The 55,404-nt window shown below is 69.2% G+C and carries 52 protein-coding genes (2 of these 52 only partly in view); 17 read left to right on the forward strand and 35 right to left on the reverse strand.

The window, feature by feature from the left end:
* On the forward strand, positions 1–1,551 hold the 3' portion of the coding sequence (locus ACYVKR_RS01675) for an acyl-CoA synthetase family protein (RefSeq protein ID WP_460478976.1). Its footprint begins 81 nt before the window's first position; 1,551 of the gene's 1,632 nt are visible here — the last part of the coding sequence; the start codon falls outside the window, past its left edge; it ends in the stop codon at positions 1,549–1,551.
* 90 nt (positions 1,552–1,641) lie between these two features.
* Here ACYVKR_RS01675 and ACYVKR_RS01680 read toward each other — a convergent pair whose 3' ends face one another.
* The 5 genes from ACYVKR_RS01680 to ACYVKR_RS01700 are packed head-to-tail and all read right to left on the reverse strand — an operon-like array spanning position 1,642 to position 6,263.
* On the reverse strand, positions 1,642–2,643 hold the full coding sequence (locus ACYVKR_RS01680; protein WP_460478977.1) for a Bug family tripartite tricarboxylate transporter substrate binding protein: 1,002 nt from the start codon (positions 2,641–2,643) through the stop codon (positions 1,642–1,644).
* A 23-nt stretch (positions 2,644–2,666) separates the two neighbouring features.
* A complete protein-coding gene (locus ACYVKR_RS01685; protein WP_460479120.1) occupies positions 2,667–3,446 on the reverse strand; it encodes an SDR family NAD(P)-dependent oxidoreductase in 780 nt (259 codons plus the stop codon).
* 33 nt (positions 3,447–3,479) lie between these two features.
* Positions 3,480–3,941, reverse strand: coding sequence for a MaoC family dehydratase (locus ACYVKR_RS01690; protein WP_460478978.1), 462 nt, complete (start codon positions 3,939–3,941; stop codon positions 3,480–3,482).
* Positions 3,942–3,950: 9 nt separating this feature from the next.
* Entirely contained in the window at positions 3,951–5,051 is a 1,101-nt protein-coding gene (locus ACYVKR_RS01695) for an acyl-CoA dehydrogenase family protein (RefSeq protein ID WP_460478979.1), read from the reverse strand.
* A gap of 12 nt (positions 5,052–5,063) precedes the next feature.
* Positions 5,064–6,263: an acyl-CoA dehydrogenase family protein gene (locus ACYVKR_RS01700; protein ID WP_460478980.1), complete on the reverse strand. Its 1,200-nt coding sequence runs from the start codon at positions 6,261–6,263 to the stop codon at positions 5,064–5,066.
* A gap of 90 nt (positions 6,264–6,353) precedes the next feature.
* On the opposite strand from ACYVKR_RS01700, the gene ACYVKR_RS01705 reads away from it, so the two are divergent.
* On the forward strand, positions 6,354–7,295 hold the full coding sequence (locus tag ACYVKR_RS01705; protein WP_460478981.1) for a LysR substrate-binding domain-containing protein: 942 nt from the start codon (positions 6,354–6,356) through the stop codon (positions 7,293–7,295).
* Here ACYVKR_RS01705 and ACYVKR_RS01710 read toward each other — a convergent pair.
* From ACYVKR_RS01710 to ACYVKR_RS01730, 5 genes are all read right to left on the reverse strand, one after another.
* Entirely contained in the window at positions 7,292–8,521 is a 1,230-nt protein-coding gene (locus ACYVKR_RS01710) for an MFS transporter (RefSeq protein WP_460478982.1), read from the reverse strand. The two genes, ACYVKR_RS01705 and ACYVKR_RS01710, sit on opposite strands and share 4 nt — an antisense overlap.
* On the reverse strand, positions 8,518–9,675 hold the full coding sequence (locus tag ACYVKR_RS01715) for a thiolase (protein ID WP_460478983.1): 1,158 nt from the start codon (positions 9,673–9,675) through the stop codon (positions 8,518–8,520). Before ACYVKR_RS01715 ends, ACYVKR_RS01710 begins: the two co-directional genes overlap by 4 nt.
* A gap of 15 nt (positions 9,676–9,690) precedes the next feature.
* A complete protein-coding gene (locus ACYVKR_RS01720; RefSeq protein ID WP_460478984.1) occupies positions 9,691–10,089 on the reverse strand; it encodes a Zn-ribbon domain-containing OB-fold protein in 399 nt (132 codons plus the stop codon).
* Between the two features lie 178 nt (positions 10,090–10,267).
* Complete coding sequence (locus tag ACYVKR_RS01725) at positions 10,268–10,933, reverse strand: HAD family hydrolase (protein ID WP_460478985.1); 666 nt, start codon at positions 10,931–10,933, stop codon at positions 10,268–10,270.
* Positions 10,934–10,937: 4 nt separating this feature from the next.
* Positions 10,938–11,330: a YchJ family protein gene (locus ACYVKR_RS01730; RefSeq protein WP_460478986.1), complete on the reverse strand. Its 393-nt coding sequence runs from the start codon at positions 11,328–11,330 to the stop codon at positions 10,938–10,940.
* 73 nt (positions 11,331–11,403) lie between these two features.
* Between ACYVKR_RS01730 and ACYVKR_RS01735 the strand changes: the two genes are divergently transcribed.
* Positions 11,404–11,904, forward strand: coding sequence for a DUF421 domain-containing protein (locus ACYVKR_RS01735; protein ID WP_460478987.1), 501 nt, complete (start codon positions 11,404–11,406; stop codon positions 11,902–11,904).
* A 10-nt stretch (positions 11,905–11,914) separates the two neighbouring features.
* Here ACYVKR_RS01735 and ACYVKR_RS01740 read toward each other — a convergent pair whose 3' ends face one another.
* Positions 11,915–12,994 carry an ABC transporter substrate-binding protein gene (locus ACYVKR_RS01740; RefSeq protein ID WP_460478988.1) on the reverse strand — a complete coding sequence of 360 codons (1,080 nt, stop codon included), beginning with the start codon at positions 12,992–12,994 and terminating at the stop codon, positions 11,915–11,917.
* A gap of 81 nt (positions 12,995–13,075) precedes the next feature.
* On the opposite strand from ACYVKR_RS01740, the gene ACYVKR_RS01745 reads away from it, so the two are divergent.
* The 6 genes from ACYVKR_RS01745 (at position 13,076) to ACYVKR_RS01770 (ending at position 21,741) form a co-directional block, all read left to right on the forward strand.
* Positions 13,076–13,756, forward strand: coding sequence for a response regulator (locus ACYVKR_RS01745; RefSeq protein WP_460478989.1), 681 nt, complete (start codon positions 13,076–13,078; stop codon positions 13,754–13,756).
* Positions 13,743–15,116, forward strand: coding sequence for a sensor histidine kinase (locus tag ACYVKR_RS01750; RefSeq protein WP_460478990.1), 1,374 nt, complete (start codon positions 13,743–13,745; stop codon positions 15,114–15,116). Before ACYVKR_RS01745 ends, ACYVKR_RS01750 begins: the two co-directional genes overlap by 14 nt.
* Before the next feature lie 120 nt (positions 15,117–15,236).
* The gene (locus ACYVKR_RS01755) at positions 15,237–16,523 is read left to right on the forward strand and encodes an ATP citrate lyase citrate-binding domain-containing protein (RefSeq protein WP_460478991.1); all 1,287 of its coding nucleotides are present in this window, start codon (positions 15,237–15,239) and stop codon (positions 16,521–16,523) included.
* A gap of 13 nt (positions 16,524–16,536) precedes the next feature.
* Positions 16,537–19,260, forward strand: coding sequence for a CoA-binding protein (locus ACYVKR_RS01760; RefSeq protein WP_460478992.1), 2,724 nt, complete (start codon positions 16,537–16,539; stop codon positions 19,258–19,260).
* Positions 19,261–19,291: 31 nt separating this feature from the next.
* Complete coding sequence (locus ACYVKR_RS01765; protein ID WP_460478993.1) at positions 19,292–20,608, forward strand: CitMHS family transporter; 1,317 nt, start codon at positions 19,292–19,294, stop codon at positions 20,606–20,608.
* Complete coding sequence (locus tag ACYVKR_RS01770) at positions 20,605–21,741, forward strand: ABC transporter substrate-binding protein (RefSeq protein WP_460478994.1); 1,137 nt, start codon at positions 20,605–20,607, stop codon at positions 21,739–21,741. The genes ACYVKR_RS01765 and ACYVKR_RS01770 overlap by 4 nt, the downstream gene beginning before the upstream one ends.
* 119 nt (positions 21,742–21,860) lie before the next feature.
* On the opposite strand, the gene ACYVKR_RS01775 is transcribed toward ACYVKR_RS01770, so the two are convergent.
* From ACYVKR_RS01775 to ACYVKR_RS01850, 16 genes are all read right to left on the reverse strand, one after another.
* On the reverse strand, positions 21,861–23,492 hold the full coding sequence (locus ACYVKR_RS01775; protein WP_460478995.1) for a SpoVR family protein: 1,632 nt from the start codon (positions 23,490–23,492) through the stop codon (positions 21,861–21,863).
* Positions 23,489–24,760: a YeaH/YhbH family protein gene (locus ACYVKR_RS01780; protein WP_460478996.1), complete on the reverse strand. Its 1,272-nt coding sequence runs from the start codon at positions 24,758–24,760 to the stop codon at positions 23,489–23,491. Before ACYVKR_RS01780 ends, ACYVKR_RS01775 begins: the two co-directional genes overlap by 4 nt.
* Positions 24,761–24,795: 35 nt before the next feature.
* On the reverse strand, positions 24,796–26,718 hold the full coding sequence (locus tag ACYVKR_RS01785) for a PrkA family serine protein kinase (protein ID WP_460478997.1): 1,923 nt from the start codon (positions 26,716–26,718) through the stop codon (positions 24,796–24,798).
* Positions 26,719–27,041: 323 nt separating this feature from the next.
* Positions 27,042–28,169, reverse strand: coding sequence for an acyl-CoA dehydrogenase family protein (locus ACYVKR_RS01790; protein ID WP_460478998.1), 1,128 nt, complete (start codon positions 28,167–28,169; stop codon positions 27,042–27,044).
* Between the two features lie 76 nt (positions 28,170–28,245).
* The gene (locus ACYVKR_RS01795) at positions 28,246–28,914 is read right to left on the reverse strand and encodes a Rossmann-fold NAD(P)-binding domain-containing protein (RefSeq protein WP_460478999.1); all 669 of its coding nucleotides are present in this window, start codon (positions 28,912–28,914) and stop codon (positions 28,246–28,248) included.
* Positions 28,915–28,916: 2 nt separating this feature from the next.
* Positions 28,917–29,540, reverse strand: a complete 624-nt coding sequence (locus ACYVKR_RS01800) for a pyridoxamine 5'-phosphate oxidase family protein (protein ID WP_460479000.1) — start codon at positions 29,538–29,540, stop codon at positions 28,917–28,919.
* A complete protein-coding gene (locus ACYVKR_RS01805) occupies positions 29,537–30,643 on the reverse strand; it encodes a hypothetical protein (RefSeq protein ID WP_460479001.1) in 1,107 nt (368 codons plus the stop codon). The genes ACYVKR_RS01800 and ACYVKR_RS01805 overlap by 4 nt, the downstream gene beginning before the upstream one ends.
* Before the next feature lie 22 nt (positions 30,644–30,665).
* Positions 30,666–31,913 (reverse strand): glutamate carboxypeptidase, encoded by a 1,248-nt coding sequence (locus ACYVKR_RS01810; protein WP_460479002.1) that lies wholly within the window; start codon positions 31,911–31,913, stop codon positions 30,666–30,668.
* A gap of 35 nt (positions 31,914–31,948) precedes the next feature.
* On the reverse strand, positions 31,949–33,130 hold the full coding sequence (locus ACYVKR_RS01815; protein ID WP_460479003.1) for a thiolase family protein: 1,182 nt from the start codon (positions 33,128–33,130) through the stop codon (positions 31,949–31,951).
* A 124-nt stretch (positions 33,131–33,254) separates the two neighbouring features.
* The gene (can, locus tag ACYVKR_RS01820; RefSeq protein WP_460479004.1) at positions 33,255–33,917 is read right to left on the reverse strand and encodes a carbonic anhydrase; all 663 of its coding nucleotides are present in this window, start codon (positions 33,915–33,917) and stop codon (positions 33,255–33,257) included.
* A 44-nt stretch (positions 33,918–33,961) separates the two neighbouring features.
* Entirely contained in the window at positions 33,962–35,146 is a 1,185-nt protein-coding gene (locus ACYVKR_RS01825; protein ID WP_460479005.1) for an isovaleryl-CoA dehydrogenase, read from the reverse strand.
* A 28-nt stretch (positions 35,147–35,174) separates the two neighbouring features.
* Positions 35,175–35,633: a PaaI family thioesterase gene (locus ACYVKR_RS01830; protein WP_460479006.1), complete on the reverse strand. Its 459-nt coding sequence runs from the start codon at positions 35,631–35,633 to the stop codon at positions 35,175–35,177.
* Between the two features lie 38 nt (positions 35,634–35,671).
* A complete protein-coding gene (locus tag ACYVKR_RS01835; RefSeq protein WP_460479007.1) occupies positions 35,672–36,106 on the reverse strand; it encodes a MerR family transcriptional regulator in 435 nt (144 codons plus the stop codon).
* A gap of 34 nt (positions 36,107–36,140) precedes the next feature.
* Complete coding sequence (locus tag ACYVKR_RS01840; protein ID WP_460479008.1) at positions 36,141–36,686, reverse strand: DUF3617 domain-containing protein; 546 nt, start codon at positions 36,684–36,686, stop codon at positions 36,141–36,143.
* Complete coding sequence (locus tag ACYVKR_RS01845; RefSeq protein ID WP_460479009.1) at positions 36,683–39,376, reverse strand: AAA family ATPase; 2,694 nt, start codon at positions 39,374–39,376, stop codon at positions 36,683–36,685. Before ACYVKR_RS01845 ends, ACYVKR_RS01840 begins: the two co-directional genes overlap by 4 nt.
* A complete protein-coding gene (locus ACYVKR_RS01850) occupies positions 39,373–40,485 on the reverse strand; it encodes a metallophosphoesterase family protein (RefSeq protein WP_460479010.1) in 1,113 nt (370 codons plus the stop codon). The genes ACYVKR_RS01845 and ACYVKR_RS01850 overlap by 4 nt, the downstream gene beginning before the upstream one ends.
* Before the next feature lie 190 nt (positions 40,486–40,675).
* On the opposite strand from ACYVKR_RS01850, the gene ACYVKR_RS01855 reads away from it, so the two are divergent.
* Together ACYVKR_RS01855 and ACYVKR_RS01860 are read left to right on the forward strand one after the other, a co-directional pair.
* Positions 40,676–41,533, forward strand: a complete 858-nt coding sequence (locus ACYVKR_RS01855; RefSeq protein WP_460479011.1) for a TauD/TfdA dioxygenase family protein — start codon at positions 40,676–40,678, stop codon at positions 41,531–41,533.
* A gap of 42 nt (positions 41,534–41,575) precedes the next feature.
* The gene (locus ACYVKR_RS01860; protein ID WP_460479012.1) at positions 41,576–42,565 is read left to right on the forward strand and encodes a tripartite tricarboxylate transporter substrate binding protein; all 990 of its coding nucleotides are present in this window, start codon (positions 41,576–41,578) and stop codon (positions 42,563–42,565) included.
* On the opposite strand, the gene ACYVKR_RS01865 is transcribed toward ACYVKR_RS01860, so the two are convergent.
* Positions 42,552–43,577, reverse strand: coding sequence for a LacI family DNA-binding transcriptional regulator (locus ACYVKR_RS01865; protein WP_460479013.1), 1,026 nt, complete (start codon positions 43,575–43,577; stop codon positions 42,552–42,554). The genes ACYVKR_RS01860 and ACYVKR_RS01865 overlap by 14 nt on opposite strands.
* A 50-nt stretch (positions 43,578–43,627) precedes the next feature.
* Positions 43,628–44,722, reverse strand: coding sequence for a coiled-coil domain-containing protein (locus tag ACYVKR_RS01870; RefSeq protein WP_460479014.1), 1,095 nt, complete (start codon positions 44,720–44,722; stop codon positions 43,628–43,630).
* Between the two features lie 209 nt (positions 44,723–44,931).
* Here ACYVKR_RS01870 and ACYVKR_RS01875 point away from each other — a divergent pair, with 209 nt between their 5' ends.
* From ACYVKR_RS01875 to ACYVKR_RS01890, 4 genes are all read left to right on the forward strand, one after another.
* Positions 44,932–46,704: an NAD(P)/FAD-dependent oxidoreductase gene (locus tag ACYVKR_RS01875; RefSeq protein WP_460479015.1), complete on the forward strand. Its 1,773-nt coding sequence runs from the start codon at positions 44,932–44,934 to the stop codon at positions 46,702–46,704.
* 131 nt (positions 46,705–46,835) lie between these two features.
* Positions 46,836–47,372, forward strand: coding sequence for a hypothetical protein (locus tag ACYVKR_RS01880; protein ID WP_460479016.1), 537 nt, complete (start codon positions 46,836–46,838; stop codon positions 47,370–47,372).
* 78 nt (positions 47,373–47,450) lie between these two features.
* Positions 47,451–47,921, forward strand: coding sequence for a nucleoside deaminase (locus ACYVKR_RS01885; protein WP_460479017.1), 471 nt, complete (start codon positions 47,451–47,453; stop codon positions 47,919–47,921).
* Positions 47,918–49,144 (forward strand): MFS transporter, encoded by a 1,227-nt coding sequence (locus tag ACYVKR_RS01890; protein WP_460479018.1) that lies wholly within the window; start codon positions 47,918–47,920, stop codon positions 49,142–49,144. Before ACYVKR_RS01885 ends, ACYVKR_RS01890 begins: the two co-directional genes overlap by 4 nt.
* 3 nt (positions 49,145–49,147) lie before the next feature.
* Here the strand turns inward: ACYVKR_RS01890 and ACYVKR_RS01895 are convergent, their stop codons facing one another.
* The 4 genes from ACYVKR_RS01895 to pyrC all read right to left on the reverse strand — a co-directional run bounded on the left by ACYVKR_RS01895 (position 49,148) and on the right by pyrC (position 52,498).
* Entirely contained in the window at positions 49,148–49,504 is a 357-nt protein-coding gene (locus ACYVKR_RS01895; RefSeq protein ID WP_460479019.1) for a hypothetical protein, read from the reverse strand.
* Positions 49,505–49,667: 163 nt separating this feature from the next.
* A complete protein-coding gene (gene htpX / locus ACYVKR_RS01900) occupies positions 49,668–50,534 on the reverse strand; it encodes a heat shock protein HtpX (protein WP_460479020.1) in 867 nt (288 codons plus the stop codon).
* Between the two features lie 90 nt (positions 50,535–50,624).
* On the reverse strand, positions 50,625–51,374 hold the full coding sequence (locus ACYVKR_RS01905) for a DUF3025 domain-containing protein (RefSeq protein WP_460479021.1): 750 nt from the start codon (positions 51,372–51,374) through the stop codon (positions 50,625–50,627).
* A gap of 86 nt (positions 51,375–51,460) precedes the next feature.
* Entirely contained in the window at positions 51,461–52,498 is a 1,038-nt protein-coding gene (gene pyrC / locus ACYVKR_RS01910) for a dihydroorotase (RefSeq protein ID WP_460479022.1), read from the reverse strand.
* Between the two features lie 63 nt (positions 52,499–52,561).
* On the opposite strand from pyrC, the gene ACYVKR_RS01915 reads away from it, so the two are divergent.
* Both ACYVKR_RS01915 and ACYVKR_RS01920 read left to right on the forward strand, forming a co-directional pair.
* The gene (locus ACYVKR_RS01915; RefSeq protein ID WP_460479023.1) at positions 52,562–53,239 is read left to right on the forward strand and encodes a YceH family protein; all 678 of its coding nucleotides are present in this window, start codon (positions 52,562–52,564) and stop codon (positions 53,237–53,239) included.
* Between the two features lie 102 nt (positions 53,240–53,341).
* Positions 53,342–54,241, forward strand: a complete 900-nt coding sequence (locus tag ACYVKR_RS01920; protein WP_460479024.1) for an amino acid ABC transporter substrate-binding protein — start codon at positions 53,342–53,344, stop codon at positions 54,239–54,241.
* 57 nt (positions 54,242–54,298) lie between these two features.
* Here the strand turns inward: ACYVKR_RS01920 and ACYVKR_RS01925 are convergent, their stop codons facing one another.
* A complete protein-coding gene (locus ACYVKR_RS01925; RefSeq protein WP_460479025.1) occupies positions 54,299–55,036 on the reverse strand; it encodes an amino acid ABC transporter ATP-binding protein in 738 nt (245 codons plus the stop codon).
* Positions 55,037–55,055: 19 nt separating this feature from the next.
* Positions 55,056–55,404, reverse strand: partial view of an amino acid ABC transporter permease gene (locus ACYVKR_RS01930; RefSeq protein WP_460479026.1) — the 3' portion only. The gene runs 323 nt beyond the window's last position; only the last 349 of its 672 coding nucleotides appear in the window; the start codon falls outside the window, past its right edge; the stop codon is at positions 55,056–55,058.

The raw sequence follows: 55,404 nt of genomic DNA on the forward strand, positions 1-55,404 counted from the left end.
GCCGTGCCGGCCAATCCGCAACGCGACTACCTGCCGCAGGGCGCCGAGTTCAGCTACCGCGAGGTGGGTGCGCTGGTCGCTGCGCTGGCGCAGCGCTACCGCGAGGCCGGCTACGGCCTGGGCCACCGCGTGGGCCTGTTCCTCGAGAGCCGGCCCGAGCATCTGCTGCACAAGCTGGCGATGAACAGCCTGGGTATCTGCTGCGTGCCCATCAACCCCGACTACCGCCGCCGCGAGCTGAACTACCTGATCGACCACGCGCAGCTCGACCTGATCGTCTGCCTGCCGGCGCGCGAGGCCGCTGTGCGCGAGTCGCTGCAGGACACGCGCGTGCAGCCGGCCGTGGCCACGACCGATGCGCAGGACTACACCCGCATCAAGCTGCCGACCGCCGCACGCGCCGCAGACAGTGGCGCGCCCCACGCCGACACGCCCGCGAGCATCCTCTACACCTCGGGCACCACCGGCCAGCCCAAGGGCTGCGTGCTGTCGCATGCCTACGAGATCGCGGCCGGGCGCTGGTATGCGTCGCAGCCGGGCTTCGTCTCCATCCGCGAGGGGCAGGAGCGCTTGTTCAACCCGCTGCCGCTGTTCCACGTCAACGCGTCCATCCTGTCGTTCTACTGCATGCTGCTGACGGGCGGCTGCCAGGTGCAGACCGACCGCTTTGCGCCCGGCCGCTGGTGGCAGGAGGTGAGCGAGAGCCGCGCCACCATCGTGCACTACCTGGGCGTCATCATCCCGCTGCTGCTCAAGCAACCGGCGGGCGACTGGGAGAAGCGCCACCAGGTGCGCTTTGGCTACGGCGCGGGCGTGGAGCCGCAGTTGCATGCGGCCTTCGAAGAGCGCTTCGGCTTTCCGCTGATCGAGCTGTGGGGCATGACCGAGATCGTGCGCACCATCGCCGACTACAGCGAGCGCCGCCAGGTCGGCACGCGCTCGTTCGGGCGCGGCGGCCCGGGGCTGGAGGTGCTGGTGGCAGGCGAAGACGGCCAGCCCGTGCCGCACGGCACGCCGGGCGAGATGCTGGTGCGCCACAGCGCCGAGACGCCGCGCAGGCACTTCTTCAGCGAGTACCTCGACAACCCCGCGGCCACCGAGCAGGCCTGGGCCGGCGGGTGGTTCCACACCGGCGACGTGGTGGTGCAGGACGCCGACGGGCTGCTGCACTTCATGGACCGGCGCAAGAACATCATCCGCCGCTCGGGCGAGAACATCGCCGCCGCCGAGGTCGAGGCCGTGCTGCTGTCGCACCCGAAGGTGAAGCAGGTGGCCGTGCTGGCCGCGCCCGACGAGATCCGCGAGGAAGAGGTGCTGGCCGCCATCGTGCTGAGCGACGGCGTGGCGGCGGGCGACGCCACCTGCCGCGAGCTGTTCGAGTTCTGCCGCCGCGAGATGGCCTACTACAAGGTGCCGGGCTGGTGGTGGTTCACCGGCGAGATCCCGACCACCGGCACGCAGAAGATCCAGAAGCACCGCATCCTCGCCGCGGGCCAGGATGCGTGCGCGCTGCCGGATGTCGTCGATATGCGGGGATTGAAAAAACGATAGCTGCTCGCGCTTGATACATGTATATTTCAAATATAAAACACTTTGAAATCGTTTCAGAACAAGCGCCAGCAGCTCTCTTTTTTGAAGCACCTATTCGTTCAGCGTCACGCCCGTCTGCCGGATCACCTGCTGCCACTTGGTCACCTCGCTGCCCACAAAGGCGCGGAAGCCGTCGGCATCCATATGGGCCGGCACGTCGGCGCCCAGGCCTTCCAGGCGCTCGCGGGTCTTCGGCGCGTTGAGGATCTCCATCACCTGCTGGTTCAAGAGCCGCACCACCGGCTTGGGCGTGCCCGCCGGCGCGTACAGGCCGACCCAGTTGTTCAGATCCATGCCGGCGTAGCCCAGCTCCTCGAAGGTCGGCACCTGGCCGTAGAGCTTGCTGCGCTGCTTGCTGGTGACGGCAATCGCGTTGAGCTTGCCCGACCTGACCATATCGCCCAGGCTCACCGTGTCGACGAAGGCCGACGGGATGTGGCCGGCCATCACATCGGTCATCGACGGCCCGTTGCCCTTGTAGGCCACGTGCGCGAACGGAATGCCGGTGAGCCGCCTGGCCACCTCGCCCGAGATGTGGGTGGCCCCGCCCGCGCCAGCCGAGCCATAGGGCACCGAGGCCTGGGCCTTGGCCCAGGGCAAAAAGTCCTGGAAGCGCTTGTACGGGCCGCTGCCCTGCGTGACCAGCACATTCGGCATGGTCATCAAGAGCGCGATCGGCTCGAAGCTCTTGACCGGGTCGTAGCGCAGGTTGGCCGCCTGCAGCGAAGGCGCCATCACATGACCGGTGGCGCTAATGAGCAGCGTGTAGCCGTCACCCTTCTGTGCGGCCACGTACTCGGTGCCCAGCTGCCCGGCCGCGCCCGGCTTGTTGGTGACGACAAAGCTCTGCCCCAGGCGCTGCGACAGCTCGGTGGCGATGATGCGGCCGATCAGGTCGGTGGCGCCGCCGGGCGCGAACGACACGACCAGGTTCACCGGCTTGTCGGGGTATTTGGCCTCGTCGGCCCGCGCGGGGCCACAGCCCCAGGCCAGCAGCGCGCCGGCGGCCAGCACCGCGGCGCGGCGCCGGGTGGTCTTGGCATTCGATGGCATTTTTGTCTCCGGGAATTCTTGTCTTACATACCTATGGTGTAGCCGCCGTTGACCGAGATGTGCTGGCCGTTGACGTACGAGGCCGCGTCCGACAGCAGAAAGCACACCGGCCGCGCCACCTCGTCGGCCTGGGCCCAGCGGCCCAGCGGGATCTGGGCCTTGTAGGTGTCGGCGAACTTCTCGCCGCGGATGGTCTCGGTCATCGGCGTCTCGACCACGCCGAAGCCCACGGTGTTCACGCGGATGCGAAAGCGCCCCCACTCGCGCGCGGCGCTCATGGTCAGGCCCAGCACGCCGGCCTTGGCCGCGCTGTAGTTGATCTGGCCGATGGTGCCGCGGCGCCCCGCGTCGGACGAGATGTTGACGATGGAGCCCATGCTCTGGCGCTGCTCGCCGGCCTTGGCGCGGGCGATCAGGTGCCGCCCCACGGCCTGCAGGAAGTAGAACGAACCCGACAGGTGCACGTCTATCACCTGCTGCCACTCGGCCAGCGTCATCTTGTCGATCATCGCCGGGCGGGTGATGCCGGCATTGTTCACCAGCCCGTCCACCGCGCCGAAGCGCTGCACCGCCGCGGCCACCGCCTGCTCGGCAAAGGCCGGATCGGCCACGCTGCCTTCGAGCAGCAGCAGGCGTTCGCCGCCCACCTCGTCCAGCAGCGGCTGCAGCTTGCCGGCGTTCAGGTCCACCGCCGCCACGCGGGCGCCCAACGCCAGCGCCTGGCGGGCGATGGCATGGCCGATGCCCTGGGCCGCACCGGTCACGAGCACCGTTTTGCCTTCGAGCGTGAAGGGAGATTGCATGTCCATGGTTGTCTCGCTTTCGTCCATACGTCTTCAGTACTTGATCTGCATGATCCATTCGGCCACCAGCACCGGGCGGTCCTGGCCCTCGATGCGCACCTCCACGTCCCAGTAGCAGCGCAGCTCCTGCGGCTTGACCTCGTCGGCCCGGGCCAGCGCGAAGCGGCCCACCAGGCGCGAGCCGCAGGGCACGGGGCCGGTGAAGCGCACCTTGTCAAAGCCGTAGTTCAGCCCCAGCTTGCGATTGGGGAAGGAAAAGCACTGGTGGTACCAGCCGGTGAGCAGCGATAGCGTGAGCAGGCCGTGCGCGATCGTGGTGCCGAAGGGCGACTCCTTGGCCGCGCGCTCGGTGTCCACATGGATCCACTGCGGGTCGTGCGTCACGTCGGCAAAGGTGTCGATCATCTGCTGCGTGATGGTGATGGTGTCGCTCTCGATGGCCGGCTGCCCGGCAAAGGCCTTGACGGCCTCGATCGATTCCAGAACTTTCTTCATGGCTTCTCCTTATGGTTGCATCAGCGCGGCGTACTGGCGCAATTGCTCGTCGGCATTGCCCCAGCTCATGTCGATGGTGTGCAGCCGGCGCACATAGTGCGTGGGCTCGAACTCGTTGGTGATGCCCATGCCGCCGAAGCACTGCGTGGCCTGCTCGGCCAGCAGCCGCCCCAGGCGGCCAATGCGGCACTTGGCCAGCGCCACCTGGCGGCGGCGCTGCGCGGCATCGGCCTGCAGCACGCCGGCGGCGCCGATCAGCACGGCCGAATGCGCCTGCTCCACCGCGATCATCAGGTCCACCAGGCGGTGCTGCAGCACCTGGAACTGCGCCAGCGGCTGCTTGAACTGCCGGCGGTTCTGCAAATAGTCCACGGCCTGGCGCCACAGCGACTCCATCAGGCCCAGGGCCTCGGCGCACAGCGCCACGCGGCCGATGTCCAGGGCCTGCGCGAGCTTGCCATTCGCCTCTTCGCCACTGGCGAGCAACTGCACCTCGGCCAGCGGCACGCCGTCGAAAACCACCTCGGCCGAGTTGTGGCCGTCGAGCTGCGGCACGCTCCACACCCGCAGGGCCGGGTGATCTGTGGGCACGCACAGCAGTTGCATGGTGCCGGCCTCGTCCTGCGCCGGCACGATCAGCCACTGCGCCAGCGCGCCGGCGATCACCGCGGACTTGCGGCCGTGCAGCGCACCGCCGCGGATGCGCACGCCCTCGGGCTCGGCGCGGTCGTTGTCGTCTTCCACCGCCAGCGTGAATAGCGCCTCGCCCGCGCAGGCCTGGGGCAGCCATCGGGCCTTGAAGGCGTCGGGCGCTGTCTGGTCCAGCAGCCACAGGGCGCTGGCCGCGCAGGCAGCGAACGGCAGGCGGGCGTTGCCCCGGCCCAGCGCGCGCGCCACCACCACGGCCTCGAGCACGCTCAGGCCCATGCCGCCGTGGGCCGGGTTCACCAGCAGGCCGGCCACGCCGGATTCGGCCAGCAGCCGCCAGCGCGCCTGCCAGTCGGCATCGGCCACCTCGAACACGGGGCGCTCGCCCCGCAGGCGCCCTGCCACCAGCTTGGTGACGAGGTCTTCCAGCATGCGCTGGTCATCGGTCAGTTCAAAGTTCATGGTGGGCCGGACTCAGAGGAAGGTTTTCGCGGCGATGCTCTTCTGCACCTCGGTGGTGCCGCCGTAGATGGTGGCCTTGCGCCAGTCGATGTAGTTGGCAGCCAGCGCGTTGTCGAAGGCGCGCAGGTGCCCGGCCTCGACCGCCTCGCCACGGCGCGCGGCCCGCAGGTACTGCACGCCGCGCGGGCCGGTGCAGTCCATCAGCGCGCGGGTCAGCTCCTGCTGCAGCTCGGTGCTGGTGAGCTTGAGCACCGATGCAGCCGCGCCGCCATGCCGGCCGCCGTCCTCGGACGAAAGCACGCGCATCACCGTCCATTCGTGCACCTGCACGCGCATCTCCAGCTCGGCCAGGCGCTGGCGCATGAGCGGGTCGTCCCACAGCGGGGCGCCGGCGCGGTAGTGCGTCTGCGCGGCCTGGCGCGCGAAGTGCAGCAAGCGCTTGCACAGGCCCACGGCGGCCATCTCGGCGCGCTCGAAGCCGAGCAGGAACTTGGCCACCGTCCAGCCCTGGTTCTCCTGGCCGACGAGGTTCTCGACCGGCACGCGCACGTTGTCGAAGTACACCTCGTTCAGGTCGTGCCCGCCGTCGGCCGAGATGATGGGCCGCACCGTCACGCCGGGGCTCTTCATGTCGATCAGCACGAAGGAGATGCCTTCCTGCGCCTTGGCCTCCCGGTTGGTGCGCACCAGCGCGAACATCCAGTCGGCCCAGTGCGCCCAGGTGGTCCAGATCTTCTGGCCGTTGACGAGGTAGTGCTCGCCCTCGGCATCGCGGCCGCGCACCGCGCTGGTCTTGAGCGAGGCCAGGTCCGAGCCCGAGCCGGGCTCGGAGTAGCCCTGGCACCACCAGGTCTTGAGGCGGAACAGGTCGGGCAGGAACTTCGCCTTCTGCGCCGGCGTGCCGAACTCGTGCAGCACCGGGCTGATCATGTTCAGGTGCGGGATGACGCGCGGCGCGCAGGCAAGCTGGCACTCCTCGTCGAAGATCTTGCGCTGCACGGCCGTGAGGCCCGCGCCGCCATGCTCGCGCGGCCACGACGGCCCCTGCCAGCCGTGGTCGGCCAGGATGTTGTGCCAGCGCTCGAAGTCGCCCTTCTCCAGCCAGGCGAAGCTGGCCACCTTGCGGCGCAGATCTTGAGGCAGGTGCGCGCGCACGAAGGCGCGCACCTGCTCGCGGAAGGCCTGCTCGGATGCGTTGTTGCTGAGATCCATGGGGCCATCGTAGGCAGGCGCCCGGCCGCTGGGCAGCTTCGACATAATGGCGAGTGCTAAGCAATCCTTAACACCTGAGCAGCACCCACGATGGACGCCCCCATGACCCTGAGCGAGATCCAGGACTTTCTCGCCGTGGCCGACAGCGGCAGCATCCGCGCCGCCGCCCGCGCGCGCAGCATCACCGCGCCGGCCATGACGCAGAGCATGTCGCGGCTGGAGGCCAAGCTGCACGTGCCGCTGCTGGTGCGCACCACCAAGGGCGTGCAGCTGTCGGACTACGGCAAGGCCTTCCTGGTGCGTGCGCGGGCCATCGCCCGCGAGGTGCAGAAGTCGGTCGACGAGCTGGCCCACATGCGCGGCGACAGCCGGGGCATGCTGTACATCGGCACCTCGGCCACGCCCACGACCACACTGATCCCGCACGCGGTGGCCGACTTCCGCCGGCTGATGCCCCAGGTCAGCCTGAACATCGTCGGCGGCCTGTACCGCGACCACATGCCGCTGATCCGCTCGGGCGAGATGGAGTTCGCCGTGGGCCCGCTGCCGGCCGCCGGCATAGGCGCGGACTTCGCCGTGGAGGTGCTGTTCGAGAACAACCTGGTGCTGGCCGTGCGCCGCGGCAGCCCGCTGGCCCAGGCGCGCTCGCTGCGCGAGCTGCAGCATGCCGAGTGGATACTGAGCGGCCCGGCCTCGCAGGGGCCGGGCGCGGCCATCCTCGACCTGTTCGCGCGCCACCCCGACCTGGCGCCGCCGCGCATCGTGGTGCAGTCGTCGTCGCTGTCGGTGGTGCAGACGCTGATGATGGAGTCCGACATGGTCTGCGCGCTGCCGCAGGAGTTCATCACCTCGCCGTGGCTGCAGCCCTTCCTGGTGCAGATCCCGGTGCAGGAGGCGCTGCCGGCCTACCCGATCAGCATGTTCCACCGCACCGACTACCCGCTGTCGCCCGCCGCCGAACTGCTCGCCACGCTCATCAAGCGGCACGCGCACTACTTCACGCAGGGCAGGACGGTGCGGCCAACGATCTAGGCGGCCAGCCCCTGGGGCGGCGGTGGCCGCGAATACAGCGCGAACGCCAGCTGTGCGCAGCCGGCCACGATGCCCACGCCCGCGCCCACCTGCCAGGCCAGCGAGTAGCTGCCGAGCAGGTCGTAGGCCAGGCCGCCGCCGAAGGCGCCGAAGAAGCTGCCGAGCTGGTGGCAGCAGAACGCCACCCCGGCCAGCATGGCCTGCCAGCGCAGGCCGAAGGTCTGGGCGATCCAGCCCGAGACCAGCGGCACCACGCCCAGCCACAGGAAACCCATGGCCGCGGCGAAGACCAGCGTGCTGGCCGGCGTGGGATCGCTGCCGAAGTACCAGACGAACATCAGCGAGCGCACGATGTAGATCCCGCCGAGCAGCGCCTGCTTGTTGTAGCGGCCGCCGGCCCAGCCGAAGAACAGGCTGCCCAGGATGTTGCAGCCGCCGATCAGCGCCAGCGCCTGGGCCGACAGCATCGGGTCCATGCCGCACAGGTCGAGGTAGGCGGGCAGGTGCGTGGTGAGAAAGACCAGCTGCATGCCGCAGACGAAATAGGCCAGCACCATCACGACGAAGCGCATCTGCCGCAGCGCGGCGCCCAGGGCCTCGCGGGCGCTCGTGGCCGCTTCGCTGGCTACGCTGCGCGCCGGCGCGCGGTCCACCCGGCCGGCTACCCAGGCGGCCGGCAGCATGGCCAGCGCCAGCAGCACGAAGGCCGCCGCGCCGGCGCGCCAGTCCCAGGCCATGCTCGCGGCCTGGCCGATGGGCGCGGCCAGCAGCGCGCCGGTGGAGCCCGCTGCCGAGACGATGCCCAGCACCATGCTGCGCGACGCGGGCGACACGGTCTGCGCCGCCACCGCCATGGCCACGGCGCTGCCGGTGGCGGCCAGCCCCACGCCGATCAGCAGCCCCGCGCCCAGCACCACGCCGAGCATGCCCTGCGCCAGCGTCAGCAGGACCAGGCCCAGCACGTAGAGCACCGAGCCGCCCAGCATCAGCGGCCGGTAGCCCAGGCGCACGGCCAGCGCGCCGGCAAAGGGCTGGAGCACGCCCCAGGTCAGGTTCTGCACCGAGATGGCGATGGTGAACTCGCTCACCGACATGCCCAGGTCGCGCGTGAGCGGCGGCATGAGGATGCCCAGGCTCTGACGCAGCCCCATGGCCAGGCTGAGCATCAGCGAGGCGCCGGCCAGGATCGGCAGCACGGGGCGCAGCGCGGCCCAGCGGGCATTCATAGCGTGGCTTCCGTACCCAGGATCACCGTGGCCTGGCTCGACAGCTCCACGCCGTTGCCGTGCGCCAGCGCCACCTCGGCGCCGGGCACCTGGCGCGCGCCGGCCACGCCCATGAGCTGCTGCGTGGCCTCGACCAGCGTGAACAGGCCGTACATGCCGGGGTGCACGCAAGAGAGCCCGCCACCGTTGGTGTTGACCGCCAGCTCGCCGCCCGGCGCGATGCGCCCGCCCTGCACGAAGGCGCCGGCCTCGCCCTTCTTGCAGAAGCCCAGGTCTTCGAGAAACAGCAGGGTGTTGAGGGTGAAGGCGTCGTACAGCTCGAGCACGTCCACGTCGGCCGGTTTCAGGCCCGCCTGCGCGAAGGCGCGCGCGCCCGAGTCGACGGCGCTGGTGCGCGTCAGGTCGGGCATGGCGGTGATGTCGCGGTGGTCGGTGGCCGCCGCCGCACCCAGCACGTAGGCCGGGCGGGCCGCCAGCTCCTTGGCGCGCGCCGCGCTCACCATCACGATGGCGGCGGCGCCGTCGGTCACCAGGCAGCAGTCGCGCACCGACAGCGGCGAGGCCACCATGCGCGAGGCCAGGTATTCGTCCATGGAGAGCGGCTCGCGCAGGTAGGCATCGGGGTTGAGCTGCGCCCAGCGGCGCGCGGCCAGCGCCACCTCGCCGAGCTGCTCGCGCGTCAGCCCGTACTCGTGCATGTAGCGCGACGCGGCCAGCGCATAGGCGCCGGCGGGGCGGATCAATTTGTAGGGCGCGTCGTAGGCCGACTGCTTCATCGACGACACCAGTTTGCCCGCGGCGCTGCGCTGGTTGCTGCCGTAGGCGATCAGCGCCACCTCGCACTGGCCGGCCTCGATGGCCAGCGCCGCCCACATCACGTGGGTGAGGAAGGCCGAGCCGCCGGTGCGGTTGTTCTCGGTGATGCGCGGCTGGATGCCCAGGTACTCGGCAAAGCCCAGGCCGGAGAGGAAATCGTCCGGCAGGCCGATGAACAGGCCGTCGACATCGGCCGGCTTCAGGCCCACCTGGGCCAGCGCCTGCAGGCTGGCCGCGGTGGCCAGGTCCATCGAGCTGTAGCCGGGCGCATCGCCCATGCCGAAGGTGCTGGCCGCGACGACGGCCGTCTTGCCGCGGGGAAAACGGTCCACAGACATGCTAGTTCCTGATGGTTATTGGATGGGCGTGAACACGACGAGGGGCTTGCCCTCTTCCTCGATCACCTGCGCCTGCACCGCCATGCCGATGCGCACGTCCTGCGGCGCGATGCCGTCCACGCGCGACAGCAGGCGCGGGCCCTCGGCCAGGTCGACCAGCACCACGTTGTAGGGCTGGGCCGGGGGTTTCTGGTTGATGACCGTGACCGCGTAGACGGTGCCGCGCCCGCTGGGCGCCACCCATTCGAGGTCAGTCTCGCCGGTGACCGGCGCGGCCACGCGGGGGTAGAACACGTGGCGGCCGGTGCTGCGCGAGCGCTGGATGCGGAATTCGCCCCGGGCCAGGAACTGCAGGTATTCCTTTTCGGGCTGGGGGAGCGTGGGGGTCGTGGGGGTGGCGGCGCTGCTGCTCATGGCGGGTTTTCCAACGGAGTCGGGTTCGACCCCGATGCTACGGCGGGGCCTGCCGGCCCGGGAAGCTAGCGCAAAGGCGCAAGTGCTAAGCGTGGCTTAGCGTTTGAAGCGTTTTTGGCCTCCAGCGCCCATGCAGCAAGCGCTGATAGCTATTATTTAAATAGCAATCAATCCTTGACTACAGCCACTGCCCCAGCAGTTCCATGTGCGGAAACAGCCGCACCGCGCCCGCGGCCTGCAAGGCCTCGGCGCTGCTGGCCGCATTCACCGGCGGGTGGTAGGCCCAGACGGTGGCGCTCGCTGCCACGCCGGCCGTGGTGCCGGTGACGCTGTCCTCGATCACCAGGCAGCGCGCCGGATCGACCTCCAGCGCCGCCGCGGCCGCCAAGTACACATCGGGGTGCGGCTTGGTGCGCGGCAGCTCGTGGCCGCTGAAGATGCGGCCCTCGAAATACGGCAGCAGGCCGGTCAGGCGCAGCTGCATCTCGACCTTGGCCCGGTCCGCGCCCGAGGCGCAGGCGATGCGCCCCTGCAGCCGCTCGAACAGCTGCCGCACGGAGGACAGCGCGCCGTCGATGGCTGCCACCTCGCGCTCCAGCGCGGCATTGCGGCGCTCGTAGAAGGTGGCCATCCACGCATCGGTCAGCGGGCGGCCGGTCTCGGCCTCGATCAGCGCCTGCTGGCTGCGCACCATCTTGCCGATGAAGAGGCGCATGCACTCCTCGCCGCTCAGCGCCCAGCCGGCCTCGTTGAGCATGCCGCACAGCACGCGGTTGGTGATGGCCTCGCTGTCCACCAGCACGCCGTCGCAGTCGAACAGCACGGCATCGAATTCCTGCTTCATTCCTTCACTCTCCATCCACGTAGTACCAGCGCCCATCCTCGCGCACGAAATGGCTGCGCTCGTGCAGCCGCACCGCGCGCCCCTGCACGCGGTAGCGCGCCACGAATTCCACGTCGGCGGCTGTTTCGCCGGTGGCCGCCGCCTCGCGCACCTCCAGCCCCAGCCACTTGCAGCCGGGCTCGAAGTCCAGCTCCGCCGGGCGGGTGCCGGCATGCCAGGTGGCGAGCAGGTAGTCGCGCCGCTCGCGCACGAAGGCGGTATAGCGCGAGCGCATCAGCCGCTCGGCGTCGGGCGCGGGCGCCTCGTCCCAGTGGTCGAGGTAGCGGCCGCAGCAGGCCGCGTAGCCGTGGCCGCTGCCGCAGGGGCAATCTGTGTCTCGGGAGGCGTCGCGCTTCATGCCGCTATTGTGCCAAAACGCCATGGAGCGCAGAATCCATGAGCGCAATCAGCTACAAAAACAGGAGTTCTTCATGTTTGCAATGGCCGTTCCGTGGTGGGAGTTCGTGGTGCGCGGCATCGCCGTGTATGCCTTCCTGCTGATCTTCCTGCGCCTGACCGGCAAGCGCCAGATCGGGCAGTACGCGCCCTTCGATCTGGTGCTGCTGCTGATCCTGTCGAACGCGGTGCAGAACTCGATGAACGCGGGCGACAACTCGCTGACCGGCGGCCTGGTCTCGGCCGCAACGCTGATCCTGTGCCACACCGTGATGGCCCATGCCTGCTACCGCTTTCCGCGCTTTTCGCGGCTGGTGGACGGCGCGCCCCAGCGCCTGATCGCCAACGGCGAGGTCCGCCAGGCGGTGATGCAGCGGGAGAAGATCACCCCCGACGACCTGAAGGCCGCGCTGCGCGCCGCCGGCTGCCTGCACAGCTACGAGGTGGACGAGGCCACGATAGAGACCAACGGCCAGATCACCATCGTGCTGCGCAACCGCGACAGCGCCGAACGCAGCAAGGACGAAGGCATCTGAACGGCAGCGGCTACGGCGCGCCGGCCGGCCGGCGCGGCGGCGGCAGCGCCTGCTGCCAGCGCTGCAGGAAGTCCTGCCGCTTGCTGCGGTCGAGGTAGGCGATCAGGCCGGGGCCGATGCCGATCGGCCGCAGGTTGCCGCCGGCCTCGCGCTGCAGCTCGGCGGCGCTGCGCGGCCCGCGGATGTCGCTGCGCAGCGCAATCAGGCCGGCCTGGCCCGCCAGGATGCCCTGGCCGCGCCGCGACAGCAGGTAGTCGAGCCAGAGCCTGGCAGCATTCGGGTGCGCGGCCCGGCGGTGGATGAAGGCGATGCGCGAGCCCACCAGCGTGTAGTCGCTGGGGTAGACCAGGCCGATCGCCGGGTGGGCGCGCATCGGCTCGCTGGCATAGGCGCCCAGCACGTTGTAGGCCAGCAGGCTGTCGCCCGCGGCGATGCTGTCCAGCATGGCGGCCGTGCTCGTCACCTGCCGCGCACCGATCCGCCCCAGCTCGCGCGCCACGTCCCAGAGCATGTCCGAGGCCTTGGCGTCCTGCGTGGCCACCAGGAAGCCCAGGCCCGAGTTCTCCAGGTCGTAGGTGGCGACCCGGCCGCGAAAGCGCTCGGGCTGCGCCTGCAGCAGGCGGATGAAGTCGGCGTGGGTGCGCGGCACCTCGGCCGCGGCCAGCCGCTCGCGGTGGTAGGCAAAGACCACCGGCTCCAGCGTGGTGCCGTAGGCCTCGTTGCGCCAGACGGCCCATTCGGGCAGCGCGGCGCGCTCGGGCGAGGCATAGGCCAGCGCATGGCCGTCGTTGACCAGCTTCATCTGCAGGTCCATCGCCGAGCTCCACAGCACGTCGGCGCTGGGCAGGTTCTGCTGGCGCTCCTGCAGGAAGCGCTGGTAGAGGGCAAGGCTGTCGCCCTCGTGGTAGCGCACCGCGACGCCCGGGTACAGCGCCTGGAAACCCTCGATCAGCGGCCGCGCCACCCGCTCGTCGGTGGACGCATAGACCACGACCTCGCCTTCGCGCCGGGCCGCGGCCACCGTGGCCGCCTGGTCCAGGGGATAACCCTCTTGCACCGCGGCCCGCGCCACGGATAGCGTCAACAGCACAAGGCAGGCACCCAACCACGCTCGCAATGACATCGTTCCCCCTGTTGCGGGGCCATTATCACGTACCGATACGCTCCCCCGATGCGAACCCTGCTGATCGAAGACAACCCCAAGCTGGCGCGCACGCTGGCGACCGAGCTGCGCGCGGCCGGCATGGTGCTCGACACCGTCGCCGACGGCCTGCATGCCGATGCCCTGCTGCAGGTGGAGCGCTACGACGTGGTGATCCTCGACCTGGGCCTGCCGGGCCTGGGCGGCATCGAGGTGCTGCAGCGCATGCGTGCGCGCGGCGACGATGTGCCGGTGCTGATCCTGACCGCCTCGGGCGAGCCGCCCGACCGCGTGCGCGGCCTGAACGCCGGCGCCGATGACTACCTGCCCAAGCCCTTCGACCTGCACGAGCTGGTGGCACGGCTGCGCGCGCTGGCGCGCCGGCACCGGGGCCGCGCGCACGCGACCGTCCAGGTGGGCAGGCTCTCGTACGACAGCGTGGCCATGCAGTTCCAGGTCGGCGGCGAAGCGCTGGCGCTGCCGCGGCGCGAGCATGGCGTGCTCGAGATCCTGATCACCCGGCCCGGGCAGCCGGTGAGCAAGCGCGAGATGAGCGCCCAACTGTGCTCGCTCGACGATGCGGTGAGCCCCGAGGCCCTGGAGCTGTATGTGCACCGGCTGCGCCGCCGGCTCGAGGGCAGCGGCGCCTCCATCCGCACGCTGCGCGGGCTGGGCTATCGGCTGGAGGCCGTGGACGATGCGCCTGCGTAGCCACCTGCTGCGCTGGCTGCTGGTGCCGCTGGTCGTGCTGTGGGCGATCGGTTTCCGCATCCACTACGCCCGCACGCTGGCGCTGGCCAACGAGGCCTACGACCGCACCCTGCTGGGCTCGGCCCTGGCCATCGCCGAGCAGGTGTCGGTGCGGGACGGCCAGCTCTCCGTCAACGTGCCCGCCGCCGCGCTGGAGATGCTCGAATCCCCGGCCCAGGACCGGATCTTCTACCAGGTCGTCTGCCTCGACCCGCCGATGGCCGTGACCGGCTATGACGACCTGCCCGCGCCGCCAAAGCCCCTGCCCGGCGCCGACGGCAGCCGGCCGGTTTTCTTCGATGCCAGCTACCGCGGCGAGCCGGCGCGCTTCGTGGCGCTGCAGCGGCCGCTGTACGACCAGCGCCTGCGCGGGCCGCTGCTGGTGCAGGTCGGCGAAACGCTGGGCGCGCGCCAGGCGCTGTCGCGGCGCGTGCTGCTGGACGCCGGGGCGCTGCAGCTCGCGCTGGTCGCGGTGGCGGCGCTGCTCATCACGCTGGGCGTGCACCGCGGCCTGCTGCCGCTCAAGCGGCTGCGCGACGAGATCCGCGCGCGCGGCCCCAGCGACCTCACGCCCATCGGGCTGCAGCAGGTGCCGCGCGAAGTGGTGCCGCTGATCGAGGCCATCAACCTGCACACCGACCGCCAGCGGCGGCTGAACGAGGCGCACCGCCAGTTCATCGCCGATGCCTCGCACCAGCTCAAGACGCCGCTGGCCGTGCTCAAGGCCCAGTCCGCCCAGGCGCTGGCGCAGCGCGACGCCCCATCCATGCGCGGCATCGTGCAGGAGATCCACGACAGCACCGATGCCACCTCGCGCATGGTGCAGCAGCTGCTGTCGCTGGCGCGCAGCGACCCGGCCGCCGCCGCCGCGCAGGAGCCGGTGGAACTGGTGGAGCTGGCGCGCGCGGTCTGCTTCGACCTGCTGACGCCGGCGCTGGCGCGCCCGGTCGAGCTGGGCTTCGACGGCGAGGCGCCGGTCACCGTGCCCGGCCAGCCGCTGCTGCTGCGCGAGCTGGTGGCCAACCTGGTGGACAACGCCATCCGCTACACACCGGCGGGCGGCCAGGTGGCCGTCGCGGTGTTCCGCGATGCGGCGGGCCGCGCCTGCATCGAGGTGCAGGACGACGGCCCGGGCATCCCGGCTGCCGAGCGCGAGGCAGTGTTCGAGCGCTTCTACCGGCTGCACGGCAGCGGCGCCGAGGGCTGCGGCCTGGGCCTGGCCATCGTGCGCCAGATCGCCGGGCGGCATGGCGCCGAGGTCGAGCTTGGCGATCCGTCGCTGGGCCCAGGGCTGCGGGTGCGGGTGCGCTTTCCTCTTTGACGCACAGGTGCCGCGCCCCCGGGAAATCCACGAGGGGCGGATGAAAGGTAGGCGAAAGCCGCCCCCTCCTACCATCGATCGCAACCGACACAGATCGGCCTCGACAAGGAGACCTTACCCATGCAAATCACCGGCATGCTGCACGGCGCCCGCCTGCTCGAATTCGCGGGCTTTCCCACCACCGAAGTGCTGGGCCCCGGCGCCAGCGAGGAAGAGATCAAGGCCATGCTCGACAAGCACGGCCAGCTTTTCGTCAAGCCCGTCTTCAAGGGCGGCATCGGCAAGAAGGGCAAGGCCGGCCTGCTCGGCCGAGCCAAGGACCTGCAGACCGCGCTGGCCGAGAAGGAGCGGCTGTACTTCGCCGAGCACCAGGTCGGCCACAACCGGGCCAAGGCCAACGGCGTGACCTTCGAGGCCGGCGTGCCGGCCGAGCACGAGGTGTATTTCTCGATCTCCGACTCCACCCAGTTCCGCGCGCCCACGATGACGCTCACGCACATGGGCGGCATGGACATCGAGGAGCTGGACAAGCAGCACGTAGCCCAGGTGCCGTTCGACCCGCTCACCGGCCTCAAATCCTTCGTGGTGGCCAACGCGCTGACCGAGATCGGTGCGCCCAAGGAGATCATCTCGCCGCTGGTGCAGCACCTGCCCAAGCTGTGGGAGCTGTTCCATAACTTCGGCATGACCACGCTGGAGCTCAACCCCATCCGCATGCGGCCCGACAAGAAGGGGCGCCTTACGCCCGTTGCCTGCGACTTCAAGTGCGGCTTCGACCGCGACGACCCGCGCTGGCTGCGGCTGAAGCTGCCGCCGCACCTGTTCGCCGCCGACTACTCGGCCTTCGAGCAGGAGATCAACACCCTGCGCACCCACCAGGGCCAGAGCGACGTGTACGTCATCAACGACAAGGGCACGGTGCTGGCACCCACCTTCGGCGGCGGCGCCAACTCGCTGGTGACCGAGATGCTGGGCGACGCGGCCATCATCAGCTCGGACTTCGGCGGCAACCCGCCCTACGAGAAGATGAAGGAGGTGGCGCGCATCTGCTTCAAGCACTGGCTGCGGCAGGCCAATGTGCTGTTCATCATCGGCGGCAAGAGCAACAACACCGACATCTTCGAGACGCTGCGCGCCATGGCCGACGCGCTGCGCGAGCACTTCAGCAAGCATGGCCCCACGCCGCTGTACGTGGTGCTGGGGCGCGGCGGCCCCAACCTGGTGCGCGGCATGGGCGCGCTGCGCGACACCTGCGACGCGCTGGGCCTGCCGTACCGGCTGTTCGGCTTCGACTCCGACATGAGCGAGGTGATCCAGTTCGCCAAGGAAGTGGACACCTGGATGCAGGCCGGCGGGCGCGCGCAGATCGCGCAGCGCCTGGGAATCGAAGCAGCCACCGCAGCCTGAGGAGAGACACAGCATGCAAAGCAATATCCAGATGCGCAGCGTCGGCAACTTCAAGTACTACGCCGGCATCAGCTCGCTCACCCAGGTCGCCTCGCGCGACGACCGGGTCTGCGTGCTCAACATCCTGGGCGGCGAGTCGAGCGACGTCACGCCGGTGAGCCACGCCTATTCGGGCGGCAACGTGGTCTGCGGCACCGCGCCCGGCAAGGGCGGCTCGGTGCTCGAAACCCCCATCGGCAACATCCCGGTCTACAACAACGTGCGCGACGCGCTGGCCGCCGGCCACCGCTTCAACTGCGGCGTGGTCTACCTGCCGCCATCGGCCGCGCGCGATGGCGTGGCCGAGCTGATCCGCGTGAACCCCGACCTGCGCAAGATCTTCATCATCACCGAGAAGATCGCGGTGCACGATGCGCGCGAGATCCGCGCCATGGGCCAGCAGAACGGCATCGACATCTTCGGCGCCAACGGCCTGGGCGTGGCCGACTCTTGGAACCAGGTGCGCATCGGCGGCGCGCTGGGCGGCGACAAGCCAAGCGATTCGCTCAAGCCCGGCTCCATCGCCATCTTCTCGAACTCGGGCGGCTTCTCGACCACCATCGCGCAGTACCTGCGCATGGCCGGCTGGGGCACGACCACGGTGATCTCCAGCGGCAAGGACGTCTACATCCACTATGCCGCGCCCGAGTTCGCCTTTGCGCTGGCCAACGATGCGCGCAGCAAGGCGGCGGTGCTGTACTGCGAGCCCGGCGGCTATTACGAGCATGACGCGCACTTCACCAAGCCGGTGGTGGCCTGCGTGGTGGGCCGCTGGAAGAGCAAGCTCACGCGCGCCGTGGGCCATGCTGGCGCCATGGCCGGCGGCAACGACGACGCCCAGGCCAAGGAACGCTGGTTCATGGAGAAGTTCGGCGTGGACGACATCTTCACGCCCGACAACCCGGTGTTCTCGGCCAAGGGCGCGGTGGTGACCAACATCGCCCACATCCCGGCCGCGCTCACCGCGGTGATGCGCGCCAACGCGACCATGCCCGATTTCGCGCCCGAAGGCAGCCTGGCGCTCAAGCCCTGGTTCGGCTCCGACGAAGGGCTGGACCTGCCCGAGGCGCTGCGCATTCCGGTGGTGCAGGCTACCGAGCCGTATGGCGAGCAGATCGCGCTGCTCAACACCCAGATCGGCGGGGTGGTGCCGCGCCAGACCATGAAGGATGCCTCCGGCGCCTCGCAGATGGATGCGAAGACCCAGGTGAGCAGCCTGCACGGCACCAGCATGCTGACGGCCGCCACGCTGCCGCTGGAGTCCAACGTGGCGCTGGCCCTGGTGCACGATGCGGGCGGCGAGAACGACCGCAGGCTGATCGCGCCCACCATCGCCGCCTACGTCAACCTGCACGGCAGGCCCGAGCTGGCCGCCGCCCAGGCCAGCCGCGAGGCCGGCAATGCGCCCAACGCCGTGCTGGCCGCGGCCGCGGCCATCGTCGGCCCCAGGCGCCAGCTGGCGGCGCGCGAGGCGCTGCGCTTCATGATCGAGCGCTTCCACGCCGCCGGCCTGGGCAACGAGTTCGGCGCCTCGCTGTCCGACAGCTTCGACATAGCCGCCGTGGATGCCGGCAGCCAGCCGGGCCTCACCGCCGCACAGCCCGATCCGCAGGCCGAGCGCCTGCTGGCCGGCATCCAGGCACATGGCGCGCGCTCGGTCTTCCTGCGCTGGCTGGCCAGCCAGCCCGGCCACCCGACCGAGGCGGCGGTGCTGGCCGCCATCAGCGCCACGCTGGCCTGGGGACCGCTGTCGCGCAAGCGCATCTCGCGCGCCACGGCCGAGAGCTTCCCGTGGTGGCTGCAACTGTTCGGCACGCTGATCGGCGCTTCGGCCGATGCCAGCCGGCACGAGGCCGGGCGCTTCTGCGGCATCGCCGATGCGCAGCTGCTGGGCGAACTCAGCCTGGGCGAGATCGCCTTTGCCGCGCTGCTGGGCCAGTTGCCCGGCGAAGGCGACCTGTTCGCCTTCCAGACTCTGGTGGGCCTGCTGCTGACCAACGGCCCCGGTGCCATCTCGGCCCAGGGTGCCAAGGGCGCAGTCTCGGCCGACGGCCCCGAGCAGCCCGAGCGCGTGCAGCTGAACAAGGCGCTGATGGGCTTCCTCACCCACACCGGCTATGCGCATGGCGGCAACGGCTACGAGGGCATCGCCTACCTGTGCGAGCAGTTCAAGGGCCGCGGCCTGCAGGATCCGGCCGCCGCCGCGCACGGCATCGACCTGCAGGCGCTGGCCCGGCGCGCGGTGGAGCAGTACGCCAGCTACAAGGCACAGAAGAAGACGGCCGGCAGCCTGGACATCGCCAAGCTGCCCGGCGTGAACCACCCGGTGTTCAAGGACAAGCCGGTGAACCACGACCCGCGCGAGGTGTTCATCGCGCAGCTGTTCGAGGCGCGCGGCGAGACCAATGTGTTCCACCAGTTCTACCGCGCCCTGGTGCAGCAGTTGTTCGACGCCGGTGTCTCGCGCAACGTGTACTGCGTGAACATCGACGCGGTGATCGCCGCGCTGCTGCTGAAGATGCTGTGGCAGCCGCTGGCCGAAGGCCGCATCGGCGAGCGCGAGCTGGAGACCGCCGCCTTCACGATCTTCCTGTATCCTCGGATGCTGGGCTGCGCCGCCGAGGCGGATGACCACCTCAACCGCGGCCGCAACATGGATACGCGAACGCCGGCATCGCAGTGCCGCTTCGTGGCCTGAACCCCAAAAAACAACGAGGAGACCACCCGCCATGCTGACCGCACTTGCCTACACCATGATCCTCGTCTTCATGGCGCTGATCATGACCAAGCGCCTCTCGGCGATGGTGGCCCTGATCCTGGTTCCCATCGTCTTCGGGCTCCTCGGCGGCTTCGGCATGGGGCTGGGGCCGATGATGCTGGACGGCATCAAGAAGCTCGCGCCCACCGGCGTGATGCTGATGTTCGCCATCCTGTACTTCGGCGTGATGATCGACGCCGGCCTGTTCGACCCGGTGGTCAAGCTGGTGCTGCGCGTGGTGGGCGGCAGCCCGACCAAGATCGTGGTCGGCACCTTCTTGCTGGCCGCCGGCGTGTCGCTGGACGGCGACGGCTCCACCACCTACATGATCACCTGCGCCGCCATGCTGCCGCTGTACCAGCGCCTGGGCATCAACCGCCTGGTGCTCGCCTGCGTGGTGATGATGGCCGGCCAGCTGATGAACATCCTGCCCTGGGGCGGCCCCACGGCCCGCGCCGTGAGCGCGCTGCACGTGGAGATGGGCCAGGTCTTCGTGCCCATGATCCTGCCCATGGTCATCACCGCCATCTGGTGCACCTTCGTGGCCTTCATCCTCGGGCGGCGCGAATCCCGGCGCCTGGGCTTGATCCGCATGGACGACCTGCACGGCGGCAACCAGTCCATCGCCGAGGTCACCGGCGGCGACCCCGAGCTGGCCCGGCCCAAACTGCTGTGGGTCAACGCGCTGCTCACGCTGGGCCTGATGGTGGTGCTGGTCATGGACGTGTTCCCGCTGCAGGTGCTGTTCATGGTGGCCTCGGCTATCGCGCTGATGATCAACTACCCCAGCCCCCAGCAGCAGAAGGAGCGGCTGGAGGCCCATGCCGCCAACATCGTGCCGGTGGTGTCGCTGATCTTCGCGGCCGGCATCTTCGTCGGCATCCTGTCGGGCACCAAGATGGTGGACGCCATCGCCAACAGCGTGATCTCCATGGTGCCCGACTGGATGGGCCCCTACATGGCGGTGGTGACGGCCGTGCTGAGCATCCCGTTCACCTTCTTCATCTCCAACGACGCGTTCTACTTCGGCATCCTGCCCATCCTGGCGAAAACGGCCGCCGTCTACGGCATCGGCCCGGTCGAGATCGCGCGCGCCTCGCTGGTGGGCCAGCAGGTGCACCTGCTGAGTCCGCTGGTGGCCTCGACCTACCTGCTGGTGGGCCTGGCCAAGGTCGAGTTCGGCGACCACCAGCGCTTCACGCTGCTGTGGGCGCTGTCGGCGGCCTTCGTGATGCTGGCGTCCATGCTGCTGCTGGGCGTGATTCCGCTGGTCGGGAGCGGCGCATGATCAGCCGCCGCCAGACCTTGGGCGCGCTGGGCGCAATGGCCGGTTGGGCCACGGCGGCCCATGCGCAGGACGAGTTGCTGGACTATGCCGTGCGCGGCACGGCACCGCCGGGCTACCCGGCCGCCTACGCCACCACGGTGCGCGCCGCCGAGGACGAAGGCCAGCTCAGCATCCACTCCACCACCGACGAGCGCGTGGCCGCGCCGCTGGTGGCGGACTTCCGGCGCCTGTACCCGCGCATCAGTGTCAGCTACGAAGACCTGGGCAGCACCGAGCTGTACCACCGCTTCATCGCCGAGAACGAGCTCGGCCGCGAGGCCGCGGACGTGCTGTGGAGTTCGGCCATGGACCAGATGGTGGCGCTGGCCACGGCCGGCCATGCGCTGGCCTACGATTCGCCCGAGAAAGCCCACCTGCCGGCCTGGGCGCTGTGGCAGAACCAGCTCTGGGCCACGACCTACGAGCCCGTGGTCTTCGCCCACCACAAGCCCTCGCTGCCCGACAGCCAGGCTCCGCGCAGCCATGCGGCGCTGGCGCAGTGGCTGGCGCAGTCCCAGGGCGGCGTGACGAGCTACGACATCCAGAAATCCGGCGTCGGCTACTTCCTGGCCACGCAGGACGCGGCGGCCAGCGCCGACACCTTCTGGGCCACCGCCCAGGCGCTGGGGCACCTGGACAAGGGCCGCACGCAGCTGCTGCTGACCACCGACGCCATGGTGCGCCGCATCGCCGACGGGCGCGCGCCCTTCGGCATGAACCTGCTGGGCGCCTACACCGTGGCGCAGGCGCGCCGCCAGCCGTCGCTGGGCGTGATCTTCCCCGAGGACTACACCCTGGTCACCTCGCGCGTGCTGCTGCTCAACCGCCGCGCCGCCCACCCGAATGCGGCCCGGCTGTGGCTGGACTACCTGCTGTCGCAGCGCGGCCAGTCGGTGATGGCCACGGCATCGCGCCTGTATGCGCTGCGCGAGGATGCGCAGGGCGACACCACCGGCGCCGCGCTGCGCCGACTGCTGGGCGAGCGCGCCCGCCCGGTCGCGCTGGGCCCCGAACTGGCGGCGCCGCTGGCCAATGCGGCCTACCGCGACTTCATCGCGCGCTGGCGGGCGGCGCTGGGGTATGGGCGGCGATGAGCCGGATGCCGCTATCCAATAAATAGCTGCTAGCGCTTGCTCATCAAGGAATCCAATTTCAAAACACCTTGAATCCATTGACTGACAAGCGCCAGCAGCTCTATTTTTTATGAAAACCTTCAGGCCGGCGGCGGCGGCACCGAATGCAGCAGCACCGGTATCTCGCCGTCGCCATTGACGGTTTCGAGCTGCACGCCAAAGCCCCACAGCCGCGCCGCGTGCTTGAGCACCTCCAGCGCATCTTCGGCCAGCGGGTGGCCCTGGTACTGCGTGTGGCGCAGCGTGAGGCAGCGGTCGCCGCGCAGGTTCACGTTCCAGACCTGGATGTTGGGCTCGCGCGCGCCCAGGTCGTACTGCTGCGACAGCGTCTGGCGCAGGGTCCGGTAGCCGTCCTCGTTGTGAATGGCGCTGACCAGCAGCTCGCGCTCGCTCGCGTCGTCGTGGATGGCGAACAGGCGCATGTCGCGCATCAGCTTGGGGCTCAGGAACTGGCCGATGAAGCTCTCGTCCTTGAAGTTCTGCATAGCGTGGTGCAGCGCCGGCAGCCAGGGCGTGCCGGCCATGTCGGGGAACCAGCGCCGGTCCTCGTCGGTCGGCTCCTGGCAGATGCGCCGGATGTCGCGGTACATCGCAAAGCCCAGCGCGTAGGGGTTGATGCCGCTGTAGGCGCGGTGCCCGGCCGGCGGCTGGTAGATGACGTTGGTGTGCGAAGACAGCCACTCGATCATCACGCCGTCGGTCAGCCAGCCCTCGTCATACAAGGTGTTCAGCAGGGTGTAGTGCCAGAACGTGGCCCAGCCCTCGTTCATCACCTGGGTCTGGCGCTGCGGGTAGAAGTACTGCGCGATCTTGCGCACGATGCGCACGATCTCGCGCTGCCAGGGTTCGAGCAGCGGCGCGTTCTTCTCGATGAAGTAGAGGATGTTTTCCTCGGGCTCCTTGGGAAAGCGCTCATTGGGCTGCACCGTGCTGTCCTTGTCCGGGCGCACCGGCAGCGTGCGCCACAGCTCGTTCACCTGCTGCTGGGCGTAGGCCTCGCGCTGCTCGCGCTCGGCGCGCTCGCGCGCCAGGCTCTTCTTGGACGGGCGGTGGTAGCGGTCCACGCCCAGGTTGGCCAGCGCGTGGCACGAGTCCAGCCACTGCTCCACGGTGTCCAGCCCGTGGCGCTCCTCGCACTGAGCGATGAAGTCGCGGGCATAGACCAGGTAGTCGATGATGCTGCCCGCGTCGGTCCACATGCCGAACAGGTAGTTGCCCTTGAAGAAGCTGTTGTGCCCGTAGGCCGCGTGGGCGATCACCAGCGCCTGCATGGCGGTGGTGTTCTCCTCCATCAGGTAGCTGATGCAGGGGTTGGCGTTGATGACGATCTCGTAGGCCAGGCCCATGTGGCCGCGCCGGTAGCGCCGCTCGGTGGCGAGGTATTCCTTGCCGTAGCTCCAGTGGCGGTAGCCCACCGGCATGCCCACGCTGGCGTAGGCGTCCATCATCTGCTCGGCCGAGATCACCTCCAGCTGGTTGGGGTAGGTGTCCAGGCCGTAGCGCTCGGCCGCGGCGGCGATGGCCGCGTGGTAGCGCTCGATCAGCTCGAAGGTCCAGTCGCTGGGGTCCGGCAGCGGGCGCGACGGGCGCTTGCCGGCCGGCAGCGGCGTCGGTGGCACGCCGCGCTGGGCACGGTCGCCCGGGGCGGCCAGCTTCCAGCGGCGCGAGGAGCCCGCCCGCCGCGCGAGCACCGGGTATTGGGAGAGGTTCATAGCTCTACCCCTTCGGTCTTGAACAGATCGCGGAACACCGGGTAGATGTCGCCGGGTTCGGACACCTTGCGCATGGCAAAGTGCGGAAACAGCGGTACCAGCCGGCTGTACTCCTCCCACAGGTTCTGCTCTTCCTGCACCACCTGCACGTAGGCAAAGTAGCGCGCCAGCGGCAGGATCTTCTCGGCCAGCAGGTTGCGGCAGTTGACGCCGTCGTCGCCGAAGTTGTCGCCGTCGCTGGCCTGGGCCACGTAGATGTTCCAGTCGCCCACGGGGTAGCGCGCGCGGATGATCTGGTCGAGCAGCACCAGCGCGCTGCTGACCACGGTGCCGCCGCTCTCGGTGGAGTGGAAGAACTCGTCCTCGCTGACCTCGGCGGCCTGCGTGTGGTGGCGGATGAAGACGATCTCGATCTTCTCGTAGTGGCGCGTGAGGAACAAATACAGCAGGATGAAGAAGCGCTTGGCCAGGTCCTTGCGCGCCTCGTCCATGGAGCCGGACACGTCCATCACGCAGAACATCACCGCCTGGCTGCTGGGCTCGGGCACCTTGGTGCGGCTGCGAAAGCGCAGGTCTATCGGATCGAGGAAGGCCACCTTGTCCATGCGGGCCTTCAGCGCGTCGATGCGCTGCTGCAGCTCGGCCACGGCCTCGCTGGTGCCGTCGTCCTGCGCCAGCAGTTCCTCCAGCTGCGCCTGCAGGGCCTTCAGCTCGCGGTGCGGGGCGTTGGTCAGCGCCATGCGCCGGCCCAGTGCGCCGCGCATGGTGCGCAGCACGGCCAGGTTGTGCGGCGTGCCGTCGTGGCTGTAGCCGGCGCGGCGCGTCTTGTACTGCAGCGTGCTGGCGATGTGGGTGCGCAGCAGCCGCGGCAGGGCCAGGTCCTCAAAGAACAGCTCCATGAACTCTTCCTTGGTCAGCGTGAAGGTGAAGTCGTCCTCGCCCTCGCCGCTGTCGCTGGCCTGCGAGCCGCCGCCACCGCCCGCGCCGCCCTGGGGCCGGGCGATGCGGTCGCCGCGCACATGCTCGGTGTTGCCCGGGTGCACGGTGTCTCGGATGCCGCCGGGGCCGTGGTGGAACACGGGCTCGCGGATGTCCTTGCGGGGGATGGTGATGTTCTCGGCCTGCTCGATGTGGCGGATGTCGCGCTTGGCAACGGCGCGGCGCACCGCCTCCGCGATCTGGGACTTGTAGCGGCGCACGAAGCGCTCGCGGTTGCCCACCGACTTGTTCTTGCCCGCGAGCCTGCGGTCGATGATTTGCAATGCCATCTATGCCCCCCATCCATGGCCCGGCGGCGCGCCGGTCAGCTGCTCTTGCGCACGCGCAGGTACCACTCGCACAGCAGGCGCACCTGCTTGGGTGTGTAGCCCTTGGACTCCATGCGGGTGACGAAGTCCTCGTGCTTGCGTGCGTCCTCGGCGCTGGCCTTGGCGTTGAAGCTGATGACGGGCAGCAGCTCCTCGGTGTTGGAGAACATCTTCTTCTCGATCACCAGGCGCAGCTTCTCGTAGCTGGTCCAGCCCGGGTTCTTGCCCTGGTTGTTGGCGCGCGCGCGCAGCACGAAGTTGACGATCTCGTTGCGGAAGTCCTTGGCGTTGGCGATGCCGGCGGGCTTCTCGATCTTCTCCAGCTCGGCGTTGAGCGCGTTGCGGTCGAAGACCTCGCCGGTGTCGGTGTCGCGGTACTCGCTGTCCTGGATCCAGTAGTCGGCGTAGGTGACGTAGCGGTCGAAGATGTTCTGGCCGTACTCGCTGTAGCTCTCGAGATACGCCGTCTGGATCTCCTTGCCGATGAACTCGGCATAGTGCGGCGACAGGTATTCCTTGATGTAGCCGGTGTACTTGGTCTCCAGCTCGGCCGGGAACTGCTCGCGCTCGATCTGCTGCTCCAGCACGTACATCAGGTGCACCGGGTTGGCGGCCACCTCGGTGCTGTCGTAGTTGAAGACCTTGGACAGGATCTTGAACGCGAAGCGCGTCGAGATGCCCGACATGCCTTCGTCCACGCCGGCGTAGTCGCGGTACTCCTGGTAGCTCTTGGCGCGCGGGTCCGTATCCTTCAGGCTCTCGCCGTCATAGACCTGCATCTTGCTGAAGATGCTGGAGTTCTCGGGCTCCTTGAGCCGCGTGAGCACGGCGAACTGCGACATCATCTTGAGCGTGCCGGGCGCGCACACGGCCTTGGCCAGCGAGGATTCGCGCAGCAGCTTCTCGTAGATCTTCACCTCTTCGGAGACCCGCAGGCAGTACGGCACCTTGACGATGTAGATGCGGTCGAGAAACGCCTCGTTGTTGCGGTTGTTGCGGAAGGCCTTCCACTCGCTCTCGTTGCTGTGCGCCAGCACCAGGCCGTCGAAGGGGATGGCGCCGAAGCCCTCGGTGCCCTTGTAGTTGCCCTCCTGCGTGGCGGTGAGCAGCGGGTGCAGCACCTTGATGGGCGCCTTGAACATCTCGACGAACTCCAGCAGGCCCTGGTTGGCCAGGCACAGGCCGCCCGAGTAGCTGTAGGCGTCGGTGTCGTCCTGGGCAAAGTTCTCGAGCTTGCGGATGTCGACCTTGCCCACGAGGCTGGAGATGTCCTGGTTGTTCTCGTCGCCCGGCTCGGTCTTGGCGATGGCTACCTGCTTGAGGATGCTGGGGTAGCGCTTGACGACGCGGAACTGGCGGATGTCGCCGCCCAGCTCTTCCAGGCGCTTGACGGCCCAGGGCGAGAGCACGTGGTTGAGGCAGCGCCGCGGGATGCCGAACTGCTCCTCGAGCACCGGCCCGTCCTCCATGGGGTCGAACAGGCCCAGCGGCGACTCGTTCACCGGCGAGCCCTTGAGCGCGTAGAACGGCACCTTCTGCATCAGGTACTTCAGGCGCTCGGCGATCGAGCTCTTGCCGCCGCCCACCGGCCCCAGCAGGTACAGGATCTGCTTGCGCTCCTCCAGGCCCTGGGCCGCGTGGCGGAAGAAGCTCACCACCTGCTCGATGGAGTCTTCCATGCCGTAGAACTCGGCGAACGCGGGATAGCGGCGGATGACCTTGTTGGCGAACAGGCGCGACAGGTGCGGATCATTGCGCGTGTCCACCATCTCGGGTTCGCCGATGGCCGCCAACATGCGCTGGGCGGCGCTTTCATAGGCCATGGGATCGCGCTGGCACAGCACGAGGAACTCGTCGAGCGACATTTCCTCTTCGCGCAGGCGCACGTAGCGGGCGGCAGAGTTGCTGATCACATCCATACGACCTCCGTAGTGGCACCGGGGGTGAACGGCGCCGCAAAGTAGTTGCAAGGCATTCGTTATGGAGTCGTTGTAACACCTAACTCCAGCTTTGACCAGATCAACCGTCCTACACGTATTCTGCGCTTGTGCGTGCACAATGTCTGCCTCCGGCCCCTGCTGCGCCAGGGGCTGGCGGCCCATGCGGCCTCTTCAAAAAGAAGAGCTGCTTGCACTTGCCACTATTGATTTTCAGATATTTTCATATTGAAAAACAAGGTGTAGCAAGCGCAAGCAGCTATGTTTTTTGCGTTCCAGCGGAACGCAAACCATTGTCGAAAAGCTCAGAGACCGCGCTGGATGATGATCTTCTGCACGTCGCTCGTGCCCTCGTAGATCTGGCACACGCGCACGTCGCGGTAGATGCGCTCCACCGGGAAATCGTTCACCACGCCGTAGCCGCCCAGCGTCTGGATCGCGGCGCTGCACACGCGCTCGGCCATCTCGCTGGCGAAGAGCTTGGCCATGGCCGCCTCCTGCAGGCAGGGGCGGCCGGCGTCGCGCAGGCTGGCGGCGTGCCAGATGAGCTGGCGCGCGGCCTCGATCTGCGTGGCGCAGTCGGCCAGGCGAAAGCCCACGGCCTGGTGGTTGATGATGGGCGTGCCGAAGCTCTCGCGCTCCTTGGCGTACTGCACGGCAAACTCGAAGGCGCTGCGCGCCATGCCTACGCTCTGCGCGGCGATGCCGATGCGCCCGCCCTCCAGCGCCGACAGCGCGATGCGGTAGCCCTCGCCCTCGGCACCGATCAGGTTCTCGGCCGGCACCACACAGTTGTCGAAGTTGATCTGCGCGGTATCGCTGCTGTGCTGGCCCAGCTTGTCCTCCAGCCGCGCCACCTGGTAGCCGGGCGTGCTGGTGGGCACGATGAAGGCGCTCATGCCCTTCTTGCCCGCGGCTTTGTCGGTGACGGCGATGACGATGGCCACGTGGCCGTTCTTGCCGCTGGTGATGAACTGCTTGACGCCGTTGATCACATAGCTGTCGCCCTGCTTCGTCGCCGTGGTACGCAGCGCCGAGGCGTCCGAGCCCACGTGCGGCTCGGTCAGGCAAAAGGCGCCCAGCATCTCGCCACGCGCCAGCGGCGCCAGCCACTTGGCCTTCTGCGCATCGTTGCCGTAGCGCATGAAGATGGCGTTGACCGGGCAGTTGGTCACGCTGATCGCGGTGCTGGTGCCGCCGTCGCCGGCGGCGACTTCCTCGAGCACCAGCGCCAGGCTGATGTAGTCCAGCCCCGCGCCGCCCAGTTCCTCGGGCACGCAGATGCCGTAGGCGCCGAGCTGCGCCAGGCCCTGGTGAGCGGCCTGCGGAAAGTGGTGCTCGCGGTCCCACTGCGCCGCGTGCGGCCACAGCTCGGCCTGGGCGAACTCGCGCACGGCGCTGCGGATCATTTCTTGGTCGGGGGTCAACAGCATGGGTGCGGTCTCCGGATCGTTGTTTGCTATGAAAATAAAAGTGATGCCGCTAGCCTGGCAAGCACCAGCGGCCGATTCAGGTCAAATCCACGCGCCGCCCATCGTGGTGGATCAGGCGGCCCGCGTCGGCCGGCACCACGCCGGCCAGCACCTGCACCAGGTCGGCCACGCTCTGCTGCACCGACAGCGGCGCGCCGGCGCCGCCCATGTCGGTGCGCACCCAGCCGGGATCGAGCGTGACCAGCGTGGCGCCGGGCCATTCGTGCCGCGCCGAGGCGACGGCCATGTTCAGCGCGGCCTTGCTCACGCGGTACAGCCAGGCGCTGCCGTCATCCGCCTCGCGGACCAGCGACATGCCCGACGACAGAAAGCCGAACACGCCGCCCGCCGCGGCCACCAGCGGCGCCACCTGCGGCAGCACCTGCATGGCGCCGAGCACATTGGTGTGCATCACCGCGTCGAAGTCCGGCTGCGTGGGCGGCGCGCTGGCCGGTGGATTCGACCAGATGCCGGCCACGTAGAGGGCGATGTCGATCTGCTCGCCGTCGAGCTGCCAGGCCAGGCCGCTGACGCTGGCCGGGTTGGCCACGTCCACCACCAGGGCCTCGGCGCCCACGGCCTGCACCGTGGCGCGGTCTTCGGCGCGGCGCACGGTGGCGATCACGCGGCGGCCCTGGGCAGCGTACTGCCGCGCCAGCTCCAGCCCGATGCCGCGCGATGCGCCGATGACCAGAACCGTCGACATGGCTACGCGCCTTGTTCCTGCACGATCTGCGCGCGGTAGCGCTGCAGCATGGCGGCCTGGGTCTCGGGCTCGGCCTGCGTGCCGGTCTGGTCGTGGATCATGCGGTTCAGCGTGGGCAGCACCTCGCGCGGCTGGAGGGCCTCGGGGCTCCACAGGCGCGAGCGCATCAGCGCCTTGGCGCAGTGCAGGTAGGCCTCGCGCACCTGCACCTCGATCACCAGCTTGGGCAACTGCCGCTCGCCGGCAAAGCGCTGCACGAACTCGGGCTCGTCGCGCAGCCGCGCCGTGCCGTTGACGCGCAGGGTCTCGTCGACGCCGGGAATCACGAACAGCAGCGCCGCGCGCGGGTCGGCGAGCAGGTTGCTCAGCGTGTCGAGCCGGTTGTTACCGCCGGCGTCGGGCAGCAGCAGCGCGCCGTCCTCCTGCACCTTGACGAAGCCCGGCGGGCCGCCGCGCGGCGACACGTCGAGCAGCGCGCCCTCGGTGCCGCCGGAGGCGATCAGGCACAGCGGCGACAGCGCGACGAAGCGCCGGCAGTGCGCATCGAGCGCGGGCAATTGCTTGCGCAGCGCCCGCTCAGCGGGCTGCGCATAGAGGCTGCGCAACTGCGCCAGCGTGGTGATCATGCGCTTTCCTCGCCAGCCCGCACACCGGGGCGCACGGCGCTGTACAGCGCCAGGTATTCCTGCCATGCCGGGTCGAACATGGTGGAGACGTCCTCGTCCAGCCCCGGCGCATGGCGCGCCGCCAGCTGGTGCGCCAGCTCGGTGGCGGCCACCGCGTCTTCCACGTAATAGCCGGCCACGCGGGTGTCCATCTGCTCGATGCGGGTGAAGGCCAGCAAGCCGCCGTGCAGGCGCTCCAGCTCGGCCTGCAGGGCCTCGTGCGCGTCGCGCACCTGGTCGAGCTGCTGCTGGCTGTCGAAGGGCAGGCGCCACTCCAGGAAGTACGGCAGGTCGGCGCGGGTGGCGACGGCGTTGGCCGAGGCGCGGAAGGTCAGCAGGTCGGGCGGGGCGTCGTCGGCCGCGTCGTGGCGGCGCACCTCAAACACGGTCCACGAATCGTCGTCGGCCGGCGGGAACTCGTAGCTGCGCCCGAGCTGCTCGCGCACGAAGGCGTCGAAGATGGCCGGGAACACCGACAGCGGCTCGGCGCCCTCGACGTCGTCGGAGAAGGCGTCGACAAACTCCACCGGCCCCACGCGCACCGCGAAGTCCCATTCGCCGAGCACGTGGTCGAGCATGATGAAGCTCATGTGCCGCGCATGCTCGACCATGTCCTGCGGGATGATCTTCTCGAACGACAGCTCCAGCCCCACGGTGCCGCCGGCGTCGTAGTGCGCCACCAGCACGTCGGAGCACGAGAGGCTGAAGCCGTCCATGCCCATGGAGAAGTCGCTGCCCAGCGCGCGGCTGCGGAAGGCCTGCAGCCGCCAGCGCGACTGCGGCGGCGCGTGCCGCACCAGCGCCTGCACGTTCTCGAAGCCGTCGAGGCTGCCGTGCGCGGTGACGACCAGCAGCGGCAGCGCGCCGTCGGCGCCCTGCTCCAGCTCCAGCCCGAGGCCGGGCGCATGCTGCTCGAGCAGCGCGGTCGCCTGCTCCACGAACTCCTGCGGCGGCAGCGCCGCCAGCTCGGCCTCGCGGGCCGCGAACGCGCGCCAGAAGGCCTCGATCTGCGCCACGCCCAGCGGGGCGGGCAGTGCGTCGTCGTCTTCGATGTCAGCGCTCATGGTTCACCTCCGATGGTCGGTATCAGCGGCCCTGGCCCAGGTCCATGATGAGGCGCGCGGCCATGTACAGCCGGCGCGGGATGGCGTCGATCAGCACGTACTCGGCCTTGTCGCTGTGGTAGCCGTAGCCGGGCAGGCCCAGGCTTTCGATCACCGGCTTGCCGCTGAGCGCCGCATAGGCCGCGTCGGTGCCGCCGCCGGTGCGCGCCTCGATGGCGATCGTGCCGCCCGCCTCGCGGTAGTAGCCGGCGGCCTTGTCCACCAGCGCCTTGCCGCCTTCGCCGGCATTGAAGGCCGGGCGGCCGCGCACGACGTTGACGGCCACCTCGGCAGCCGGCAGCTTCTTCTGCTGCGCGCGCTCCTGCAGCGTCTTCATCGCGGCGTCGAAGTCCTCGGTCTTGGCGTAGCGCACATCGGCGTTGAGCGTGGCGCTGTCGGGGATGATGTTGCTCACCGAGCCGGCCTTGGCGATGGTCCAGTTGAAGCGCAGGCTCTTGGCCTTGTCGTCGATGTCGATGGTGCGGCGCACCAGGTCCGAGGCCTCGACCAGCGCGTTCACGCCCTGCTCGGGCGCGGCGCCGGCGTGCGAGGCCTTGCCCTTGATGTCGGCCTGCACGTAGGCGATGCCCGAGGTACCGAGCGCGAAGCTCTCCTTGTCGCCCAGCGTGGGCTCGAACGAGAGCACGTAGTCGGCCTTGGCGGCCTCGGCCTGGATCAGCTCGCGCGAGCCGAACGAGCCTTTTTCCTCGTCGGTGTTGAACAGCACGGTGATGCTGCCGAAGCCCTGCGCGCCGCGCGCCTTCAAGAGCGCCAGCGTGTGCAGGATGACGGCGATGCCGCTCTTGTCGTCGGCGATGCCGGGGCCGTAGGCCTTGTTGCCGTCGATGCGGAACGGCGCCTTGGCCAGCATGCCCTTGAGGTAGACGGTGTCCATGTGCGCGAGCAGCAGCAGCTTCTTGCCGCCCTGGCCCTGCAGCGTGGCGACGAGGTTGTCGCCCACCACGTTGCCGGCCGCCTTGTGGCGCACGACGCTCAGGCCCAGCGCCTTGAGCCGGTCTTCCAGGTACTGGCCGGCGGCGGCCATGCCCTCGGCATTGCCGGTGCCGGTCTCGATGTTGACCAGCTGCTCCAGCGTCTTGACCACCGCGGGCTGCTCGGCGCTGGCGGCGCCGAACAGGGCCTCGTCGCGCTGCTGGGCCTGGGCCCCGGCGGCGGACAGCAGGGCCAGCGCGGCGGCCAGCGGCACAAGGACGGTACGGGGCAGTTTCATCGGTCTCTCCTCGGGGTTTTGGTCGGGGCGGGGCGTCAGAGCATTTCCACGGCCATCGCGGTCGCTTCGCCGCCGCCGATGCACAGCGTGGCCAGGCCGCGCTTCTTGCCGCGCGCCTTCAGCGCATGCAGCAGCGTGACCATGATACGCGCGCCACTGGCGCCGATGGGGTGGCCCAGCGCGCAGGCGCCGCCGTTGACGTTGACCTTGTCGTGCGGAATGGAAAGTTCGTGCATCAGCGCCATGGGCACGACGGCGAAGGCCTCGTTGATCTCCCACAGGTCGACGTCGCCCACCGTCCAGCCCAGTTTCTTGAGCAGCTTCTGCGTGGCGCCCACCGGAGCGGTGCTGAACCACTCGGGTTCCTGCGCGTGCGTGGCATGGCCGGCGATGCGCGCCAGCGGCGTGCAGCCCAGCGCCTTGGCGGTGGATTCGCGCATCAGCACCAGGGCGGCCGCGCCGTCGTTGATGCTGGAGCTGGAGGCGGCGGTGATGGTGCCGTCCTTCTTGAACGCGGGCTTGAGCGAGGCGATCTTGTCCAGCCGGGCCTTCAGCGGGCCTTCGTCTTCGCTCACCACCACGTCGCCCTTGCGGGTCTTGACGGTGACGGGGGCGATCTCGGCCTTAAAGGCGCCGGATTTCGTTGCCTCCTGCGCGCGCTGCACGCTGGCGATGGCGAAGGCGTCCTGCTGCTCGCGGGTGAAGCCGTACTTGGCGGCGCAGTCCTCGCCGAAGGTGCCCATGCTGCGGCCGGGCTCGTAGGCGTCTTCCAGGCCGTCGAGCATCATGTGGTCGAAGACCTTGTCGTGGCCCATGCGGTAGCCGCCGCGGCCCTTCTTGAGCAGGTAGGGCGCGTTGCTCATGCTCTCCATGCCGCCGGCGACCATGACTTCGCGGCTGCCCGCCACGAGCTGGTCGTGCGCGAGGATGGTGGCCTCCATGCCGGCGCCGCACATCTTGCTGAGCGTGACCGCGCCGCAGCTGCGCGGCAGGCCGCCCTTGAACACCGCCTGGCGCGCCGGAGCCTGGCCCTGGCCGGCCATCAGGCAGTTGCCGAACAGCACTTCCTCGACCTTCTCGGGCGCGATGCCGGCGCGCTCGACGGCGGCCTGGATGGCAGCGCCGCCCAGGTCGTTGGCCGACAGCTCGGCAAAATCGCTCATGAAGCCGCCCATGGGCGTGCGGGCGGCGCTGACGATGACGACGGGGTCTTGCATGGTGGGTCTCCTGAAAGTAAAAATAAGAGCGGCTGGCGCTTGATACACAAGGACTTCAAATACTTTTGATATTGAAATCCTTGTGCATCAAGCGCCAGCCGCTATGGTTTTGTGCAGTTCTTGGCTAGCCGCGTTCGCGCGTGGCGACCAGCTCGACCGCCCGGCGGCGCACCTCGGCTAGGCCGCCGACGTCGGGCACGGTCATCTGCAGGTTGGTGATGAGGCCGTTCTTCAGGCTGTAGCACCAGCCGTGCAGCACGACCTTCTGGCCGCGCGCCCAGGCGTCCTGCATCACGGTGCTCTGCGCCACGTTCATCACCTGCTCGATGGCGTTGAGCTCGCACAGTGCGTCGTGGCGCCACTGCGGCGACAGCTCCTGCAGCAGCGTGGCATGCTTGTCGCGCACGTCCTTCACATGGCGGATCCAGTTGTCGGCCAGGCCCACGCGCGCATCCTCGAGCGCGGCCAGCACGCCGCCGCAGCCGTAGTGGCCCACGACCATCAGGTGCTCGACCTGCAGCTGGTCGATGGCGTACTGGATGGTCGAGAGGCAGTTCAGGTCGCTGGGCACCACCACATTGGCGATGTTGCGGTGCACGAAAACCTCGCCCGGCGCCAGGCCGGTGATCTGGTTCGCGGGCACGCGGCTGTCGGAGCAGCCGATCCACATGTACTTGGGGTTCTGCTGCGCCATCAGCCCGGTGAAGAAGCCAGGTCGCTCGCGTTCCACGTTTTCCGCCCACTCGCGGTTGTGGACAAAGAGCTCTTCGATGGATGTCGTCGTCATGCGTTTCCTAACAGTTGAACACGGGGCATGGCGCAGCGCACAGATCAGCAGGTCTCTGCGAACAGCTCTCGACCGATCAGCATGCGGCGGATCTCGCTGGTGCCGGCGCCGATCTCGTAGAGCTTGGCGTCGCGCCACAACCGGCCGAGAGGATACTCGTTGATGTAACCGTTGCCGCCATAAACCTGAATACCCTCTCCGGCCATCCAGGTAGCCTTCTCGGCGCACCACAGGATGACGCTGGCGCAGTCCTTGCGCACCTGGCGCACATGCTCGGTGCCCAGCAGGTCGAGGTTCTTGGCCACGGTGTAGGCGAACGAGCGGCCCGCCTGCAGCACGGTGTACATGTCGGCCACCTTGCCCTGGATGAGCTGGAACTCGCCGATGCTCTGGCCGAACTGCTTGCGGTCGTGGATGTAGGGCACCACGTTGTCCATCACCGACTGCATGATCCCCAGCGGCCCGCCGGTGAGCACGGCGCGCTCGTAGTCGAGGCCGCTCATCAGCACCTTGGCGCCCATGTTCACGCCGCCCAGCACGTTCTCGGCCGGCACTTCCACGTTCTGGAACACCAGCTCGCCCGTGTGGCTGCCGCGCATGCCCAGCTTGTCGAGCTTCTGCGCGATGGAGAAGCCCTTCATGCCCTTCTCGATCAGGAAGGCCGTCACGCCGCGCGCGCCCAGTTCGGGCTCGGTCTTGGCGTAGACCACCAGGGTGTCGGCGTCGGGGCCGTTGGTGATCCACATCTTGTTGCCGTTGAGCAGGTAGTAGCCGCCCTTGTCCTCGGCCCTGAGCTTCATCGAGATCACATCGGAGCCCGCGCCGGGCTCGCTCATGGCCAGCGCGCCCACGTGCTCGCCGCTGATCAGCTTGGGCAGGTACTTGGCCTTCTGCGCCGCGTTGCCGTTGCGGTTGATCTGGTTCACGCACAGGTTGCTGTGCGCGCCATAGGACAGGCCGATCGAGGCGCTGGCGCGCGAGATCTCCTCCATCGCCACCATGTGGGCCAGATAGCCCATGTCGGCGCCGCCGTACTGTTCGGACACGGTGATGCCCAGCACGCCCAGCTCGCCGAACTTGGGCCACAGGTCCATAGGGAACTGGTCGTCGCGGTCGGCCTGGGCGGCGCGCGGCGCGATCTCTTCCTGCGCAAAGGCGTGGACGGCGTCGCGCAGCGCGTCGATGTCGTCGCCGAGCTGGAAATTCAGGCCTGGAAGCGTGGAACTCATGGGTGTCTCCTGTGCAGAAATAATGGATTCAGTGCTGGATGCCGGCGCGGCCGGTGACGGCCATCAGCGTGCACGACATGGTGGCGATCAGTTTCTCATTCCCCTCGTCGATCGCAAAGGCCCTGCCCTCGGCAAAGCTGACGGTGCGCCCGGCCTTGACCACGCGCCCCTCCATGCGAAAGCGCTGGCCCTTGGCCACGGCCATCAGGTTGACCTTGAACTCGATGCTGAGCACGGCGGCATCCGGCGCCATCTGCGTCAGCGCCGCGTAGCCGCAGGCCGAATCGAGCGCGGTGGACACCATGCCGGCATGCAGGAAGCCGTGCTGCTGCGTGAGCCCCGGCGCCCAGTCCAGCTCGATGTCCACGGCGCCCGGCTCCACCTTGGCCAGGCGCGCGCCCAGCGTCTGCATCGCGCCCTGGCGCGCAAAGCTGTCGCGCACGCGCTGGGCAAAGTCGGCGGGCTCGGGACGGGGCTGAATGGTCATGGCAGGGAATTTACGTTGACGTCAACGTCAACTATAAATCAACTCGGCTGGCGCAGGTTGCGCAGCAGCGAGGCGGCCTCGCGTTCATGTTCTTCAATTTCTGCCAAATTGGCCTGCAAATCTGCCAACTGCGCCTCGATGCGGGCGCGGTGCGTGGCCAGCACCTCGAGAAAGCGGCCCAGCTGCACGCCGGTGTCGCGCGGGGAGTCGTAGAGATCGATGATCTCCTTGGCCTCGGCCAGCGACAGCCCCAGCCGCTTGGCGCGCAGCGTGAGCCTGAGCCGCGTGCGGTCCTTGCCGCTGTAGATGCGCTGGCGCCCGCCCGCGCCGCCGCGCTCGGGCAGCAGCAGGCCCATGTCTTCATAGAAACGGATGGCCCGCGTGGTGAGATCGAACTCCTGTGCGAGTTCGCTGATGGTGTAGGTAGTGGCTGCGGCCACGGCGTCGTCCCTGCGTGATGTCGATGGCGGCATTATGGCAACGCCGCCACGCCACACGGGTGTCGCATCAGCAGTCGCCGATGCGCTGGCTGCGCACCGTGGAGTCGAGGGTGCCGCCCGGCGTGGTCGTGCTGGAGCGGACGGTGTTCTCGGTGGGCGAGGCATAGTCGGCCTGCAGCGACATCCGGAACCTGCCTTCGCCGCAGGACAGCACCAGGCTTTCCTGTTGGCCCGAGGACTGGATCTCGGGCGCGGCGCAGCCGGGCAGGTCCTTGGCCTGGGCATCGACGATGGACTGCAGCGTGCGCCCCGCCATCTCGGGCGTGATGCAGACCTCCTGCACCAGCTTGCCGCCCTCGATGCGGGCGTTGTCCATGTGGGCGGCCTTGCGCTGCTCGGGCGTCATCTGCTTGAGGGCCTGCTCCATGCCGGCCAGCGACTGCTGGCCCAGCGGGCCGGTCATCTCGGTAGTGACGCGCCACTGGCCGGCCTGCACCTTGGCCGGGGCGGGAGCGACGGCCGGCGCCCGGTCGGCCTCCTTGTCGCCGCAGGCTGCGAGCAGCGTGGTGACGGCGGCCAGCGACAGCAGTGTCCAGGTTCTTGCGTGGCTCATGGATTCCCTTTCTCGTCCAGCGTGCGCACCGGCACGCCCATGTCGTTCCACCACTCGGGGTGGCAGGTGAAGAGCAGCAGCTGGTGCCGGGTGGAGGCGTCGTAGAGCACGCGCTTCATCTGCGCCAGGCGCTGCCGGTCGCTGTGCACCAGCGCGTCGTCGAACATCAGCAGCGTGGGCTGGCCAGCGGCGCGCAGCAGGTCGGCATAGGCCAGGCGGCTGAGGATGCCGAGCTGCTCCTGCGTGCCATAACTCAGCTCGGCCAGTTCGCCCGCCACGCGGGCCGCGTCGGCGCCGCTGCCGGCAGGCGCCTGCACCTGCTGCGGCACCAGTTGCTCGGACAGCACGATGCGCCCGCCGGGCAGCAGCAATTGCAGGTAGTGCTGCAGGCGCGATTCGAGCGGGGCCTGCAGGCGCCTGAGCGCTGCCGCGCGCTTGGCCTGCAGCCGGGTGACGACCGTGTGCAGCGCCTGGGCGCGGCGGCCTATCTCGCCGGCGCGGCGCTGCTGCGCTGCGATAGCGCCTTCGAGCTGGGCGCTGGCTTCCTCCAGCCCCTGCGCGCCGGCGGCCTCGAGCGCGGCGCGCAGCCAGGCGATGCGGGCCTGGCGCTCGCGCTGCTGCTGCTCGTGCGCGGCAATGCTGCGCGCCAGGCGCTCGATGTCCTGCTGCACGAAGCCGGCCTCGCCGGGCTGCTGCGCGGCGGCCTGCTGGGCGATGCGCTGCTGCAGCTCGGCCAGCGCGGCCTGCAGCAGCGCGGCTTCGCGCTGGGTGTGGGCGTGGCGATCCCGAGCAGCGGGGTCGTCGAGCTGGGCGCGGGCCAGCGTCGCCTCTTGCTCGGCGTTGCGCCAGCGCTGCTCGGCCAGCACGCGCTCGCGCTCGGCCTGCTCGCGCGCCTGCTGGGCCTGCTCCAGCGCATGCTGGGCCTGATCGAGTGCGGCCTGGGCGCTGTGCCAGTCCGGCAGGTCCGCCGCGTCCGGCGCCGGCAGGGCCTGCTGCTGCAGCGCCTGGTGCCGAGCCCGGGCCTGCTCCAGCGCCAGGGCCAGCGCCTCGGCACCCTGCGGCGCATGCGCGGCGAGCACGGCCTGCGCCTGCTGCTGCTCGGCTTCGAGCGACTGGCGCTGCTCCCAGCGCTGCTGCGCCTCGGCGGCGCTGGCCACGCCGTGGCGCAGCAGGGCCGCCTGCAGGCCGGCTTCGGCCTGGGCGAGCTGCTGCGCGGCGTCCAGCACGCCCTGGCCGCCGGGGGTGATGGTCAGTTCACCACCGCCGGGCAATTGCAGCGTGGTGGCGCCGGTCAGCCATTGCTGGCCCTGCTCGGCCCACTGGCCCTGGGCCTCGGCCGTGCGCCACGGCAGCGCCTGCCCGGCGGGCAGCGCAAACTGCACCTGGGTGGCGGTGGCGTCGCGCTGCATGCGGGCCTGCCAGACGGCGTCTTCAAGCTTGCGCAGCTGTTGTGCATCAGCCTTTTTGACCTGCAACCCAGACAGGGCAAGTGCCATTTGCTTCATTTTTTGTAGCAAATCCTGCACCTGCCCGTGCGCGACCTGCAGGCGCGCGCTGTCGGCCGCCGCCTGCGCGAGGCGCGCCTGCAGCTCGGTGTGCTGGCGGGCGGCCTCGGCCCGCTGCTGCGTGGCCAGGGCCGCGGCGCGCTGCTGGCCGGCGCGCTCCCACTGGCTGCTGGCCTGGGCGTGCCGCTGCAGCGCGGCCTGGTGCGCCGCCTCGGCGCTGCGCACGGCGTCCTGGCGCTGGGCCCACTGGCGCTGCTGCTCGTCGTGGCGCTGCAGCGCGTGGGCCAGCAGGTCGCGCTGGGCCTGCAGGGCGGCGAGCCGCGCCTCGTTGTCGGCCTGGGCCTGCTTCAACTGCTCCAGCTCGGCCAGGCGTGCGCGCGCGGCCGCCAGTTCGCCGCGCCAGGCCTGGTCGGGCGGCTGGGCCGCGGCCTGCTGTTCGTCGTGCTGCAGGCGGTCGAGCTCATCGACCTGGCTGCGGTACTGGGCGATGTGCGCGCGCTGCTGGGCGAGCTGGGCCTGCTGCTCGCCGATCTGGTCGAGCAGCGCCTTGTAGGCCTTGACGGGCTTATCATTGGCTCCCCAGTACTGGGCCAGTTCGGCTTGCAGCTGCGCGATCAGCGCATCGCCCGCCGTGGCGGCCAGCGCGGACGCGGGCTGCGCCTCGTCGCCCTGGCTGGCGTGCAGCGCCGCGCCCAGGCGCTGGCTGGCGTGGCCCACGCGGGCCGCCAGCTCGCCCGGGTCGCTGCCCTGCTCCACCCACAGCAGGCCGGGCACGCCCCAGCGGTCGGCCTTGCTCGGCCCCTTGGCGGCAAAGGTGAAGCCGATGCGCTCGGCCAGGTAGTCTTCCGCCTCCTGGCCGTCCAGCGCCTGGCGCTCCCAGCGCAGGTCGGCGCGCTCCTTCTTCAGAAAGGTCTTCTGCAGTTGGTAGGGCACGCCCTGCAACACGAAGTCCAGTTCCACCGACGGCGCCGCGCCGCTGTTGCCGTGCGGCCGCAGGTCGGCCGCCGAGCTGGAGCCGTGCCGGTCCAGGAAGGCCGCGCGGATCGCGCGCGCCACCGTGCTTTTGCCCGCCCCGTTGGGGCCGGCGATGATGTTGAGGCCCGGGTCCAGGCCGTCCAGCCGCAGCGCGTCGAACTTGCGCACCTGCGCGAGCTGGATGCGGGTGAGGTGCAGGTTGGCCGTCATGCCGCAGCCCCTTGCTGCCACAGCGCGGTGGCCAGCAGCGCCAGCGCGTCCTGCGCGCCGTCCTGGCCGGCGGCGGATTGCTGGCGCAGCTCGGCCAGCAGCTCGCCCACGTAGCCGTCGGCATGCAGCGCGGCGAGATCGTCGTCGGTGGGCGCCATGCGCAGCGCGCCCTGCTCCACGATGAGGCAGCGCGCCCGCGCCTCGGCCACGCCCACGGCGGCCTGCAGGCGCTGGTAGCCGGCCCAGTCGAGCTGGCCGCTGAGCGTGAGCTGCAGCACGTCGTGCGGCTGCACGGCGGCGAGCAGGGCCTCGGCGGCGTCCACGTCGCTCGCCAGCTGCAGCGCCAGCGCCTCCTTGCGCCAGCGGTAGCGGGCCACGGGCAGCGGCGTGACCTGGGGCTCGGCGCCGGGTGCGGCAATGTCCACCAGCAGCGCGTAGCCCGGCTCGTTGTTGGGAAAGCGGTCGGGCTCGGGCGTGCCGCTGTAGGCCATGCGCGGTTGCACCTGCTTCAGGCCATGCCAGTCGCCCAGCGCCAGCCAGTCGAGCCGCGCCGTATCGCAGCGCGTGGGGGCGATGGGGTTGGGCGAGTCGATGCCGTCGTGCAGCAGCCCCTGCACGCTGCCGTGCGCCAGGCCTATTCGCAGCAGGCCGGCGGGGGTGTCGGCCGTGTCCATCCAGGCCGTGGTGTCGTCGTAGGTGTGGCGCTGGCGCAGCGGCGCGGGCAGCACCGCAAAGCCGCGCTCGGCAAAGCTGCGCACCTCGGGCGCGAGCAGCAGGTGCGCGTTGGCCGGCACGCACTGCAGGCGCTCGGCGCGCGTCCACACGCTCTCGGCCAGCGCCGCGTCATGGTTGCCGGGGATCAGCAGCCAGGGCCCGGCAAAGCCGGCCAGCAGCTGGAACAGGCGGCGGATGGTCTTGTCGGACACGGTCTGCGCGTCGAACACGTCGCCGGCGACCAGCACCGCATCCACCGCGTACTCGGTGGCGAGCTGCGCCAGCCGCTCGACAGCGGCGAAGCGCGCCTCGGCCAGCAGGGGCGCGGTGTCGGCATCGAAGGTGGAGAACTGGCGGCCGATTTGCCAATCGGCGGTGTGCAGGAATCGGGGCATGGCGGTTCAGGAAGGTGGCCGCGCCTTCTGGCGGCCAGCGGCCACATTAGCACAGCCGGCGGCCCCTGCGGCGCAGGCCGCGCCGCGGGGCCGGCCGCCACTGCGCAAGGGTAAATCCTATAGGCCGAGTCCGTACGACGATCAAAATGTATACGTATTCATTTTGCTGGCATCAAGCATGGGAGTCACCATGGGAATCCAATTCAAGCCCCTGCCCAGCGTGCTGGGCGCCGAAGTGAGCGGCGTGACGCTGCGCGGCCTCAGCGACCCGCAGGCGCTGGCCGAACTGCGGCGCGGGATGGACGAGTACGCGGTGCTGGTCTTCCGCGGCCAGCCGCTGAGCAACGAAGAGCAGGTCGCGTTCTCCGAGCAGTTCGACGGCCGGCTGCACACCAAGACCTCGGTGGCGGTGCTGACCAAGAACCGCTTCGGCAACGAGGCGCTGACCGACATCTCCAACGTGGGCGCCGACGGCAACATCCTCGGCGCGCAGGACCGCCTGCGCATGAGCACCATCAGCAACCGGCTGTGGCACACCGACGCCTCGTTCGAGAACCCGCCCGGCCGGTACTCGCTGCTGTCGGCCCGCGTGGTGCCGCCGGTGCGGGCCGACACCGAGTTCGCCGACATGCGCGCCGCCTACGATGCGCTGAGCGACGAGCAAAAGGTCGAGGTGGAAGGCCTCAAGGTGCACCACTCCATCGTCTACTCGCGCGAAGTGATGGGCTTCGAGTTCACCGCCGAGGAGCGCGAGCGGCTCAAGGGCGCCGTGCAGCCGCTGGTGCGCACGCTGCCGGCCACAGGGCGGCGCTCGCTGTACCTGGCCTCGCATGCCCAGCATATCGTGGACATGCCGGTGCCCGAGGGCCGCCTGCTGCTGCGCGACCTGATGGAGCACGCCACCCAGCCGCGCTTCTGCCACCGCCACGAGTGGCGGCCCGACGACCTGGTGATCTGGGACAACCGCACCACCATGCACCGCGCCCGCCCCTTCGACGACAAGAAGTACCGCCGCGAGCTGCGGCGCACCACGACCCTGGACCTCTGAGCCGCCACTCCAGGCGCCCTCCCCCACCAACAGGCCTTGCGCATGACGATCAAGCTCCGTAGAACCTTCCTCCGGCTGTGTGGCGCCTGCGCCGCTGCCGCCGCCCTCGCCTCCAGCGCCTACGCCCAGGCCTGGCCCGCCCGGCAGCCGATACGCTTCGTCGTGCCCTACCCGCCGGGCGGGGCCTCGGACATTACCGCCCGGGTGCTGGCGCAGAAGCTCACCGACGCGCTGGGCCAGGCCGTGGTGGTGGAAAACCGCCCGGGCGCCAACGGCATCATCGCGCTGGAACTGGTCGCCAAGGCGCCGCCGGACGGCTACACGCTGCTGATGGGCAACCTGGGCCCCAACGCCATCAACCCCGCCGTCTACGCCAAGCTGCCCTACGACGCGCTCAAGGGTTTCACGCCCATCACGCTGACCTCGGTGGTGCCGCTGGTGGTGCTGGTGGCGCCCAGCGCGCCCTACCAGAGCCTGCCCGAGCTGCTGGCCTATGCCAAGGCGCACCCCGGCAAGCTGACCTTTGCATCGGCGGGCAACGGCTCATCCAACCACATGGCGGGCGAAATGCTCAAGACCATGGCCCAGGTCGCCATGGTGCACGTGCCCTACAAGGGCGATGCGCCCGGCCTGCAGGACGTGATCGCCGGCACGGTGAACCTGGCGATGCCAACGGTCATCGGCGGCATCGCGTCGGTCAACGCCGGCCTGCTCAAGCCGCTGGCGGTGACGGGCAGCAAGCGCTCCGCGGCGCTGCCCGAGGTGCCGACCATCGCCGAGAGCGGGGTGCCGGGCTTCGAGGCCAGCTCCTGGGGCGGCGTCATGGGGCCGGCCGGCATGCCCCGCCCCGTCGTGGAGCGCCTGCACCGCGAGATCGCCCGGATCCTGCAGCTGCCCGAGGTCTCCAGCAAGCTCGCCTCGCTGGGGGCCGAGATCGTCGGCTCCGGCCCCGACGAGTTCGGCCGCTTCCTGGACGACGAGGTCAAGAAATGGACCTCGGTGGCCAAGGCCAACCGCATCAGGCTGGACTGACGCCCGCTCCGCCCAAACCACCCGAGCTGCCGCGCTGCACCAGCCGGTAGGGCACCCGCAGGTGCTCCGCCGGGCTGTCGTCGCCTTCCAGGCGGCGGCGCAGGCAGTCCACCGCGGCGCTGACCAGCGCGCTGCGCGACTGGTCCACCGTCGTCAGGTCGAACGAGCCCCACGAGGCCATGGGCACGTTGTCGGCCCCCACCACCCAGACATCGCCGGGCACGCGCAGGCCCATCTGCCTCAGCCCGTCCAGCGCCCCGATGGCCACGATGTCGTTGACGCCGAAGATCCCATCCAGTTGATGCTCGGCCATCAGCGCCCGGGCCGCCTGCAGGCCGTTCGCGTAGTTGAAGCTGGCCACGCGGGCCACGGGCACCTGCTGCGCCGCTATGCCGGCGGCCGCCAGGTGCGCGAGGAACCCCTCCTCGCGCTCGCGCAGCGTGTTGGGCAGGCGCTCGCCCGAGATCAGGCCCAGGCGCCTGCGCCCGCCCTCCAGCAGGTAGCGGGCCACGGCCTCGCCGCTGAGGCGGTTGTCGCAGGAGAACTGGTCCAGCCGCGACGAGGCCACGGTGCGGTGGATCAGCACCAGCGGAATCCGCTGCGCCAGCGTGTGCAAGAAGTCCGAGGCCTCGGACATGGCCGTGGTGGCGATCACGCCGTCCACGCCGGCGTTGGCCAGCACCGGCAGCGCGCGCTCGTCGAAGTCCTCCTCTTCCCAGACCGTGGCCAGCAGGCCCAGCGGGCGCAGCTGCGCCGTCAGCTCCTGCAGCAGCGCCGGGTACAGGGGGTTGACGGTGACGTTGGCCACCACCAGCGCAATCAGGTTCGAGCGCCGCGTGCGCATGGCCCGGGCCGCGGCGTTCGGCGCATAGCCCGATTCGGCGATCACCTTCAGGATGGCGTCGCGGGTTTCCGGGTGGACCAGGGTCGATCCCTGCAGCACGCGCGATACCGTGGCCTGCGAAAACCCGGAGATGCGGGCGATGTCCCGACTCGTCAATGCTCTGCTCATGATGCTGCGAATCTACCGCAAGCCCGGGCCGCCGAGACGCCGGCCGCCGCTCACTCCGAGTACAGGGCGGGCCGGCGCGCCCAGTCGCGCTCCTGCTTGAGCCAGCGCTTGAGTTCGTCCGGGTCGTGCCGCAGCTCGCGCAGGAAGAGCTGCAGCGCCTGGCTGTCGGCCTGCAGCTGCTGCATCTGCGTGCGCAGCAGCGCCATCAGCTTGGCGGGCTGGTAGCCGCGCGCCGGCGGCAGGCCGAATTCGCGGGCGAACGCCAGGCCGGCGCCGGCCACCTCGCGCTGCAGTCCGGCCAGCTGCTCGGCGAGCACCCGGTTGTAGTGCGCCAGGCGCTCGTCGCTGAACGAGGCCAGCTTCGCCGGGTCGAGGTGCTCGGCCTCCCATTGCAGCTCCAGCAGTTCGAGCAGGTTGCCCGCGTCGTAGGCCCGGTTGGCGCGCTGCATCAGCGCCGTCTTGCGCTCGCGCTCGACGGGGTCGCTCTCGCGGTCGGGGTGCAGGCTGCTGGCCAGCCGGCGGTAGACCTCGCGCAGCGACTGGCTGGCCTGCTTGGCCTCGTGCTGCTGCTTCTGCTCGCGGCTGCCGGGCTTTTTCCGGCGCTTGGCCTGGTGCGCGGCCCGCGCCTGCTCGGCGCGCTGGCGGGCGGCCTCCATCTGCTCCTCCACCTGGCGCGCCACGGCTTCGGGCGAATCGGGGTCCGCCGCCTCCCCTTCTTCCTCAACCAGCGGAGCGGCCTCGGCCTGCGGCGCAGCCGCGTCTTCTGCCGGGGCATAGCGCTCATGCAGTGCCTGCATCGCCGCGCGCAGGGCCTCGTCGCGTGCACCCTCGGCCAGGATGGCGGCGGTGCTGGCGATCAGCTCGTGCAGCTGGGCGCGGTCGGCCTTGGAGAGCTTGCGGTCGGCCATGCCGTCGAGCAGTTGCACCAACTCGGCATGCAGCCCATGGTAGGCATCGAGCAGCGGCAGGTAGTCGCGCGCATGCCGCTGGCGGTAGGCCGCGACCGCCGTGTCCCAGACGCCCAGCGCCTCGCGCTGCTCGGCGATGCGCTGCACCAGGGTGTTGAACTGCGCCTGCGGCGCAGACAGCGGTGCCGCGAGCGCACCGGCGGCGAGGTGGATGACGGAGGATGGCTGGCGCTGCATAGCCCGCCATTGTGGCCCAGCGGCCGGCCCACGCGGGCCGCATACGCCAGGATATTTTCATGCCAAATTGGCCTTCAGCGCCCTACCATCAAGCGCAAGCAGCTATTGTTTTTGACCTAGGGCCGGCGTCAGGCGAGCGGCGGGCCGCCGGCGGCCACTGGGCGATCGCGCTACCATCTCGGCCTCTTTTTGCTTGATAGCCCCAAGCCATGATCCGAATTTCCGAACTGAAGCTGCCGCTGGCGGCGATCACCTTCGACCCCGAGAACCACACGGAATTCCACCCGCTGGACGCGCTGCGCGCGCTGGCCGCACGGACGCTGGCGGTCGATGCCGGGCGCATTGCCGACGTGCATGTGCACAAGCGCAGCTTCGACGCGCGCAAGGCCGACCTGCAGGCCGTCTACATCGTCGACGTGCGGCTCGACGATGCCGCGCTGGCCGAATCGCTGCTGCTGCAGCTCGAACCGAACCCGCATGTGCAGCGCACGCCCGACATGGCCTGGAAGCCGGTGGCCCAGGCCCCGGCCGGGCTGGCCGAGCGCCCGGTGGTCGTGGGCTTTGGCCCCTGCGGCATCTTTGCGGCGCTGGTGCTGGCGCAGATGGGCTTTCGCCCCATCGTGCTCGAGCGCGGCAAGCCGGTGCGCGAGCGCACCCGGGACACCTGGGGCCTGTGGCGCAAGCGCCAGCTCACGCCCGAGTCGAACGTGCAGTTCGGCGAAGGCGGCGCCGGCACCTTCAGCGACGGCAAGCTCTACAGCCAGATCAAGGACCCGCGCCACCTGGGCCGCAAGGTGATGCAGGAGTTCGTCGCCCACGGCGCGCCGCCCGACATCCTCTACGCCGCCCACCCGCACATCGGCACCTTCAAGCTGGTCAAGGTGGTGGAAGGCATCCGCGAGGAGATCATCCGCCTGGGCGGCGAGATCCGCTTCGAGCAGCGCGTGACCGACGTGCGCCTCGACGAATCCGGCGGCCAGCGCCGCTTGGCGGCCCTGCAGGTGCTGAACAACGCCACCGGCGAGCACTACGAGCTGCCCGCCACGCAGGCCGTGCTGGCACTGGGCCACAGCTCGCGCGACACCTTCGCCATGCTGTACGAGCGCGGCGTGCAGATGGAGGCCAAGCCGTTCTCGGTGGGTTTCCGCATCGAACACCCGCAGAGCGTGATCGACCGCGCCCGCTGGGGCCGGCATGCCGGCCACCCGCTGCTGGGTGCGGCCGACTACAAGCTGGTGCACCACGCGAAGAACGGCCGCGCCGTCTACAGCTTCTGCATGTGCCCGGGCGGCACGGTGGTGGCCGCCACCAGCGAACCCGAGCGCGTGGTGACCAACGGCATGAGCCAGTACTCGCGCGCCGAGCGCAATGCCAACGCCGGCATGGTCTGCGCCATCAACCCCGAGGACTACCCGCAGGACGCCGAGAGCTTCGCCTGGGCCTTCGGCGGCAAGACCTACGGTGCGGAGCACCTGCAGCCGGGCGAATTCCACCCGCTGTCGGGCATCGTGCTGCAGCGCCGGCTCGAATCCGCGGCCTATGTGCTGGGCGGCAGCAACTACAGCGCGCCGGGCCAGCTGGTGGGCGACTTCGTCCAAGGCCAGCCCTCGCGCGACTTTGGCGAGGTGCAACCCTCGTACCGGCCCGGCGTCACGCTGGGCGACCTGCACCCTGCGCTGCCCGCCTACGCCATCGAGGCCATGCGCGAGGCCCTGCCGGCCTTCGGCAAGAAGATCCGCGGCTACGACATGGCGGACGCCGTGCTCACCGGCGTGGAGACGCGCACCTCGTCGCCGCTCAAGATCGGCCGCGACGCCAGCTACCAGAGCCTGAACACCCTGGGCCTGTACCCGGCGGGCGAAGGCGCGAGCTACGCGGGCGGCATCCTGTCGGCGGGCGTGGACGGCATCAAGGTGGGTGAGGCGGTAGCGCTACGGATTGTGGAGCAGCTGGCGCACGATGGCATTGCCCAAACGGCTTAAATTACCCTTAATGCCGCGAACCTGTCGGCATTGCACCTCAAATCGATAGAAAAGCCCCATACGGTAGCTGCCACGGCATATAGGGCTTCTATACTCGCCTCCATCTTTCCGGTCCCACCACGGAGTTTGGAATGCGACGATCCGTCCGCCGGGCAGCGGCGCTGGCCCTGCCGGCCACCCTGCTGCCCCTGGCCGCCTTCGCGGTCGACGCCGATGCGCCGGCCTCTGCGCTGTCGGGCTGGACCTTCGGCGTGGCGCCCTACACCCACCACTTCTCCGAAGCCAGGCAGGAGCACGACTACGAGCCGGAGAACGCCAAGCACGCGTATGTCTGGCTGCTGGATGCCGAGAAGCGCCTGGACGAGCGCCATGTCGCCGGCCTGGCCATCTTCAACAACTCCTTCGGCCAGCCCAGCCAGTTCGCGTACTACGGCTGGCGCCTGCGGCCGTTCGACAGCGCGCCGCAGCTGTACTTCAAGCTCACCGGCGGCCTGATCCACGGCTACCGCTTTCCGTACCACAAGAAGATTCCGCTCAATACCCGCAGCGGCTGGGGCCTGAGCGCCATCCCGGCCATCGGCTGGAACTTCACGCCCGAATGGGGGGCGCAGGTGAATCTGCTGGGCAACTCTGCACTGATGTTCCAATTGAATTACAGTCTCAAGTAAGCGCCGCCCCGGATCCTCGAACCAGAGCACCCCACGGTGCTCTTTTTCTTGCCCCTTCCGGTTTCCGTTCCCCCCCACATGCATCAAGATACCCAACTGCTGCGCCAGGCCGTGGACCTGGCCCATGAGAACCGCCTGCGCGGCGGCCGCCCCTTCGGCGCCGTGCTGGCCAAAGACGGAGCGGTGCTGGCCACCGGCGTCAACGACATCGTGCACAGCCACGACCCCAGCACCCACGCCGAGATGCAGGCGCTGCGCGCCGGCACGCGCGCGCAGGCCAGCCCCAGCCTGGCCGGCTGCACCATCTATGCCAGCGGCCACCCCTGCCCCATGTGCCTCGCGGCGCTGGTGATGGCGGGCGCTGAGCAGGTCTTCTACGCCTTCGACAACCAGGACGCCGCGCCCTACGGCCTGTCCAGCGAAGGCGCCTACCAGCGGCTGCGCATGCCGCTGTCGCCGCCACCGCTGCCGCTGGCGCGGCTCGATACCGGCATCAGCGCCGCCCAGCTCTACGGCGATGCGCCGTGGCCCGAGGCCGGCCCGGCATGAGCACCCCGCTGAACCGTGCGCCCGGCCCCACGCTGCTGTGGCTGGCCGTGGTGGTGCTCACGGGCATGAACCTGCGCCCCTTCCTGACGGCCATCGGCCCGCTGGGGCCGCCCATCCAGTCGGCCACCGGCATGGGCCTCACGGCCATGTCCTGGCTCACGCTGCTGCCCATGGGGCTGATGGGCGTGGGCGCATTGCTGGCGCCGGGAACGCTGCGGCGCTGGGGTGCCCGCCGCGTGGTGGGCGTCTCGATGCTGCTGATCGCGCTGGGCTGCGCGCTGCGGATCGTGGCCGGCGCGGGCAGCGTGCTGCTGCTCAGCGCCGCCATCTGCGGCGCCGGCGTGGCCCTGGTGCAGGGCGTGTTTCCGGGCATCCTCAAGCGGCAGTTCCCGCTGCATGTGGCGCCGATGATGGGGCTGTACTCCGCGGCCCTGATGGGCGGCGGCGCGCTGGGTGCGCAATGGTCGCCGCTGTCGGTGCAGCTCGGGCTGGACTGGCAGGCCGCGCTGGCCCAGTGGGCCCTGCCGGTGCTGGTGGCACTGCCGCTGGTCTGGTACGCGCTGCGCGAGCAGAGCGAGGCCTCCACCGCGAGCGTCTCGGCCGTGGGCAACAGCAGCAACGCCACCAACTGGCTGCTGCGCCGCCCGCGCACCTGGCTGCTGATGGCCTGCTTCGGCCTGGTCAATGGCGGCTACGCCTCGGCCGTGGCCTGGCTCGCGCCGTACTACCAGGGACATGGAATGAGCGCCATCGCCAGCGGCTCGCTGGTGGCCATCATGGCCGTGGCGCAGGCCTGCGCGGCGCTGCTGCTGCCGCTGCTGGCAAGCCGCGGCGGACCGGACCGCCGCCCCTGGCTGTGGCTGACGCTGGCCTGCCAGGCCGTGGGCTTTGCGCTGCTCGCCTGGTGGCCCGATGCCGCGCCGCGCGCCATGGCCGTGGTGCTGGGCGTGGGCCTGGGCGGCTGTTTCGCGCTGGTGCTGGTGGCCACGCTGGACCACCTGCCCCACCCCATGCAGGCCGGCGCGCTCAGCGCGCAGATGCAGGGCGGCGGCTTCGTGATCGCCGCGCTCGCACCCTGGGTCGTGGCGCAGCTGCATGGCGCCAGCGGGGGCTTTCAGGCCGGCTGGCTCATGCACCTGGGCTGCGTGGCCGTGGTCACGCTGCTGGTGGCCCAACTGGCGCCGCAGCGCTATGCGCAGGCGATGCGCGCGCCAGCTTCCTGACGCTCAACGGCCCCAGTGCCCGCCGCGTGGGTACCAGCCGCGCGAGCCATGGTCCCACTGCCGCGGCACCCAGCGGTAGCCGCGGTGCGGCGGGGCTTCCCAGCGGCCCGGGCGCCATTGGTAGCGGCCGCCGCTCCAGTCCCAGTAGCCGCCGATCCACACGTGCACCGGCGACGGCGCCACGGTGACGATCTCGCTCTGCATGGGCGGCGGCGCTGCCGGCGTGTACACCACGGCGTCGTTCGTGGCGTAGTAGGGCTGGGCCGGGGCCACCACGCAGCCCGCGAGCACGATGCTGGCGCCCAGCGCCGCAGCCCAGGGGGCGAGGCGCTGGAGGTGGGAGGGGTTGGGTAAACGCATACATCCGTCCTTGTGATCCACCTGCGGAAGGTGGCCTGCCTATTCAACGGCCGGCGGGTGTCATGGTGCACGCCGCGGCGGTAAAGTGGGGTAAATCCCGCGCAAGTTACGCAAAGAAAAAGCACCGCCAGGCGGTGCTTTTTGGCAGGGGACGGAAACCCGATCAGCTGTTTTGCAGGGCAGCAATGCGCTGCTCGATGGGCGGGTGGGTCGAGAACAGCTGGCCGATGCCGCCGGCGATGCCCATGGCCGCCATGTTCTTGGGCAGCTCGCCCGGATGCATGCCGCCCAGGCGGGCCAGCGCATTCATCATCGGCTGCTTGCGGCCCATGAGCTGGGCGGCGCCGGCGTCGGCGCGGAATTCGCGCTGGCGCGAGAACCAGGCCACGATGATCGAGGCCAGCACGCCGAACAGGATGTCGAGCACGATGGTCGAGACGTAGTAGCCGATGCCGGGGCCGCTGTTTTCATTGTCGCGGCGCAGGAAGCTGTCGATGGCGTAGCCGATCACGCGCGACAGGAAGACCACGAAGGTGTTCATCACGCCCTGGATCAGCGCCATGGTCACCATGTCGCCGTTGGCGACGTGGGCCACCTCGTGGCCGATCACGGCCTCGACTTCCTCACGCGTCATGCCCTGCAGCAGGCCGGTGGAGACGGCCACCAGCGCCGAATTCTTGAACGCGCCGGTGGCGAAGGCATTGGGCTCGCCCTCGTAGATGCCCACCTCGGGCATCTTGATGCCGGCCTTGTCGGCGAACTTGCGCACAGTCTCGACGATCCAGGCCTCGTCGGCGTTGGACGGCTGGTTGATCACGCGCACGCCCGAGGACCATTTCGCCACGGGCTTGCTGATGAGCAGCGAGATGAACGCGCCGCCGAAGCCCATGATGAAGGCAAAGCCCAGCAGCGAGGTGAGATTGAGGCCGTTGGGCGTGAGATAGCGATTGACGCCCAGCAGGCTCGCGACGATGCCCAGCACCACAACCACGGCGATGTTGGTGAGCAGGAACAAGGCAATTCTTTTCATAGTGGGTTTCTCCAAAAAAGGGGAACGCAGTTCTTCGCCATATGGGGCTGCCAGGGCCGCATTGCAAGCGGCTGGCATCGATCGTTTTAGTTATCGTCGTTCTGGTGACCGGGCCGGGCGAAATACTGCAGAGTCGTCATAGAAGGAAAAGTTCTCGTTGTCCTTCCACCAGCCGGGCACACCGAGCACCGGCAGCGGCACAAAGGGCTTGTCCGCCAGGTGCTCCGCGCTCAGCTGGCCGGCAACGTCTGCATCGGTATTGTCCACGAGCCGCAGCGGTTGCGGCAGACAAATCACGTGTGCGGTGACTGGTTTTCTCGGCTGCACCAGTTTTTCGAGCAGCGCATGGCCGAACAGCAGCAGCCGGGCCTGCTGCCATTCAGGGCGCAGCTCGACGAACAGCCGCTGCCACTGGCGCTCGCGCAGGGCCTGCCAGACCGGCTCGCTGGCGATGAGGAAGGCGCCGTTCTCGTCGAGCAGCGTGATGGCGTCGCGCAGCGGCCCGCGGTGCTGCCCCACGCCGGCCCGGGCGATGGCCTCGGCCTGCAAGGCGTTCAGGCGGGCCTTGGTCTGCGCAAAGCGCTGCCACACCAGGCCGTTGAACCAGTCGTGCAGGTTGTCGCGCGTGGGCACGGTGCGCGTGCGCCGCACGAAGTGCTCGTAGGCCTCGCCTTCAGGCAGCTCGTGCTGCGGCACGAAGCGGCGGCCGCAGTCGCCCAGGGCATCAAGCAGTTGCCATACCGCGGCGCCGGGCTGCGCCGCCAGCACGGCCTGCGCGCGCTGCTGCAGCGCGGCATAGGGCTGCAGCCACGGGCGCGACCAGTCCACCGCTGCCAGCATGGCTGCACCTGCACAGGGATTTTGAATGAAATCGACCTCTGATGCCCTATCCATAAGCGCAAACAGCTATATATTAAATAGCAAAATCAGCGCAACTTCCACGGCAGCGCATCGCCCGAGCGCAGCGGCTTGAGCTCGGCCTCGCCGAACGGGAAGCTGGCCGGCGGCGTCCAGCTTTCGCGCACCAGCGTGATCTGCTCCTGGTTGCGCGGCAGGCCGTAGAAGTCGGGGCCGTGCAGGCTGGCAAAGCCCTCCAGCTTGTCGAGCGCGCCCACGCTGTCGAAGGCCTCGGCGTACATCTCGATCGCGGCATGCGCGGTGTAGCAGCCGGCGCAGCCGGTGGCGTGCTCCTTCAGGTGCGCGGCGTGCGGCGCGCTGTCGGTGCCCAGGAAGAACTTGGGGCTGCCGCTGGTGGCGGCCTGCACCAGGGCCAGGCGGTGCTCTTCGCGCTTGAGGACCGGCAGGCAGTAGTAGTGCGGGCGGATGCCGCCGGTGAAGATGGCATTGCGGTTGAACAGCAGGTGCTGCGCGGTGATGGTGGCACCGGTGTTCGCATCGCTGCCGGCCACGTATTGCGCGGCCTCCTTGGTGGTGATGTGCTCGAACACGATCTTCAGGCCCGGGAAGTCGCGGCGCAGCGGGATCATCTGCTGCTCGATGAACACGGCCTCGCGGTCGAACAGGTCGATGTCGCTGCCCGTCACCTCGCCGTGCACCAGCAGCAACAGGCCGTGGCGCTGCATGGCTTCGAGCGTGGGGTAGATCTTGCGGATGTTGGTGACGCCCGCGTCGCTGTTGGTGGTGGCGCCGGCCGGGTAGAGCTTGCAGGCCACGATGCCGGCCACCTTGGCGCGCGCGATTTCCTCGGGTGCCAGGTTGTCGGTGAGGTACAGGGTCATCAGCGGCTCGAAGCTGGCGCCCGCGGGCACGGCGGCCAGGATGCGCGCCTTGTACGCCAGCGCCTGTTCGGTGGTCGTGACCGGCGGGCGCAGGTTGGGCATGACGATGGCGCGGCCGAACTGCGCCGCGGCGTGCGGCACCACGGTATCCAGCACGTCGCCATCGCGCAGATGGATGTGCCAGTCGTCGGGCCGCAGGAGGGAGAGGGTCTGGATCGTGGTCATCCGGGTATTGTCTCACCGCCCCCGAACCTGTTTACGATGGCAGGCACACACAAGGAAACGCCCATGCCCTTCGATCCCCGCCCCGCTCCCCTGACCGCCATCGAGGCCCGCGTGCTCGCCACGATGATGGAAAAGGCCCGCACCGTGCCCGACAGCTACCCGCTCACGCTCAACGCCCTGGTCACTGGCTGCAACCAGAAATCCAGCCGCGACCCGGTGATGGAAGTGAGCGAGGGCGAGGCGGTGGAGGCGCTGGACCAGCTGCGCCAGCGCAGCCTGGCGGTGCAGATCAGCGGCAACCGCGCGACGCGCTGGGAGCACAATTTTCCGCGCGGCGTGGGCGTGCCCGACCAGTCGGCCGTGCTGCTGTCGCTGCTGATGCTGCGCGGCCCGCAGACCGCCGGCGAGCTGCGCATCAACGCCGAGCGCTGGCACCGCTTTGCCGACATCTCCTCGGTCGAGGCCTTTCTTGACGAGCTGCGCGAGCGCAGCGAGGAAAAGGGCGGCCCGCTGGTGGAGCAGCTGCCGCGCGCGCCCGGGGCCCGCGAGCAGCGCTGGGCCCACCTGCTGTGCGGTCCCATCGATGTGGCCGCGCTGCAAAGCGCCGCCAGCGCCGCCCCCACGGGCCAGGCCGGCGCCCTGCAGCAGCGCGTGGAAGCACTGGAAACCGAGGTGGTCCAGCTGCGCGCCACCGTGCAGCAGCTGTGCGAGGCGCTGGGCGTGGACGGTCCGCCGGCCTAGGTCCAATGGCGCGTGGCGCATCCAGTGAATGAAACTATCGCAGCCTCGTTACTTTTGTTAGCATCTGCGCTTATTCCAAAAATTCACTGAGGGAGATCCGCCATGCGCCTGTTGTTGCCCCTGCTTGCCCTGGTCACCGCTGCCTGGAGCAGCGCCGGCCTGGCCCAGACCACCCCGGATACCTGGGACAAGATCCGGAACACCCGGTCGGTCACCGTCGGTTTCCGGCCCGACTCCATCCCCTTCTCGTACGCCACCGAAGGCAGCGCCCCGGTGGGCTATGCCATCGACATCTGCAAGTCGCTGCTGGCCTCGCTGCAAAAAGAGCTGCAACTGCCGGCGCTGCAGATCAGCTACCGCGCCATCAACGGGCAGACGCGCTTCACCGATCTGGCCAGCGGCGCCATCGACCTGGACTGCAGCAACACCACCAACACCCGGGAGCGGCGCGAGACCAAGCAGGTCAGCTTCAGCATGCCCTACTACATCGCCGGCGCGCGCGTGCTGGCGGCCAGCGGCTCGAAGATCGAGGCCCTTGCCGATGCCAGCGGCAAGAAGGTCATCACCACCAAGGGCACGACCTCGGTCGCCATCCTCAAGGAAAAGGAAGACCTGGGCGGGCTGCGCTTCACCAAGTCCGAGTGCGTGAACCACGGCGAATGCTTCGCCGCGCTGCAAAAGCGCGCGGTCGATGCCTGGGTGATGGACGACATCGTGCTGGCCAGCTTCCGCGCCCAGGCCGAGAAGCCGGGCGACTACAAGATGGTGGGCAAGCTGCTGTCCATCGAGCCGCTGTCGCTGATGATGCGCGCCAGCGATACGCGGCTGAAGAAGTTCTTCGACGGCGAGATGCGCCGCATGGCGCAGAGCCACGAGATCGGCACGCTGTACAAGAAGTGGTTCGAGTCGCCGCTGCCGGGCAAGGGCTTCAACCTCAACATCCCCATGCCTTACCTGCTGAGCGACATGCTGCGCTACCCGTCGGACCAGTTCGACAACTGAGCCTCGCCAATAAAAAGCGGCCCCGAAGGGCCGCTGGCGTGTGCAGGCGCTGTGCGATCAGTGCTGCAGGATCTTGTTGAGGAACTCCTTGGTGCGCGGCTGGCGTGCATCGGGATTGCCGAAGAACTCATCCTTGCTGCAGTCCTCGAGGATCTTGCCGCCCACGTCCATGAAGATCACGCGGCTGGCCACCTTGCGCGCAAAGCCCATCTCGTGGGTCACGCACATCATGGTCATGCCTTCCTTGGCCAAGCCCACCATCACGTCCAGCACCTCGCCGACCATCTCGGGGTCGAGCGCCGAGGTGGGTTCGTCGAACAGCATCACGATCGGGTCCATCGACAGCGCGCGCGCAATGGCCACGCGCTGCTGCTGGCCGCCGGAGAGCTGGCCGGGGAACTTGTCCTTGTGCGCCATCAGGCCCACGCGGTCGAGCATCTTCAGGCCGCGCTTCTTGGCCTCGTCGACACTGCGGCCCAGCACCTTGATCTGCGCGATCGTGAGGTTCTCGGTCACCGACAGGTGCGGGAACAGCTCGAAGTGCTGGAACACCATGCCCACGCGGCTGCGCAGCTTGGGCAGGTCGGTCTTGGGATCGTGCACGGCCGTGCCGTCGACGTAGATCTCGCCCTTCTGGAAGGGTTCGAGCGCGTTGATGGTCTTGATCAGCGTGGACTTGCCCGAGCCCGAAGGCCCGCACACCACCACCACCTCGCCCTTCTGGATGTTGGTGGAGCAGTCCGTGAGCACCTGGAACGAGCCATACCACTTGGAGACGTTTTTCAGTTCGATCATTGCAATATTCCTTTAGGCCTCAGCGGATGATGGCAATCTTCTTGTGCAGGCGCTTGACCAGCCAGGACAGCGCAAAGCAGATGATGAAATAGAGGACGGCAGCCGCCAGGTAGGCCTCGACCGGGCGGCCGAAGTTCTTGCCCGCCACCTCGAAGCCCTTGAGCATGTCGTAGGCGCCGATGGCATACACCAGCGATGTGTCCTGGAACAGGATGATGGTCTGCGTCAGCAGCACCGGCAGCATGTTGCGGAAGGCCTGCGGCAGCACCACCAGGCGCATGTTCTGCCCGTAGGTCATGCCCAGCGCCTGGCCGGCGAACACCTGGCCGCGCGCAATCGACTGGATGCCGGCGCGCATGATCTCGCTG

The sequence above is a fragment of the Comamonas humi genome (assembly GCF_054782535.1).

Bases quoted from the DNA above. Each gene is read 5' to 3' on its own strand.
- ACYVKR_RS01890 (WP_460479018.1), top strand. From the start codon at position 47,918: ATGAGCACCCCGCTGAACCGTGCGCCCGGCCCCACGCTGCTGTGGCTG.
- ACYVKR_RS01730 (WP_460478986.1), bottom strand. From the start codon at position 11,330: ATGAAGCGCGACGCCTCCCGAGACACAGATTGCCCCTGCGGCAGCGGC.
- htpX (WP_460479020.1), bottom strand. From the start codon at position 50,534: ATGAAAAGAATTGCCTTGTTCCTGCTCACCAACATCGCCGTGGTTGTG.
- ACYVKR_RS01755 (WP_460478991.1), top strand. From the start codon at position 15,237: ATGCAAATCACCGGCATGCTGCACGGCGCCCGCCTGCTCGAATTCGCG.
- ACYVKR_RS01905 (WP_460479021.1), bottom strand. From the start codon at position 51,374: ATGCTGGCAGCGGTGGACTGGTCGCGCCCGTGGCTGCAGCCCTATGCC.
- ACYVKR_RS01760 (WP_460478992.1), top strand. From the start codon at position 16,537: ATGCAAAGCAATATCCAGATGCGCAGCGTCGGCAACTTCAAGTACTAC.
- ACYVKR_RS01745 (WP_460478989.1), top strand. From the start codon at position 13,076: ATGCGAACCCTGCTGATCGAAGACAACCCCAAGCTGGCGCGCACGCTG.
- ACYVKR_RS01875 (WP_460479015.1), top strand. From the start codon at position 44,932: ATGATCCGAATTTCCGAACTGAAGCTGCCGCTGGCGGCGATCACCTTC.
- ACYVKR_RS01840 (WP_460479008.1), bottom strand. From the start codon at position 36,686: ATGAGCCACGCAAGAACCTGGACACTGCTGTCGCTGGCCGCCGTCACC.
- ACYVKR_RS01780 (WP_460478996.1), bottom strand. From the start codon at position 24,760: ATGGCATTGCAAATCATCGACCGCAGGCTCGCGGGCAAGAACAAGTCG.
- ACYVKR_RS01705 (WP_460478981.1), top strand. From the start codon at position 6,354: ATGGACGCCCCCATGACCCTGAGCGAGATCCAGGACTTTCTCGCCGTG.
- ACYVKR_RS01860 (WP_460479012.1), top strand. From the start codon at position 41,576: ATGACGATCAAGCTCCGTAGAACCTTCCTCCGGCTGTGTGGCGCCTGC.
- ACYVKR_RS01765 (WP_460478993.1), top strand. From the start codon at position 19,292: ATGCTGACCGCACTTGCCTACACCATGATCCTCGTCTTCATGGCGCTG.
- ACYVKR_RS01915 (WP_460479023.1), top strand. From the start codon at position 52,562: ATGCCCTTCGATCCCCGCCCCGCTCCCCTGACCGCCATCGAGGCCCGC.
- ACYVKR_RS01790 (WP_460478998.1), bottom strand. From the start codon at position 28,169: ATGCTGTTGACCCCCGACCAAGAAATGATCCGCAGCGCCGTGCGCGAG.
- ACYVKR_RS01805 (WP_460479001.1), bottom strand. From the start codon at position 30,643: ATGAGCGCTGACATCGAAGACGACGACGCACTGCCCGCCCCGCTGGGC.
- ACYVKR_RS01830 (WP_460479006.1), bottom strand. From the start codon at position 35,633: ATGACCATTCAGCCCCGTCCCGAGCCCGCCGACTTTGCCCAGCGCGTG.
- ACYVKR_RS01680 (WP_460478977.1), bottom strand. From the start codon at position 2,643: ATGCCATCGAATGCCAAGACCACCCGGCGCCGCGCCGCGGTGCTGGCC.
- ACYVKR_RS01775 (WP_460478995.1), bottom strand. From the start codon at position 23,492: ATGAACCTCTCCCAATACCCGGTGCTCGCGCGGCGGGCGGGCTCCTCG.
- ACYVKR_RS01855 (WP_460479011.1), top strand. From the start codon at position 40,676: ATGGGAATCCAATTCAAGCCCCTGCCCAGCGTGCTGGGCGCCGAAGTG.
- ACYVKR_RS01810 (WP_460479002.1), bottom strand. From the start codon at position 31,913: ATGAAACTGCCCCGTACCGTCCTTGTGCCGCTGGCCGCCGCGCTGGCC.
- ACYVKR_RS01925 (WP_460479025.1), bottom strand. From the start codon at position 55,036: ATGATCGAACTGAAAAACGTCTCCAAGTGGTATGGCTCGTTCCAGGTG.
- ACYVKR_RS01785 (WP_460478997.1), bottom strand. From the start codon at position 26,718: ATGGATGTGATCAGCAACTCTGCCGCCCGCTACGTGCGCCTGCGCGAA.
- pyrC (WP_460479022.1), bottom strand. From the start codon at position 52,498: ATGACCACGATCCAGACCCTCTCCCTCCTGCGGCCCGACGACTGGCAC.
- ACYVKR_RS01895 (WP_460479019.1), bottom strand. From the start codon at position 49,504: ATGCGTTTACCCAACCCCTCCCACCTCCAGCGCCTCGCCCCCTGGGCT.
- ACYVKR_RS01815 (WP_460479003.1), bottom strand. From the start codon at position 33,130: ATGCAAGACCCCGTCGTCATCGTCAGCGCCGCCCGCACGCCCATGGGC.
- can (WP_460479004.1), bottom strand. From the start codon at position 33,917: ATGACGACGACATCCATCGAAGAGCTCTTTGTCCACAACCGCGAGTGG.
- ACYVKR_RS01725 (WP_460478985.1), bottom strand. From the start codon at position 10,933: ATGAAGCAGGAATTCGATGCCGTGCTGTTCGACTGCGACGGCGTGCTG.
- ACYVKR_RS01800 (WP_460479000.1), bottom strand. From the start codon at position 29,540: ATGATCACCACGCTGGCGCAGTTGCGCAGCCTCTATGCGCAGCCCGCT.
- ACYVKR_RS01850 (WP_460479010.1), bottom strand. From the start codon at position 40,485: ATGCCCCGATTCCTGCACACCGCCGATTGGCAAATCGGCCGCCAGTTC.
- ACYVKR_RS01835 (WP_460479007.1), bottom strand. From the start codon at position 36,106: ATGCCGCCATCGACATCACGCAGGGACGACGCCGTGGCCGCAGCCACT.
- ACYVKR_RS01795 (WP_460478999.1), bottom strand. From the start codon at position 28,914: ATGTCGACGGTTCTGGTCATCGGCGCATCGCGCGGCATCGGGCTGGAG.
- ACYVKR_RS01865 (WP_460479013.1), bottom strand. From the start codon at position 43,577: ATGAGCAGAGCATTGACGAGTCGGGACATCGCCCGCATCTCCGGGTTT.
- ACYVKR_RS01750 (WP_460478990.1), top strand. From the start codon at position 13,743: ATGCGCCTGCGTAGCCACCTGCTGCGCTGGCTGCTGGTGCCGCTGGTC.
- ACYVKR_RS01700 (WP_460478980.1), bottom strand. From the start codon at position 6,263: ATGGATCTCAGCAACAACGCATCCGAGCAGGCCTTCCGCGAGCAGGTG.
- ACYVKR_RS01695 (WP_460478979.1), bottom strand. From the start codon at position 5,051: ATGAACTTTGAACTGACCGATGACCAGCGCATGCTGGAAGACCTCGTC.
- ACYVKR_RS01870 (WP_460479014.1), bottom strand. From the start codon at position 44,722: ATGCAGCGCCAGCCATCCTCCGTCATCCACCTCGCCGCCGGTGCGCTC.
- ACYVKR_RS01690 (WP_460478978.1), bottom strand. From the start codon at position 3,941: ATGAAGAAAGTTCTGGAATCGATCGAGGCCGTCAAGGCCTTTGCCGGG.
- ACYVKR_RS01920 (WP_460479024.1), top strand. From the start codon at position 53,342: ATGCGCCTGTTGTTGCCCCTGCTTGCCCTGGTCACCGCTGCCTGGAGC.
- ACYVKR_RS01710 (WP_460478982.1), bottom strand. From the start codon at position 8,521: ATGAATGCCCGCTGGGCCGCGCTGCGCCCCGTGCTGCCGATCCTGGCC.
- ACYVKR_RS01735 (WP_460478987.1), top strand. From the start codon at position 11,404: ATGTTTGCAATGGCCGTTCCGTGGTGGGAGTTCGTGGTGCGCGGCATC.
- ACYVKR_RS01845 (WP_460479009.1), bottom strand. From the start codon at position 39,376: ATGACGGCCAACCTGCACCTCACCCGCATCCAGCTCGCGCAGGTGCGC.
- ACYVKR_RS01685 (WP_460479120.1), bottom strand. From the start codon at position 3,446: ATGCAATCTCCCTTCACGCTCGAAGGCAAAACGGTGCTCGTGACCGGT.
- ACYVKR_RS01715 (WP_460478983.1), bottom strand. From the start codon at position 9,675: ATGTCTGTGGACCGTTTTCCCCGCGGCAAGACGGCCGTCGTCGCGGCC.
- ACYVKR_RS01825 (WP_460479005.1), bottom strand. From the start codon at position 35,146: ATGAGTTCCACGCTTCCAGGCCTGAATTTCCAGCTCGGCGACGACATC.
- ACYVKR_RS01770 (WP_460478994.1), top strand. From the start codon at position 20,605: ATGATCAGCCGCCGCCAGACCTTGGGCGCGCTGGGCGCAATGGCCGGT.
- ACYVKR_RS01720 (WP_460478984.1), bottom strand. From the start codon at position 10,089: ATGAGCAGCAGCGCCGCCACCCCCACGACCCCCACGCTCCCCCAGCCC.
- ACYVKR_RS01880 (WP_460479016.1), top strand. From the start codon at position 46,836: ATGCGACGATCCGTCCGCCGGGCAGCGGCGCTGGCCCTGCCGGCCACC.
- ACYVKR_RS01885 (WP_460479017.1), top strand. From the start codon at position 47,451: ATGCATCAAGATACCCAACTGCTGCGCCAGGCCGTGGACCTGGCCCAT.